This is a genomic window from Emticicia aquatilis (assembly GCF_014644295.1).
Taxonomy (GTDB): domain Bacteria; phylum Bacteroidota; class Bacteroidia; order Cytophagales; family Spirosomataceae; genus Emticicia; species Emticicia aquatilis.
Genome location: NZ_BMKK01000003.1, coordinates 634,386 through 691,212 on the forward strand (window position 1 = coordinate 634,386; position 56,827 = coordinate 691,212).

The window sequence follows — 56,827 nt, forward strand, 5'->3', positions numbered from 1 at the left end:
CCGTAGTTTGCCAGTTATTATAATGTCGCCATTTGCTGGCCCAGCGTTTTCGTTGATTGTAGAACGACCGCCAGCTGGTGTGAGCTTCAGTTTCGACGATTGCATCTTGGCTTTTCAGAAAACGTACTTTATCGGGATACTTCGCAGCAATTTTGTGCATCAAAAATTCATCATCGCCCGATGCCAAATCTTCGTTTCCCGTAAATCCTTTTACTTCATGAAAAACTGATTTTAAGTAAGTAAGATTGGCACCATTGCACATATTAGGTTTTTGTACGAGCATCGCACAAGCCCCCGAACCCACCAAACTCGAAAACTCAATGATTTGAGTGTTATTAATGATAGAATGAATAATGGAGCGAATGATAGAATATGGTTTCGATAGCGGTGCTTGAGCGAAGCGGGCGGCTTTCCGCTCGAAGGCAATGTTATTGAAGGCAGCGGAGTTGAACGTAACAGCACTACTTACCAAATATGCTCCAGTTTGTGCCTGAAAATTGGCAATTGTTTCCAGCCAATATTCGCCAACTCTGCAATCTCCATCGGTAGTGGTAATCAAATTACCTTTGGCCAGTTTGATAGAAGAATCAATCGCTCGTTTTTTTGGTGAAGTATTATTGGTTTTGGGCGGCAATTGATTAATGACCAAATTGAGTTTTGTTGTTTGTTGAAAGTTTCTGACAATCGTCACAGTATCATCTGTCGAGTCATCATCAGCTACAATTACTTCAAATTTCTCTTTCGCAAGTGTCTGCTTTTCTAAATCTTGTAGTAATGAAAGTATGTTTTTTGCTTCGTTTCTGACTGGAATAATGACCGAAATAACGAGTGTATCAGCCATAAAGTTCTTGTCGATAAACGATACCTTTCGATTTTTACTCCAGATGATTACTAAGCCTGTGGTCATCAGAAAGTACAGAGAGCCAATAATTAATAGTAGTATCGAAAGAATCATTTTAAGCGTTTTTAGTAGTTAGTTTTAGTTGTAGAATAAAAATACTGCCGAATATGATGGGTAAAAGCACATTTACTAACCAAATCATAAAAGTTGCCGATGAAATAGCTGCAATATCGGCCCCGAAATAGCTAAAATAATAGATTGAAGTTAAGGCACGTACGCCTAAGTCCCCTAAAGCGTTAATAGCTGAAATGATGGTTTTGGTTAAGAAAATGATGCCTATTCCGGCCAATAAAACAGTATTGGAAAGATTAATTTCAAAAATCTTAAACATCAAAAGAAACTGAAAGCTAAAAACTAAATAGCGAGCAGTGGCAATGTAAAATAAGTTTCGTAGTTCGTCGATTGTATAGTTTTCTAAAATGCCTAAATACTTTTTTAGGTATTCAAAAAAGCGATTTTTCGATAAAAACACCTGAATATCTGAAAGATGAGAACTAAGAAATACACCAAAAACTAAACACCCAGCCAGAATAATTATAGCAATGATATGGACAATCAAGGGCGAGGGTTTACTATAAATAATAAAAAACAAATATCCCAATGTGCCGAAAAGCAGCGAAACATACATTTGTAGGCTATTGCCGAGTAGAATTGCCCCAATACTTTGCAGACGCTTATTGCTTTTGAGCATCAAGATTTTACCTGCATAATCTCCAATCATCATCGGGGTGGCCGTCGAAAACGTAAGACCAATCAAAACGCCTCGATATGCTTCCGAAAAACTTATTTGTTCTACTTTTGAAGCTAATTTTTGCCATTTCAAAGCTTCTAATGCCCAATTGAGTGGCGTTAGCAAAATGATACAGCACAACAACACAACACTTTTGGGTCGGAATAATATGTTTAGGCTCTGCTTAATTTGCTCAAAACTATCAATCTTATCTATCACGAGCAGATATATCAACGACAGCATAATGAAGAATAAAGTAGTTTTTATCCACCTTATGCCTTTGCTTGAAGTTAGATATGAGATTTTTGAGTTAATTTGCATCTATGAATCAAGATAAAATAATATTAGGGGTTGACCCAGGTACACGTGTGATGGGCTACGGAATTATCTCCGTACAAGGAAGTGCTTTAACGCTTATTCAATACGGTGTCATAAAACTTGACAAATATACTTCACACGAAATAAAGTTAAAGAAAATATTTGAGCGAATCACGCAGCTAATCACCGAATACCTACCCGATGAAATGGCCATTGAAGCTCCATTTTATGGGGTAAATGTACAGTCGATGTTAAAACTTGGCCGAGCTCAAGGAGTGGCTATTGCGGCGGCTTTGCAACGTGAGGTGCCGATTGTAGAGTATTTACCCAAAAAAGTGAAGCAGTCGGTTACAGGAAACGGAAATGCTACCAAAGAGCAAGTAGCATATATGTTGGAGCATTTGTTAAAAACTAAATTAGAATCACAATACTTAGATGCAACCGATGCTTTGGGCGTAGCAGTTTGTCATTATATGCACGGAAAAACGAAGGCTTTGACAGGAAACGGCTCAAAGAAAAAAGGATGGTCTGCTTTTGTGAGTGAAAACCCTGATAGGATGAAGTAGGGATTTACGCTCTCTAAACGAAGTTTATATTTTCCGTTCCCTGAGCGGAGTCGAAGGGAACGGAAAAATACATTTTTTATAGCACCCCCTTCGTACTCGGAAGAGAATTCATTTCATTCAAATTTCTTTTTACGGCCATCTTGATAGATTTAGCAAATGCCTTAAAAATTGCTTCGATTTTGTGGTGTTCATTTTGCCCTTCACATTTGATATTTAGATTACATTTTGAAGTATCCGAAAACGATTTGAAGAAATGATAGAACATTTCGGTTGGCATTTCGCCGATTTTCTCACGCTTGAAATCTGCATCCCAAACCAACCAGGGTCTGCCCGAAAAGTCAATAGCTACTTGAGCCAGAGCCTCATCCATTGGCAATAAGAAACCGTAGCGATTGGTGCCTTTTTTATCGCCCAAAGCCTTTAAATATGCTTCTCCAAGTGCTAAAGCAGTATCTTCAATGGTGTGGTGTTCGTCGATGTGTAAATCGCCTTCTACAAAAATCTTTAAATCTGCACCCGAGTGTTTGGCTACTTGGTCGAGCATGTGGTCATAAAAACCAAGACCCGTATGAATCTCCGATTTTCCAGTGCCATCAAGATTTAGCTCAATTTTTATTTTAGTTTCCTTAGTGTTTCGCTCAATAAATGCAGTGCGTGCGGGAAGTTTCAAAAACTCATAAATTTCGTCCCAGTCATTCGTTACTAATTTGGTTGCTTCTTTTTGTTCAGGAGTAAAGCCTTCAATCAAATTATTAGTTAATCCATCAGTAATAAAAATTGCTTTTGCTCCTAAATTTACTGCTAATTGAACATCAGTTGCTCTATCGCCAAGTACATAAGAGTTTGCCAAGTCATACTTTTCGGTATCAAAATACTCAGTCAATAAAGCAGTTCCAGGCTTACGAGTTGGCAGGTTTTCGTGCGGAAAACTACGGTCGATATGAATGGCCGAGAAATAAACATTTTCATTTTCGAGCGTTTTCAACATCTTGTTATGGGCAGGCCAAAAAGTTTCTTCGGGGAAAGAATCTGTTCCGAGTCCATCTTGATTAGTAACCATAATGAGTTTATAGTCAGTTTCTTCGGCAATCTTGCGAAGATTAGAAAGTGCTTTCGGAAGAAATTCTAATTTTTCGAGTGAGTCTATCTGAAAATCAGTTTTTGGCTCATCTATAATCGTACCGTCACGGTCTATAAAAAGGAGTTTTTGCATTATCTTAGATTATCTTATAAAAGTTCAAAATTAGGCATGATTTAACTCAAATGCCAAAAAATGACTAATAAGTATATTTTATTGAAAATACTAATTAGATTGTAAAAATAAGATATACTATTATTTTGAAATAATTAGAAAATATGAAAAATTAAGAATATTCAAAATAAATTGAAAATAATGAAAATTTAAAAATCCGTCAACTCATTTCGAAAGGACGGATTTTTATAGAATTTAGCGAATCCTGTTAAAGATTCCCTTTTTTCATTTCTTTTACTGCATAATCAGCCGCACGAGCGGTGAGTGCCATATACGTCAACGATGGATTTTGGGTTGAAGTTGAGGTCATTGATGCTCCGTCGGTTACGAAAACGTTCTTGCAAGCGTGCAAAGCATTCCATTTATTCAACAAAGAAGTTTTAGGGTCTTTACCCATTCTTACGCCGCCCATTTCGTGAATATCCAAACCTGGTGTGCGGTTCGAGTCGTTGGTTCTGATATTTTTAAAACCAGCTTTCGTAAACATTTCGCTTAGTTGGTCGAAATAATCTTTGGTCATTTTTACGTCGTTATCGTCATAATCGACCGAGATTTTTAACTGCGGAATTCCCCACGGGTCAACTTGGTTTTTATCCAACGCCACGTAGTTACTTTCTTTCGGAATCGTTTCGCCCATCATGTGCGAGCCTACATTCCAAACATTATTTAAATATGGTTTCAGAATACCGTTTTTCAAGTCTTCTCCCAAACCATTTCTGTTATCTTTTGTGTATCGGTCAGCACCAAAACCTGCGGCATAGCCACGCAAAAAGTCAGTTTCTTGCTTAAATACATTGCGGAAGCGTGGAATATAAGGCGAATTCGGACGGCGACCGTCGGTCATGCTATCTAAATATCCTTCGTACTCGGCATTGACCGTTGCTCGGTAATTATGGAAAGCTACGTATTTTCCGAGTACACCGCTATCATTACCTAAGCCATTCGGGAAACGGCTCGATGTTGAGTTTAATAGAATCAGATTTGAATTTAAAGCCGCCGCATTGACGAAAATAATTTTTGCATAATACTCAATCATTTCTTTGGTGTTAGCATCAATTACTCTTACGCCCGAAGCTTTTCCTTTCTTTTCATCATAAATAATAGAATGAACAACCGAATGAGGGCGAAGTGTCATTTTTCCAGTACGAGCCGCCCATGGTAGGGTAGAAGAATTACTGCTAAAATATCCGCCATACGGACAGCCACGCTCACAAATGGTGCGGTGTTGGCAAGTACCACGTCCTTGGTCGAAGTGTATTTGTTTGGGTTGTGTAAGGTGAGCTGCACGCCCCATAATAATATGGCGGTCTTTATAATTTTTGGCCACTGCTTGGCTAAAATGCTTTTCGACGCAGTTCATTTCGTGAGGTGGCAGAAACTCACCATCAGGTAAGTTTGGAAGACCATCTTTATTACCCGAAATTCCCGCAAATTTTTCTACATAACTATACCACGGAGCAATGTCTGCGTAGCGAATTGGCCAATCAACAGCAAAGCCGTCACGGGCTGGGCCTTCAAAGTCGAATTCTGACCAGCGTTGCGTTTGTCTGGCCCACATCAATGATTTCCCGCCCGTTTGGTAGCCACGAATCCAGTCGAATGGTTTTTCTTGGACGTAGGGGTGCTCAGCATCTTTCACGAAAAACTGTTCTGTTCCTTCATAAAAAGCGTAGCATTTGCTGATAATTGGGTTGGCATCACGCAATTCTTTGGTTAGTTGTCCACGATGTTCAAACTCCCACGGCTGTTTCATGGTCGTTGGGTAATCGGTTACGTGTTTTACTTCACGTCCACGCTCCAATACGAGTGTGCGTAAACCTTTGCCAGTCAGCTCTTTAGCTGCCCAACCTCCACTAATTCCCGAGCCAATAACGATGGCATCGAAGGTTTGTGCTTTTATTGAATCTATATTTATGTTTGACATTTTTATCGTTGATTTTAAGGAAGACTTCGCTCAAAGCGAAGTCTTCCTTTGAATATTATTTCTTTACAGGTACACAGCCGTGATAACGAGCTGGGGCAAATTCAAAAATTCGTAGATTAGTCATTACGTATTCTGAGTTGAGATAGCCTTGAATCGTGAGGTTTTTTACTAAACGCACGAAACCTTTTTCATCCGCATTTTCCGAATTCGACATTTTATTCAAAATTTCGAGTTTTTGCTTGCCATCACATTCAATGAAGGTTTTTGCGAAGTCTCTTTTTGCGGCAGCATCTACTAAGCCAAAACCTTTCGAGAAAGTTTCTTGCGATTTTTTATCGTAGCAATCAGCCACCATTTTGATGGTAAATTGATGTACGTTGAGGTCTTTTGCTCCGAGAGTATCTGTTTTAGGAATAATCGTTTCGACGATTTCTGCCAGTAGGTTTTCTTGCGATGCCGAAATCTTTAAAGAAGTGCTTGAGATGGCTTCTTTGTTCCATGCGTTTGCCCACGAAGGTAGCACTATTGTACCGCCAATCGTTAGGGCAATATTTTTTATTGCCGAACGTCTTTGCATTTTAATTAGGATTGAATTTTAAACGGATACAAATAAAACAATTTTCTGCGAGAAAAAGTATCTTGATTTCGTAGCAAAATAAATTCTGACAAAGTTTGGTTGATTGTGTGCTGAAAAGATAAAATAAAACCTCCCGAAAATTATTACTTATTCGAGAGGTTTTTGATGTAATTTATTTAGTCAGACGTGTCGCCAGAATGTTTTATCGGAGATGATTCCAACCTTGTGCTTTGATGGCGGCAGTTCCTCCACTATTGAGTGCCAATTGTACGGCTGTATCTTGTGTCATATAGCCAATCGGCAATACATCACTTACCTTTTGGATTTTATCAAAATCAGATTGTTTTACCGTAAAAAGGAGTTGATAATCTTCGCCGCCGTTCAATGCTGCTGTTATTGGGCTTACATTAAATTCGGTGGCTGTGAGCATCGTAATATCTTCAATTGGCAGTTTATCTTCAAAAACCATCGCACCCACACCCGACTGCGTACAAATATGCAATAAGTCAGAAGCTAAGCCATCAGAAATATCAATCATTGATGAAGGCACAACGCCCAGCTCATTGAGTTCGTGAATAATATCGGTGCGGGCTTCTGGTTTTAGAATTTTACCCACTAAGTATTCTTTTTCGGTGAGTTCGGGCTGCATACTTGGGTTGGCCAAATAAACTTGCTTTTCACGTTCCAAAACTTGTAGCCCGAAATAGGCTGCTCCTAAATCGCCCGTAACGCACAAAATATCGTTTGGTTTTGCTCCGTTTCGATACACAATTTTATCTTTATCGACAAAGCCAGTGGCCGTAATTGACACCACAAAGCCCGATGCCGAAGCACTGGTATCGCCACCGATTAAATCAACATTATAGCTTTCGCAAGCAAATTTTATTCCTTCGTAAAGCTCGTCAATGGCTTCGACCGAAATACGATTGCTTAAACCAATCGTTACCGTAATTTGCTTAGCAATGCCATTCATGGCTGCAATATCAGATACGTTTACTGCCACAGCTTTATACCCCAAATGACGCAATGGCGTATAAGAAAGGTCGAAGTGAATGCCTTCAAAAAGAATATCGGTCGTGACCAACATATATTTATCACCAACGTCAATAACGGCAGCATCATCGCCGATGCCTTTGATTGTTTCGGCGTTTTGGTTCGTAAATTTTGATTTTATTCGGTCGATTAAGCCAAATTCGCCAAGTGTATTAAGTTCTGTTCTTTCCATGGTGCAAAATTGATGAAGATTTTAGAATTTTTGCTAAATAAACTCTAAAATCTTCAAATTTATATGAACGAAGTTGAACTTCGTTCCACAAAAAAAGGTGAACTTTCCAGCTCACCTTTCTTATAAAATATTTTGAGGTCTTCTTATTTCTTAATTATTACTGAGTAATCAAATTGTAGCTATTGATAGTTCCACCTGTTTTTTGGCTGGCAGTTGTACGAGTAATATCAAGTGCAGTATCAGTGATAGAATTGATTGTAAACTCGATAGTACCACCTGTGCCTGTTGGAACTGGCGTAAGGTTTTTCAATACTAATTTTGTATCGCCTACTAATTCGTATTGACCTGTGAAAGTATTGCCATCAGCTTCTTTTAAAGTTACAGAAGGTGCAATCAATAAATTAAGTGTAAACGATGAATATCCTGGTTTTGTGTTGGATGCAGCACCTTTTGTGTAAACCGTTGCACTTCCTTCTTTTACGATGTTGGCTGTCCATGTTTTCTTGATTTTTTCAGAAACTGGAACAGTTTTGTCTTTGCAAGAAGAAACTGCAAGAGAAACTAAAGATACAAATAGAATGGCAATCTTTTTCATGCGAATATGTTTGTTTAATAGCCTTATTTACAATTGATAATTTCTGTATAAGACAGATTTTTAGCAAATATGGTTTAAATATAAAAGAAAAAAAAATGTCGTATGCAAGAAAGACGTTTTTTTTATTGAAAACGTTGTAAAAGCCCCGAATATTTTGACCAATCATAAAAAAGCCTCGGATATATTTGTGTTGAACAATATATCCGAGGAGAATGGCTATTTTGAAGACTATTTAACTCTTTATCACTTAGTTTTTAATCAATGGTTTCGTGTTTTACTCGATTGAAAACCCAGAAAATAATCGGGAATACAAGCAGGGTTAATACGGTTGCCGTAACGAGCCCTCCAATGATAACGATTGCCAGTGGTTTTTGAGATTCGGAGCCAATACCTGTACTGATAGCGGCAGGTAAAAGTCCGATTGATGCCATAAGGGCAGTCATAACAACAGGGCGGGTTCTGACTTTTACGGCCTCCAAAATTGCAACGTCGAGTGTCATTTTAGCCTTTATGTTTTTATGAAATTCTGAAATCAGAATAACACCATTTTGGATACAAATACCAAATAAAGCAATAAAACCTACTCCCCCAGAAATACCAAAGTTGATACCCGTAACGTGCAAAGCAATAATACCTCCGATGATGGCAAAAGGCACATTGGCCAACACCAAAAGAGAGTCTTTTACATTGCCAAACATGATGAAAAGCAGCACAAAAATACCCACTAAACTAATAGGCACCATTTCGCCGAGACGTTTGGTGGCTCTCACTTGGTTTTCAAACTCACCCGTCCAGCCGATTGAGTAACCTGCTGGAAGCTTTACTGTTTTTTCTACATTTTTCTGAGCGTCGGCAATGGTGCTTCCTAAGTCACGGTCACGAACTGAGAACTTTACACCAATGAAACGCTTGTTATTATCTCGATAAATGAAGGCTGGACCAGTGATTTTCTGAACGGTGGCTATCTCTTTGAGCGGAATCTTGACACCCTGAATCGTCGGAACTTTCAGGTTTTTCATGTCTTCTTCGTCTTTGCGATAGTTTTTCAGGTAACGCACCCGCACATCAAATTTCTTTTCACCTTCAAACTTTTGGGTAGCGGTTTTTCCGCCAAAAGCCATTTCGAGTACGGCTTGGGCGTCGGCGAGCGTAACACCGTAGGCGGCCATGCGTTCACGGTCGAGAATTACACTGATTTCGGGTTGACCTACGTTTCGGAGGATACCAACATCTTTTATGCCTTCCACTTTTTCGATTTGCTTGATAACTTGGTTGGCTATTTTATCCAATTCGTTGAGGTCATCGCCAAAAATCTTTACGGCGTTTGAGGCATTAATACCTGCCACACTTTCGGCCACGTTATCAATGATTGGTTGCGAATAATTGTAGCCAATTCCTTGATATTTTGAAAGCGAGTCGTCCATCTGACGCACCAAATCATCCATTGTGATTTTTCGTTTCCATTCGTCTTTATGCTTGAGGTTTACCTGCATTTGTACGTAATAAAAACCGCTTGGGTCGGTTCCGTCATTGCTTCGGCCAACTTGCGAAAGTACACCATTTACTTCGGGGAATTTGCGAAGTTCGTTGCGTAAAATAGCCGTTTTCTGTACAGTTTCGGGCAAGCTTTGGCTCATAGGGAATTTTGCTTCTACCCACAATGCCCCTTCGTTGAGTTGAGGTAAAAACTCAGTTCCGAGAAATGTGGCCGAGAAGAAAGTAAGTGACATAAATACCAATGAAACCAAAAGCGTAATTTTTTTGTGAGCGAAAGTCCAAATGAGACCTTTTTCTACGATTCTATTCCAAAAATTAACAAAAGGATTGTTTTTCTCTCTGACGTTTTTATTCAAGAAAATATGTGAAAGTACTGGCACCAAAGTAAGTGTAAACAGCAATGCACCCAATAAGGCAAAACCCAATGTATAGGCCAAAGGCGAAAACATCTTTCCTTCCACTTTCTGAAAAGCAAAAATGGGCATTAAGGCCGTGATAATGATGAGTTTTGAGAAGAAAATGGCTTTTCCAAGTTCAGTTCCTGTCTTTTTTATGACACTCCCGATGGCCAGTTTATTATATGCCGCCATACCTTTTTTATGGGCAATGTGGTCAAGGGTTACGAAAATCCCTTCAACCATTACTACCGCACCATCAATGATAATTCCGAAGTCAACCGCCCCCAACGAGAGTAAATTGGCACTCATGCCCTTGAGCTTGAGGCACAAAAATGCAAATAAGAGTGATAGCGGAATAATGATAGAAACCGTGACGGTAGTCCGCCAATCGGCCATGAATAAGAATACGATGACGGTCACGAACAAAATACCTTCAAACATATTGTGCATTACGGTTGTGGTGGTGTAGTTCATGAGGTTGTCTCGGTCGTAGAATGTTTCCATCTTTACGTCCGAAGGCAATATGCGTTCGTTGAGGTCGGTAATTTTTGCTTTTACTCTTTCAAGAACCTCCTTTGGGTTTTCGCTTTTACGCATCACCACGATTCCTTCTACTACATCATCATTGTCATTTAAGCCAACTTGACCTACACGTGGCATGGCTGCTTCATGAACATCAGCCAGATTTTTGACCAAAATTGGGTTTCCACCTGCATCATCGACAATGATATTTTCGATGTCTTGTATCGAACTTAGCAAACCGATACCACGCACCACATACGCTTGTTTGTTTTTTTCGATAACATCGCCACCTACGTTGAGATTACCTTTATTTACGGCCTCATAAACTTGTAGTGGCGTAATATCATATTTCGATAAGCGATTAGGGTCAACGCTTATTTCGTAGGTTTTTTCTTGCCCACCGAAGGCTACTAAATCAGCTACGCCCGCTACCGAACGGAGTTGGCGGTCGATGACCCAGTTTTGAATCGTGAGCAAGTCTCTCGAATCACGTGATTTACTTTTGAGTGTATATCGGAAAATCTCACCAGTTGGCCCGTAAGGTGGCTGAACGTCGGGTTCGACACCATCGGGAAGCGAGACATTACGAAGAAGGTTATTTACTTGTTGGCGAGCAAAAAAGTCTTCGACATCATCTTCAAAAATGATTTTAATGACCGATAAACCGAACATCGTAATGCTTCGGACACTCGTTTTTTTCTGCACCGAATTCATCGAGATTTCGATAGGAGTGGTCACGAAACGCTCAATTTCTTCGGCACTTCGTCCGTTCCATTCGGTCACGATGATAATCTGTGTATTAGTTACATCGGGGAATGCCTCAATGGGCATATTTTTGAACGAAATAAAGCCCGAAATGACCAATATGCCGACCCAAAAGAACGTAAAAGGCTTGTTTTTGAGCGAAAAAGCAATAATATTTTTAATGAATTTGTTCATATCTTTTTTGATGGATAATTGATACGGGGTCGCCCGTGCAATGAAGCATTGAAAACTGCATAGGTTTTATCAATTTTCATAGACAATCTTTATTGGGCTTGAGTTGCATTAATAATCAGATGATTGATTCTCATGTTAAACTCAATCATTTAGTTCGTCATAAACCAAAAGCTGATTTGCGGTCATTACTTTTTCGCCTTCTTTTAAGCCCGATAAGATATAAGTGATATTGCCCACTTGGCGGAAAACTTCCACTTGGCGGGTTTCGATATTATTGCGGTCTTTGAAAATCATTACGTAGTTTTTGCTCTTATCAAAAATCACTGATTCCGACGGAATCGCCAGCATTTGTTGGCTTTCGGTATAAGATAATTTGATATTGGCACGCATTTCGGGTTTGAGTAAGTAATCGGCATTTTTGAGTCTAATTCTGACTTTCATGGCTTTGGTTTCGGGGTCGATGATATTGAAGATTTTATCGACTTTACCATTAAAAACTTTATCAGGATAACTCAAGGTTGTAACGGCGGCATCAATGCCCAATTTTACTTGATTAATGTCACTTTCGTTGACATTGGCAATGGCCCAAACATCATCAATTTCGGCAATATCAAAGATATTATCGGTGCGGTCATTGCGGAGGAGCATATCTTGGTTGATGTTTTTTTGAATCACAAAGCCGCTCAGAGGTGAGCGTACTTCATAGACCGCCCCTTGTTTGATATTATAGATGCTATAAGTTTCTTCAATTCGGTGGAGTTGCGACTTTGCCTTGTCGAGTTGGCTGCGGGCTTCAATTACGTCTCGTTCGGCATTGAGTTTTCCCTCGAAAAGCTCTTGTGCTACTTTTAAGTTATTCTTCGCCACTAATAAGTCATTACGAGCATCATCTAATTCTTTCTCAAAACTGGCTACTTCCGTACTACGAATTGTGGCCAAAAGTTGTCCCTTTTTCACATAGTCGCCGAGTTCGACAAAAACTTTTGTTACGTTTCCGCCTACTACTGGGTAAACCTCAATCATTTTGTTATTATCGGCCGTAATTTTTCCGTAAAAATTAAGCTCATTGCGTAGGTTTTGCATCGCAACGTCTTGTGTTTTGGTTGTTTCGAGCATTTTATTGCTCAGTACGAATGTTGTTTGGGTTTCTACCTTCTTTGGGGTTTTATCACAGGCAAAAAGACCACAAACTATGAAGGTTAGCAATAATATATTTTTCATTGTTAGAACAAATTTACGTTTACGATATGATTGATGGTTTCGCCCGAAAGAATGACTTGTTTACGCATTTCGATGAGCAGGAGGGTGCTTTGATTGTAGCTTTCCATGAAGTCGGTGAATTCGAGTAAAGAGATATTTTGTTTCTGGAAATTTTGTAAAATACCTTTATAAACAGCCTCGAAGTTTTCGGCTCCTGAAGCAGTAATTTGGGCGTATTGAAGGCGTTGTTGCTGCCAAGTTTGCGTAGCGTTGGCAATTTGGCTTCGTAGCTCAACTATCTTTTGGTCTTGCAGTCGTTTCGATTTATCGAGTTCGGCCTCGGCAATTTTGATATTTCCTTTGTTTCGATTCCATAAATTGAGCGGAATCCCAAACGTAAAGTTTACTTGATTGCCAAAAGCACCGCCACGTTGGTCGTACGATGCACCCACCGTAAGGTCAGGTTTGGCGAGCGATTTTTGCCATTTTATCATCAATTCGTTGCTTTCGATGATTTTCTGGAAACTCAAATAGTCGGGGTTTTTCTCCAGTGCCATATTGAGCAAAGCTTCGGTAACAGGCAAATTATTCTTGGTGAAGTAGCTATTAAGAGCTTGTTCTTCAACAACGGGAATGATGTTTTCTTGGCTCGATGTCAGAATCTTGAGCGATTCTTGCTCGTCGTTTATCTCCTTTTGAGCAATCATGAAGTCGTTTTTTAGACTAAACGATAATGATTGTAAGCGAACAACATCACGCAACGGCCAATTGCCTCGCTGAGCTTGAATAGCATAGCTTTTGACGAGTGTATCAATACTGGCGATTTGCTTGTTGAGGTTAGTGATTTTCTGCTGATTGAAATAGATGCTATAAAAGCTCTGATGCAGCCCGAAACGCAGATTTTTGAGTAATTGCTCAAATTGTAATTCGGCAATTCCGATGGTTGACTTGGCAAATTCTACCTCGTTTTGCTTCTTTTTTCCCAAATACAAAAGTTGCTGAACGGCAATGGCCTTTTGGCCTTTAGCACCAATATCCAGCACCCGCTTGTCTTGTGGATTAATAGCATTAAATTCCCCCGAAGCCACTGGTAAATCCCAAATTTTCGCTTGAATAACACTGGCTTTGGCAATATCGAGATTGTATTGTTCGGCCAAGAGCAGCAAATTGTTTTTGACAAACCTGTCTTCGCACTGTTGTAGTGAAAGGTTTTGTTGTGAAAAAGCAGTTTGAGTGGCTATTAAAATTAAAAAGGTTAGTTTTTGAAACATTACACGCTGATTTTTTTAGAATTGCAAAAATCGGGTGGTAAAATTAAAAATGCCTTTAAGGTTACCTTAAAAATAGCTTAATTGGAGAAAATAATAATAAATTGATTGAGATTTGGCTGCGTATTTTGGTAATTGATACTGGCCGAATGATAATCGAGAATACGTTTTGAGAGTCTCAAACCCAAGCCCGAACCAATCGTTTGATTGGCATTTTGACCACGCATAAAAGGCTGAAATAACTTTTCTTTATCGGTTTCGTTTAAAATATTGCCTTCGTTACTGACGATGATTGTGAGTTGATGCGAAGCGTTTTGTTCGATAACCACACGAGCCGCTGGCTGAAATGAGTACAAACAAGCGTTCTTGAAAAGATTGTTAAAAACAATTTCGAGTAGCGATTTTACCCCCCAAACTTCCATCGAAAGTTCGATTTCGGGGTTATCAATGATTTCAAAACTAAGGTCAAATTGAGGATTAAATTTTTTGGCTTTTTCGTTAGCCGAAAATATCACTTCGTCGATTCTTACTTTTTCAAAGCGTTTTTGGGCATCTTCCTTATTGATTTTTGAGAGCAAAAGTAGCGAATTGACCAAATCGGAAAGTTGATGGACGTAATCGTTGATACTTTTTAAGGAAGCAACAGTTTCGGGCGAATGTTCGGGATTTTGTAGTAGATTCTGAATCTTAAAGGTCATACGAGCCAAAGGTGTGCGAATCTCATGCGAGGCATTAGAAGTAAATTCTCGTTGACTCTGGAAAGCACTTTCGATGCGTGCCAACATAATATTAAAGGCTTTGGTCAGAAGATTAATTTCGTCGTTGTGTTTGCCTTCTTCGAGTTGAATATCAAGTTTATTAGCCGAAATATTGGTGATTTGTTTTTGGAAGGTATCGAGCGGTTTGAGTAAGCGTTCGATAAAAAAATAGGTCGAAAACCAAACCAGCATTGTTCCTGCCAAAAATGTAACGGCGAGTGTAAAAAGCAAAAATTCGAGTTTATTATTGCCGTATATATCTTCAGCCGAAATCAGAATATAGTAATCGGTTTTTTCAAAATCGTAGTAAATTCCCAGCACATCTTTTTCTCTTTCGGTTCTGAAAAAGGTTTTTGCACGCTTCAATTCCTGTAAATCTTCGGTGTCCCAACTGATGGTTGCATCGTCGATGCTGCTGTATAATAGCTTGTAATTTTGGTCAAAAACCAATGTTTTTTCGTTGTATAATTTATTTATTGTGTTGCGGTCGATGAGTTTAAGTATCTGATTATCAATTTCTTTTACCTCAACGAGTAGCTTGGCAGTTGTGAGGGCTTTCTCTTCGAGACGCTGGCGAAACTCTTCTCTTCTGAACGATGAGAAAGAATAAAAAATAATAAAAGCCGCCAATCCGAATAAAATAGAAAAGGCAACAGCGATATTGATTGCAATGCGTCGTTTGAGGGTCATTAGTCTTCGATTTTTAGATAATAACCAAAGCCGGGGCGAGTATGAATAAGTTTTGTAGGATGATTTCGGTCGATTTTTTTGCGTAAAAAATTGATATAAACCTCAATCGTATTCATGTTCGAGTCGAATTGAACGTCCCAAATTTGCTCGGCAATACTTTGTTTCGATAACACCCTTCCTTTTGCTTTTGCTAAAGTAAATAACAATTGATATTCTTTTGGCGTAAGGTCAATCAGCTCGTTTTTTCGATACACTTTCATTTCCGAAGTGTTGATTTCGAGGTCATCAATGACCATAACACTATCGGCATCTTGGGGCGTATTGCTTCGGCGTAGGAGCGAGGTGATACGCAAAAAAAGTTCTTCAAAATGAAAGGGTTTTACCAAATAATCATCAGCTCCGAGTCCGAAAGCATCGGATTTATCTTGAATATCGCCATAAGCCGTGAGCATAATAATTGGCGTAAGTTTGTTCGATTCTCGAACTTGCCTACAAACATCTAAACCATTGATTCTCGGCACATTAATATCCAACAAAAAAATATCGTAGTCGTTTTTTTTGATTTGGCGAAAAAATAATTCTCCATCAAAAACGGTATCACACTCGATTTTTTTTGATAATAAAAAACGTTGTATTTCTCTCGACAAATCAGGGTCGTCTTCTAAGAGCAGTGCAGTCATTGGCTTAGTTAATTAGATGCGAAGATACTTATTTTAATCAAGAATTAATAACTAATCAAGTAACTGAAATTGCTTTTGATGAATCTGTAATTGGCGATAGGTTTTAGGATTATTATTAGTATATTTTCTGAATTGTCGATTAAAGTTAGAGAGGTTTTTAAAGCCCGATTCGTAGCATATTTCCAAGATGTTGAGGTCGTTTTCGGCCAATAATTTACAGGCATATTCGATACGAATTTCGTTTACAAACTCAACAAATGTTTTTTGTGTGCGAAGCTTGAAATATCGACAAAAAGCTGCCTCTGAAAAGCGGGTTTTATTGGCTATTTCGCTCAAATTAATGTCGTTTTTGAAGTTTTTAAGCACATAATCAAATACTTCGTTCATGCGTTCGGAATCTTTTTTACTGACACCCACAATGGCATTTTCTGATAAAATTTGGTATTCTTTCGAGCAAGACATTAGGTGTAGGATTTCTATCAAACCCAACATTCGAGCAACTTTATCAGCCTTTAATAAGTTTTGTATTTTTTCTTGAATCCTTGCTCTCGATTCTCCGTAAAATTCTATGCCCAACTTGGCAGTTTCGAGGAAACGTTTTATTTCGGTCATTTCCGCCAATTCAAAAAAATCTTTCCCGAAACAATCATCCAAAAAATGAATCACAATCGAGGCAGGTTTTTGCTGCTGATAGCAAGCATCATCGGCACGATACCAATGGGGTAAATTACTGCCCAAAATCGCCAAATCGCCTTCGGCATAGTCAGATACGTGATTGCCCACAAATTTTTTTCCGAAACCTCCATCACAAAGCACAATTTCGATTGCTTGATGATAATGCCACGGAGTCTCGAAATACGGACTTTCAAAGCGGTCAATCAGAAACGATGAGCCGAACGTAAGTGGTAATTTTTGTAAAAGTGGTTTTTTGAGCATAAAATCAAAATAGTATCGTAAAAATAACTTTTTCTGGTGGAATCTATAATTATTCTATTAGTTATTTGTATAATAATAATTTAAACTATTTTTAATAATACTTTATTTGCAAATGCTGAAAGGTAAATCAATCGTAATCATTGGCGGAACGACTGGCTTGGGGTTTTCGGCAGCGAAAGCATTTGTGCGTGAAGGAGCAAAAGTAGTGGCCGTTGGTCGTAAGCCCGAAAGCTGTTTATCGTTCGAATTAGTTTTGGGAGAAAACGGCCGAGCGATGGCCGCCGATGCCACCAACGAAAATACAGCAAAAAATGCTATTGAGTTGTGTATCAGTGAGTTTGGTAGTTTTGATGGCCTCTATCACGTAGCAGGTGGAAGCGGACGCAAGTTTGGCGATGGTCCACTGCACGAACTTACGCTTGAGGGCTGGAATAAAACTTTTGAGCTAAATCTTACAAGTTTGATGCTCTCGAACCAAGCAGCAGTGCAGAAGTTTTTGGAATTGGGAAAAGGCGGTACGATTCTGAATATGGGTTCGGTTTTGGACTTTTCGCCTTCTCCAAAATATTTTGTTACGCACGCCTATGCAGCTGCAAAATCGGCAGTTGTGGGTTTTACGAAGTCTTTGGCGGCTTATTATGCCTTCGAAAACATTAGAATCAATCTTTTAGCACCTGCTTTGGTCGAAACCCCGATGTCGGAGCGAGCCAGTAAGGACGAAACCATCATGAATTTTGTAAAAACCAAACAGCCGCTCGATGGCGGCAGAAATGGCCGTCCCGAAGACCTCGATGGTGCTGCCGTATTTTTTATGTCGGATGCTTCAAAATTCACTACTGGACAAACACTCTACATTGATGGTGGCTGGGAGGTTTCGGAAGGGCAGTATTTTTAATTTAATTAAGAATGTAGAATTGAGAATTAAGAATGATGTTCAAAATTTTGATTTCGCTTAATCTTAGAGACCATGAAGTGGTCAAACTTGAATGGCCCTAAATGAAATTTGGGGTCTAAAAGGAACAATTTAGTCACGACCCTAAAAGGGTCAAACTTAATAAAAACTTTTTTAAAGAATCAATAATTCAATAATGAAAGTAGCAATCGGTATCGACCTTGGTGGCACAAACGTAAAAGGGGTTTTGATGCGTGAAGATGGAGAAATCTTGAAACAGCATTATATTCCTACGAAAGATGATGCCGAAGGAAAATGGCGAGAAAATGTACTTGAAATGGTCAATTTCTTGAAAGATTTTCACCAAAAACCAATCGACTTCATCGGGCTTTCGGCACCAGGTTTGGCCAATGCCGATAATAAATGTATCGCCCATTTACCCAACCGATTATTTGGCTTAGAAAACTTTATTTGGGAAGAATATTTTGGTACAAAGACGCTTGTCTTGAACGATGCCCATGCCGCACTTATGGCTGAAGCCAAGTTTGGAATCATGCAAGGTTATAAACACGCAATTTTGCTCACACTCGGCACGGGGGTGGGCGGAGGAATTATGATAAACGGGCAACTTTATCAAGGTTTGAGTCAAATGGCTGGGCATTTGGGGCATATTTCGCTCAATGCCAATGATGATGAACTAAGCATCTTGGGAATGTCGGGAAGCTTAGAATATGCTATTGGAAACTGCTCGATTGAGCGGCGTTCGATAGGGCGTTTTCAGTCAACGCATGAGCTGGTGAAGGCTTATCAAAATAATGATTCGTTCGCCACGTGGCTTTGGCTTGATTCGGTCAGAAAATTGGCCATTGCCATTGCTTCATTAATCAATGCCCTTTCGCCCGAAATCATTGTATTGGCGGGCGGAATTACGACCGCAGGCGATGCTCTATTTAAACCTTTGAATGAATTTATCGAGCTTTTTGAATTTCGTCCAAAAGGCAAAACAACATTAATTAAACACGCAAAATTTGCCGATTTATCAGGAGCAATCGGTGCGGCCGCATTTGTGTTTGATAAAGTTTAATCGTAGAGACGTTGCACTGCAACGTCTTTGTAGTCAAAATATATTTCATCCATTTTTCATTTATTTCAGCATGTCATATACCACCGAATATTTAAAAAAATGTCAAGGTTTAATCGAAACCGTTGCCGCCCAAGAAACACAAATTCTGCAAGCCGCAAAACTGTTTTCGGAATCAATTTTGGCAGGAAGAATGGTACACGTTTTTGGTAGCGGACATAGCCGAATTATGGTCGAGGAAATGTGGCCACGTTATGGTTCGTTTCCAGGCTTTAACCCAATTGTGGAATTATCGTTGACATTTCATAATTTGGTAGTAGGAGCAAATGGTCAACGCCAAGCAATGTTTTTGGAGAATGTGACAGGCTTTGCTGCTCAGATTTTAAGAAATTTCGACCTTTCAGAAGTCGATACTGCTTTGGTGATTTCCTCATCAGGTTGTAATGTCGTACCGATTGAAATGGCAGAGGTTTTTCAGAAAAAAGGTATAAAAACCGTCGGAATTATTTCAAAACAACATTCTGAAGCCAGTACAAGCAAAAAACAAGATGGACGAAAACTCCAAGATTTCTGCGAGGTAGTGCTTGATTCGGGAGCTCCCGTAGGCGATGCCATGATTTATGTCGATGGTTTAGAAACACCAGTTTCACCAGGCTCAACGGTTGGTTCGTGTATGATTATCAATAGTATAAAAGCTGAGTTGGCCAATATGCTTACACAAGCGGGACATCCACCAAAAGTGCTGACGGCTGGGGCAGTAATCGGAGCAGAAAAAGCCACTGAGATTTTCCAAGCGGCTTATGACGAACACGCCCACCGAATCTCGAAAATGTATCAAAAAGTAGGCATCGAAAGCTATGTTTCTAAAGAAAAATAAAGGATAGCCCTTGAATTTTCTATTATCAATTTTTCATTAATCATTCTCCATTAAAGATATGCAACCAATTCCTATAAAAACTACCGTAGTTGGCTCGTGGCCGTTTCCGAGTTGGCTTGAATTTGCGTCAGAAAATTTAGATAAATTCGGCCCTGCCGACATCAGCGAAATGATTGAAGATGCGGTTGTAAATGCCATTCACGACCAAGTTACGGCTGGTCTTGATGTAATTACCGATGGCGAACAAACCCGTCTTGATTTTAATCTATCGTTTTACGGTTTCATCAAAGGACTTCAACCTAACCACGAAGAAACCCGAAAATTTGGCCCACCCGCTCACGACCAGCGTGGCAAACACACAATCATCGAAGCCCTTACCGCACCAAAAGGCTTAGGCGTAGTAGAGGAATTTAAAAGATTGCAAAGGCTTGCTCCAGAAGGAAAAATTTTGAAAGCATCCATTCCCGGTCCTTACACGCTTTCGGGACGAATGCTGGCGGGCGGAATCTACAAAGACCGTTGGGAAATTACCGAAGCCTTATTGCCGATTGTAGCCAAAGAATTAGAAGATTTAGTAGCCGCAGGAGCAAAAGAAATCTGCATTGATGAGCCTTCGATGTCGTGCTATGCTTATAAAGAAGATACCAAACGTTTTGTCGATATTTTTAACCGAACCGTGAAAAATATTGTCGGTAAAACCCGCATCGGAACACACTTATGTTTTGGAAATTATAAAGGTCGTTCGGTTGGGAAGAAAACAATTTTGCCGATGCTACCTGATTTTTTAGATTTTACGGTCGATGAATTACACACTGAGATGTGCGTACTAAATTTTGCTGAAGTGCATTTACTGGAGCGTTTTGCTGAAAAAATGGACGTAGCAGTTGGTGTAATTGATGTGAAAAGTTATTATATCGAAACTGTAGAAGACGTAAAAGAACGCATCGAAAAATGCTTAAAATACGTTCCTGCCGAGAAACTCGCCGTTGCTCCCGATTGTGGAATGTCGCAAACGGCACGTTGGGCAACAAAGCAAAAAATTGCCAATATGTGTGCAGCAGCCAAACAAATGAGATGCAATGGCCTTAATTAAATCAAAACAAAAAGATAATGAGTTATTGAACGACATCAAATCATTCAATAGCTCGACTGGTTTTAAAGTTTGGTGGTTGGCACAAAGTGGTTTTCTGATAAAATGGCAAGAAAAACACCTACTTTTTGACCCTTATTTGTCGGATTCTTTGAGCGTAAAATACCAAAATACTGATAAGCCACACGTCCGTATTAGCGAGTTGGTTATTTCGCCCGACCAACTTGATTTTATTGATATTGTTACATCGAGTCATAATCATACAGACCATTTAGATGCCGAAACTTTGATGCCAATTATTCAAAATAATGTTGGCGTAAAATTCATTATTCCAGAAGCAAACCGAGCATTTGTGGCAGAAAGAGTTAAATGCGATTTGAATTTTCCGATTGGCCTAAACGATAGACTCAGTTTTGAGCATAAAGGATTCAAAATAACGGGAATTCCAGCAGCACACAACACTGTCGAGCGAAACGAAAAAGGTGAGTGCAAATTCATGGGTTTCGTTGCCGAATTTGGTGGTTTTTCAATCTATCATTCAGGTGATACACTTTGGTTTGAGGGTTTGGAAGAAATCTTGAAACCATATAAGGTTGATGTTGCTTTTTTACCCATCAACGGCAATAAACCTGAACGAAAAGTGGCAGGAAATCTCAGTGCCGACGAGGCCGCTAAACTCGGAAAAATTATCGGTGCGAAACTCGTCATTCCGCATCATTATCATTTATTTGAGTTTAATACCGAAGACCCACAACGTTTTATTGAAGCTTGCGAGCATTATCAAACAAACCATAAAGTCCTCGAAATGGGCGAGGGTGTTATTATCAGTAAATTAAAATATACAGAATTTTACCACTGAGGTACACGAAGTACGACACGGAGTTTCACAAAGAAAAAATAGAAAAACTCTGTGAAACTCTGTGTTTTCTTAAACTCTGGGCAACTCCGTGGTGACCGTCGCTACGGTAAAAGAATACTAACAATTTAATTTTTTACTATTACTTATATCATAAAAATCATCTATTCATCAAACAATTTACAATAAAATCATGGCAAAAGTATGTATTCTTGGCGGCGGATTTATCGGACGATTCTATGCCGATTCACTTCATGGACAACGTGGACGTGACCGAGTTTCGGTAGTCTATGCTCGACGTGAAGAAACCGCCATTCGTTTCGCTACCGATTATGCTGTTCCGCATTATTTTACAGATATGGAAGAGGCCATTAAACACTCCGAAACCGAAGTGGTAGTAATTGCTTTACCTAATAATTTACACGAAACGGCCGTAAATCTTTGCGTAAAACACAAAAAAGCAGTGCTTTGTACAAAACCACTCGGACGCAACGCCGAAGAAGCCCTCCGAATGACCAAAGCCTGTGAAGAAGCAGGTGTTTTTGCAGGATATTTAGAAGATTTGTGCTACACACCTAAATTCATGAAGTCTCTAACAAGTGTAAAAAATGGAGCGATTGGGCGAATTTTATGGTCAAAATCTCGTGAAACGCACCCTGGACCACACTCCGATTGGTTTTGGGATATTAATATGGCAGGCGGCGGAGCAATTTTAGATTTGGGCTGTCATTGCATTGAAATTGCCCGAAATTTTATTGGAAAAGACATCAAACCAGTAGAAGTAATGTGCTGGGCCGATACACAAGTAAAACCCATTGATGCAGAAGACCACGCCATCGGACTCGTAAAATATGAAAACGGTGCAATCGGACAATTTGAGGTGTCGTGGACTTTCAGAGGTGGCATGGATTTGCGAGATGAAGTGATGGGAACAGAAGGGACGATTTGGATAAATTCATTTTTAAGAACTGGTTTCGAGATGTTTACGAGCGGAGCGGGCGAAGGTGGCTATGTGGCCGAAAAAGCCGAAAGTTCGAGCGGTTGGCAATTTCCAGTCGGCGATGAAGCTCATGAATTGGGCTACACCAATATGTTTACCGATATGTTTAATGCGATGGAAAAAGGCATCGAACCCAACGAAACTTTTTATGATGGCTATGTAGTAAACGCCATTATTGATGCTGCCTACAAATCGGCTAAAACAAAACTTTGGGAACCAGTTCAGCTACCCGAATGGCGTGGACAAGTTGGGGTACAAAAACCATCAGTTTACAACGAATACGATGCAGACCATTGGTTTATCAAAGATGAAATTTTGCCAAATGGAGATAAAAAAGTTATCCTAAAAAAGAAAACAACGGGCGAAATTATAGAATTGGAAACTTGGAAATAATCGGTTCGACCAAAATAAAGAAAGGAGCAATTAGATTCTATTTGCTCCTTTTTTGCTCATAATGAAACACTTATGAATAGTTTTTCGTTAAAAACTTAAACATTCGCCTACGCAAATATCTTAGTTATGCGTATTTTCGTTAGTTATTTTAGAGAGTAAAGCATTGATAATAGTCAGAATTTAAAGTTTTTAGGTTTTCCAATACAACATAATGCAACCAAATTTTATTTGGCAGCGTCTTTATCATACAAGAGCGTTGGAAACGAATAAGAAATGAAAAAATTATATATATATCTATTTTTTGTTGGGCTGATTCTGTGGAGCTGTGATAGCGTTACAGACCTTCAACCGCAGCAAAATCTTGATGAAGCGATTCCGGTAGCTGCTATTAATGCAATCAAAACCAACTATCCAGAAGCGACTAAAGTACGTTTTACGACAATCGAGAGAAACAAGATATTTCAATCAGATTTTGATGTAAAAGTTGAGCGAATGTCGGCGATTGTGAATAACGTAGGGGTTATTTCGGAAATGTATAAGCAAACTGGGGTTGTAAATTTACCTGATAATATTAAGGCTTATCTTGAAGCCAATTATTCTGGTGCAGTTATTATAAATGTATGTCAGCAAGTAAATAAAGATGGCAAAATAGAAGGCTATAAGGTTATACTTAAAGATAAAGACTCCAAAAACATTACTTTGATTTTTGATGCCACAGGTACACTTATCATGAATGTTTCGGATAATCCGAATGGCGGACCAGGAGGAATGCCTCCTCCAAAACTTTACTTTATTGATAAAAATGAGCTTCCGCAAGTCATTATAGACTTTTTGGTTGCAAAACATGGCGATTATAAGTGCATAAAAGTAGGAGTTGTCTTAGATGGAGCAACCAAAAATTATTCGGTAGTAATTAGTCAAGATTTCACCACTTTTGATTACTTATTTGATGAAAAAGGGAATGTCTTGAAATCATCATCATTTGGGGTGAATGCTCCGAGTGGCCGTTTTGAAGATAAACCAATTACAATCAATGATTTAACTTCCAAAATCAAAGCATATCTCGATAAAGAATACAAAGGCTGGCAGTTTGAAAGAGGTATTGCTTTCATCCAAAACGGAGCCATTCAGGTATATAACGTACTCATTACTTACGATAAAAAGCAGTATTCTTTACAGTTTGATAAAGACGGTAATTTCTTAAAAAAAGAACAAGTAGGGGTAGGGGGAAATGATAACAAAGTGGAGGTCAAACTTATTTTCCCGAAAGATGTACCAGCCACAATTGTGAATTATCTCGCATCGAAACACAAGGATTATAAATACATCCAAACGGCTATCATTATTGATAAAACTAAAAAGACGTATTGGATAACTATTTTGAGCAATAACGAAGTGTATGATTATACTTTCGATGAAAGTGGAAAGTTTTTGAGTGTCAAGGAAATTGAAATGAAACTTCCTGACAATAAAATCTATGATAGACCTCTCGATTCAAAAGATATACCAAGCAATGCCAAAGCATATTTGGATGGAAATTATAGAGGCTGGGTATTTCAGAGAGGAGTAATTGTATATGCCGAAAATAAAATTTTGGGATATGTAATAGCAATAAAGGTCGCTAACGACTATTATTACATAAATTTTGATGCTAACGCTAATTTTTTATCGGCAAGAAAAGGCTAATGCCTTGCATCAATACTAACCTTATTAATTGAATCTATAAACACAGCAACCCTTTTCGGATGCGGAATGAAGTTGAATTAGTTCTTGGTTGTCAGCGGAACGACCCGAGAGCCCAAGCAGCCTTTTATAACCTCTATAAAGGCCGACTTTTGGGTGTATGTCGTCGCTATGCCCGAACTGTAATGGAAGCCGAGGATATTTTCCAAGAGGCATTTATAAAGATTTTTAATAAAATCAATGATTTACAAAAACCTGAGTCGGTCGAATATTGGGTAAAATCGTTGGTCGTCCGAACGGCCATTGACCATTATCGACAAAATACCAACGAACGGCAATTTCTTGATTATGAGGCTATTGAAAATCAAGGCGATGCAGATATTGGCGTGATTTCGCAGTTGAGTCACGAAGAAATAGTGGGAGCAATCAATCAATTACCCGATGGCTATCGAATGGTAGTGAATATGTATTTGATTGATGGTTATGAGCATAATGAAATAGCTAAGATTTTGCAGATTTCGGAAGGAACGTCAAAGTCTCAGCTTTCGAGAGCCAAAGTTCATCTCCGTAAAACTTTACAGGAAATGGGTGTAGTGCTTTAGAACAAGTATTATTCGATTAATAATTATAGAAAGAAATAGTGTAAAGTTCTGCAAGGTTTGGAATGACCTTACAGGATTATCAATAAATGAAACCAACAGACGACATAAGGAAACTTTTATCTGAAAAATTCGAGAATTTTGAAGCAGAACCGCAAGATGCCTCTTGGGAGGCAATTCGCTTTGCTCTCGATTTGAAAGATAAACTCGAAACTTATGAAGCTGAGCCTCAAGAAGAATCTTGGGGCGAAATAAAATTTGCTACTGACCTCTCTCAGAAATTCGAGAACTACGAAGCCGAGCCACAAGATGATACATGGAGCAAAATTCAATTGGCTACTCAGCTAACTGCCAAATTCAGTGATTACGAAGCCGAACCAACGGCCGACTCGTGGGAGAAAATCAGAGCCGCTCTACCAATTAATGAATCAATTCCTCTCAGCGAGAAATTCAAAGACTACGAAGCCGAACCAATGGCCGATTCGTGGGAGAAAATCCGTGCTGCTATGCCAGCCAGCGAACCAGTTTCGTTGAGTGAGAAATTTAAAAATTACGAAGCCGAGCCACAAGCTGCCACTTGGGAAAACATTCAACTTGCAACCCAATTATCAAGTAAGTTTAGTAACTATGAAGCCGAACCAACAGCCGATTCGTGGGAGATTATCAAGGCTGCTATCACGCCAGAAAAAGAACGCCGTGTAATTGCCTGGCCGTTTGCATTCAGAGTTGGTATTGCTGCGAGTATTGCACTTTTGTTGGGTTTTGGTTGGTTGGTTTATAATAATAATCAAAAAGAGGATTTGGCTCTCCCAAACGATAAAAACAGTAAACCCACTAATAGCCAGATACTTAATGGTAAAGAAGGCTTAGCTACCAGCAAATCAAATGAAACAAACAAAAATGCCACCGATAAAGAAGCTGGTAATAAAAAAATTAATGCTTCAAAACCAACTGTTATAGAGCAATCAACTGATTTGAGTGGTATTGCTTCTAATGGTAAAACTAAGAATAGAAAAGACTCAAATAGCAAAAGTTTAGAAAAAGCTTCGACCGAAAATCAAGTTGCTAAGGTTATTAGAAAAAAAGAGAAACGTTCGCTTAGAAATAACTTAGAGAATTCATCTTCGACAGAGAGCATTGTTCAAAATAATAAGAATACAACATCACCGACAAACACAACACAAAACGGTAGTGAATCAAGTGTTGCATCTAATATAAACCCCTCAAATCAAGCAAACAATATTGAATTGAATCTGCTTGATAGTAAGGAATTTAAGCAGACAAATATCAGGCTTCCTTTTGGCGAAATTGCGTATAATAACGAAGTGCCAATGGAAGAACCGGAAGTGCGTGTAAGACGTAAAATGATTCTGACGAGTAGCATTATGCCATTGCAGACTTATCAGGCTCTTACGATTCTGCCACAAACTTCAACGTATATTCAACAGGTAGGTTCGTTGAATGCACTTGATGCCCAACGCTTAGGTGTACAGGCTCGTGTGGGCGTAATGCAACCACTCTCAAATCGCTTCTCGACTGGTGTTTCGCTCGCTTATGCAGGTATCCGTCAAGCGGTTAGTTATGAAGTAAATAATGGCACTTATGATGTTGATTTGACCAGTAGTACATACACGCTCGTAGGCGTAGGCGAAACCGTTAGTCAGAATAAGTTCTTGCACACTCTTGGTTTGAAACTTGATAATTCATATTTAGTGTCAAATAAGAAAAATAAAGTTTTTGTTTTGGGTGGAGCAGAAGCTGTAAGAGTATTGAACAATAATCAATATGCTTACTACCTCAATGCTTCTGTTGCTTTAGCTTATCCAATGAAAGGAGGCAAAACCGTTTGGATTGAGCCAACTTATCGTTACAGTCTCTCACAATCGCTCGATGCCAACAGCTATATGCAAATCCGCCCATCGAATATAGGCTTGAATGTTAGGGTTAATTTTATGTAAGAAACTGTTATTTATATTTACTCCACATTTAATACAATACCATGACAGTTGTAATTCCTAAACATGCCAATAAAGCACAAATTAAACAAGCATTAGATAGTATTAAAAAGCCTCAAAAGCCGTTTAATGCTGACAAATATTTTGGTAAAATTAAATGGGGGCAAGATGCTCTCGAATTTCAAAGAAGTTTGAGAGATGAGTGAAAACAATTACATTTTCTTCGATACAAATGCCTTAATTCGATTTTTTGAAGGAGACGAATTAGTTAGGGCAATACTTGATGATAAAAATTTTTGTATATCTGTGGTTACCGAAATGGAAATACAATGTAAGCCAAATATTACCGCTTCATAAAGAAAGTTAATACGTGATTTTATCAATGAGTGTACCGTTTTTGAGCTTAATGAACAAATCAAAAAACTGGCCATTCAGACTCGTCTTAGTACTTCCTTAAAGTTAATGGATTCAATTGTAGCAGCATCTGCTCAATGGATGAATCTACCACTTTTAACTGGTGATGATAAATTTAAAAGTGTTAAATTAGTAGATGTGATTTTGTTACCCGCAAGGTAATTATACTTCTACCGCTTCAAAGGAAATAACTCCGAATCAACTCTTGAAGTTTGCACAATTTTCTCCATTTCGGCTACAATTTTTGGGTATTTTGCAGCCAAGTCAGTTGTTTCCGAAAGGTCTTTGCTCAAATCAAATAGTTCGGTATTTCCTTTTTGCTTGACGAGTTTCCATTTGCCTTTTCTCACTGCTTGGTCGAAGCCTCGTTCGTGAAATTCCCAGTATAGATAATCATGTTTTTGGGCTATTTTTTTGCCCGATAGAATATTAGCAAACGAAAGCCCATCAATGTTTTGTGGAGACTTTGCTTTGATTAAATCAGCAAAAGTTGGCATCACGTCCCAGTTAGCCAATGGTTCGTTAGAAGTTTTTCCTTTAGGTACATTTGCTCCCCAAGCAATCATCGGAACTCTGATGCCACCCTCGTATAAATCTCGTTTGAAGCCTTTTAATGGTCCATTACTATCAAAAAACTCCATATCTCGGCCGCCTTCGTTATGTGGGCCATTGTCAGAGGTAAAGAAAACGTAGGTGTTTTTATCCAAGCCCAATTCTTTCAGTAAAGTCATTAAACGTCCAATATCGGCATCCATGTGGTCAATCATAGCTGCCATATTGGCATTTGGTTTATCTTGCGAACGATACGAACGCCCGCCTTTTGCTTTCTGAACAAAAGGTTTGTTTTCTTCAAAAATACTGCTGCCATCAGGGTTTAAATATTTCTTTAAAGTAGCAGGAGGTGCATACATTTCGGCGTGTGGCATAGTGATAGCCCAATACATAAAAAATGGTTTTTCGTGACCTTTTTTTAAGTAATCAAAAGCTTTTTCGGTGATGAACGGGTGTGAATGTTGGAGCGAATCCATCGGGTAGGATTCACATTTTCCATCTTTAATTGTCCAGAGATTATTGGTATAAAATCGGTGGGCGTGACCTTGTGTAGCATAGCCCAGAAACTCATCCCAGCCTTGTTTTTCGGGCGAACCAGAATTGTGACTTTGTCCGAGTCCCCATTTCCCAAACATAGCGGTTGTGTAGCCATTTTCCTTCATCATTTTTGGTAAAACCTGCTCATTTTCACGAATCGGAAATTCACCATTGCCACGTATGTAGGCGTGTCCCATGTGTAGGCCTGTCATGAGAGCGTAGCGTGATGGAGCACAAACAGTATTTCCCGAATAAAAATCCGTAAAACGAGTGCCTTCGGCTGCCATTTTATCGAGATTGGGCGTTTTTATGGTCTTTTGTCCATAGCAGCCTATATCGCCATAACCCAAATCATCGGCCATGATGTAGATGATATTTGGTCGGTCGATTGTGCTTGGTACGTCTGATTTTGCAGATAGCAAGATAACCAATGATGATAAAATAAATGCGTATGAAAAAAGTTTTTTCATGATAGAGTTTGAATAGCTAAGTGGAAGCAAGATAAACTTTTTTTTGAAAAATTACATCCTGTTATTTCTTGTCAAGCTTGTTACCTTTCAAAGTGTAGGTTCGTCTTATTAGTATATAATCCAAAAGCCATCATTCAACACTCTTGATGACCATCTATGGACTATCGCCCACAATTCTTTGCATATTTCTAAAAAATCCGTTCTTTTGTATCATCAAAACCAATAAACTTTTTCAAGCAATGAAATTCAAAATTACTCTTTTTATCATACTCGGACTCCTCGTTGGCGTTGGCTATTATCTTACTGCTGGCTACTATTCTAAAGGCGAACGTGCAGGCACAATCTCAAAACTTAGCGAAAGAGGTTATGTATTTAAAACTTATGAAGGTGTGCTAAATGAAGGTGGATATTCGGGTGAAACAGGCACGCTTACGCCACGTTATTTCGATTTTTCGTGTAAAACTGATTCAACTATCACTAAATTACAACGAGCTTTAAAAACTGGCGAACGTGTAACGTTGAAGTATTCAGAAAAATTCTTTCAGTTTCCGTGGAATGGTGATACTAAATACTTTGTGAATGATGTAGAATTTTTGACCCATCCTACGCCAGTTCCAGTAGAGACTTTTCCGCAGCATACTGTTCCCGCTCCAGCAAGTGAAGCAAAATCTGATTCTACGTTATAATTAAAGTTTAGTCTATAAACACAAAAAAAGACAGTCTAAAAGGCTGTCTTTTTAAATTTTACTTATTTCCTATAATCTAATATTCTTAATCTTCAACTGTTTCGTCTTCGATTACACCATCTTGGTCGCCTGGTTTAGAGTCCAAGAGTGCATCGGCATCGGTTGCAACAGTTGCTTTGATTTTTTCTTCTAATTCGGCCATCAATTCTGGATTGTCTTTCAACATATCACGCACACCGTCACGTCCTTGGCCTAATTTTGATGTTCCGTAAGAGAACCACGAACCCGATTTTTTCACAATCTCTAAATCAACTGCTAAGTCGAGTACTTCGCCCGCTTTTGATACCCCTTGTCCGTAAAGAATATCGAATTCCACTACTTTGAATGGCGGAGCAAGTTTGTTTTTCACAACTTTCACACGAGTACGGTTTCCAAGAATATCGTCACCATCTTTAATTTGGCCAATTCTACGAATATCAATTCTCATCGAAGCGTAGAATTTCAAGGCATTACCACCAGTGGTTGTTTCTGGGCTACCAAACATCACACCAATCTTATCACGCAATTGGTTGATGAAAATACAGCAACAGCCAGTTTTGTTAATCGTACCAGTTAGCTTACGCATGGCTTGCGACATCATACGTGCTTGGAGTCCCATTTTGCTATCACCCATGTCGCCTTCGAGTTCGGCTTTCGGTACAAGGGCAGCTACTGAGTCAATCACGATAATATCAACCGCACCAGAGCTAATCAAATGTTCGGCAATTTCGAGTGCTTGCTCGCCGTAGTCAGGTTGTGAGATTAATAAATTTTTGGTATCAATGCCCAGTTTCTCGGCATAACTGCGGTCGAAAGCATGTTCTGCATCAATAAATGCCGCAATACCACCTTGTTTTTGAGCTTCGGCAATTGCTTGCATCGCAAGAGTTGTTTTACCCGAAGACTCTGGTCCGTAGATTTCGATGATACGTGCTTTCGGAAAACCACCCACTCCAAGAGCAAGGTCAAGGCCAAGCGAACCTGTCGAGATAACTGGTACTTCCATTACCTTCGCATCGCTCAATCTCATTACCGTTCCTTTACCGTAGGTTTTATCGAGTTTCTCCATTGTGGTTTGGAGACTTTTCAATTTGTTTGCTCTGTCGTCGCCTTTTGGTTCTTTTTCTGCTGCCATTTTATTTTTAAAATTGAATTTTAATGATATTACTACAAACTACTACTATTTAGGTAAAATTTGTTTATATTTCAAAATTAGTGGTTTTTTATTAGAAAAACTAAGTGTTTTTTATTTTTAATATATTAAAAAAATACAATTTAATTTTGTTAAAAATATCGAAAAATTTACAGGTTTTTTTAATACATTCTTTGTTCTAATCCTTACCTGTGTTGCTGATTTGAACACTACAAAGGTAATACAAATATCTAATACAATGCTCAAAAAATTTGATGAACGGTTTTTTTTAATGATGAATGGCTTTTTAAAATCTTTATTTTTTTGTATATGCAACTTTGCGTGCGTGCATACATATACATACGCACAAGTAGATAATATTAGCCTCGAAAATAATCATAAAATTACTGGCATTGATATAGGAAAAGTACAATTAAAGTTAAATACTTTAGTTTATGTAAAAAACAATGAGTATTTCAATGAAATGGCTGATGGTTATACACTTATAGGCTATTATGTCAACCCAACGGTGGGTTATAAGATTCATAAAAAAGTACAAATTGATGCAGGGGTGTTTGTCAGAAAAGAATACGGCCACAATGGTTTGAAAGAAATAGAACCAACTTTTACAGTACAGATAAAACAAAAAGATTGGAGGTTTTTGTTTGGCAATATCGAAGGAAATGTCAACCACCGTTTGATTGAGCCATTGATGACTTTTGAGCGAGTCTTGACACAGCCTTTGGAGCATGGTTTTCAGGCCAAGTATCAAAAGAAAGAGGCTTTCTTTGATGGTTGGCTCGACTGGCAACAAACCACGATTGCAGGACGCACAAATCAAGAACGGATTTGGGCTGGGGTGTCATGTTATAGCCCTGCTGTGAGTATCAAAGATATTAAATTTCAGGCACTTGCACAGGCGAGTGTGCTGCACATGGGTGGACAGAATATTCAGAGTTTACTACCCGTACGTACGCTTATAAATCCTGCGGCTGGGCTTCGTATAAAGAAAAACTTTGGTAAAAATCAATCGGTGACGATAGATAATTATTATGTTGGATATTTCGAGTCGCCGCTGCAAGGGTCGGCTTATTATCTGAATTCTTACTGGCGAAATCCGAAATATCAGGTGGGCTTTAGTTATTGGTTTGGTAGTTTCTTTAATTCACCGTTTGGCAATGATTTGATGCAGTCAAGTTCTCGTAAATTCAATAACGAAGGATACTATGAAAACACACGTAGTTTGTTGATAATAAGGCTTGTAAGAGATTGGAAGATTTCGAAGCAAGTAAGTGTGTCGCTCAGAGTTGAGCCTTATTATGATTTTAATAGCCGAATTTTTGAGCATTCAGAAGGTTTATATCTAAACTGTAAAATATAAAAAAAGCCATAGGAAAACCTATGGCAAACAACTCTTCAACAGCAATTTTCAATATTATTATCAGAATCTTGCTTTCATTTTTCCTGTAAATGAAAGTAGATTCTCGTAGTCGATTTCATCAAAAACGAGGTCATCTGGCACTTTATCCTCGGCACTGTGATTCACAATCATGTTATAGTATTTGAAACTACTCACAGGCACCGAAAGGCGGTAAATAACACCGTGTTCGTAGCGAGTATCTTCCATTTTCCAAATAGCCAGTTTAGTTTTAGGGTCAAGTACTTTAATGGTAAACTTACTTCCCTGAAAACAGTCAATAATGATTGAGTTTTGAAACTTTTTTACTGACTTTATGAAATGTGTTTCGGGGCCTTCTCCTTTGGTTGTTACGATTGTCGAATCGGTCAAGTGAAAAGAATAATGCCCTTTGATTGTCTTTGGGCAAAAGACGTAAGTTTTACCGTTTAATTCTTGTGCTTCAAACCATTTTTTTGGTAATGAATTATACAAAGTGTCATCCTTAAACGACCAAAGTTCTTTCATTTTTTTTGCAGCTTTAAAATCTCTACAATGACGAAAAACGATAGATTGATAATAGTCGTCGAGGTCAATGCGTTGTTCTAAATTCTGACAAAAAACTGAGTTTTGTGTGGTGTCGATAAAAATTCCGTATCGGCGTTTGATTACCTTATCGGGGTTATCGGGTTTGATTGTAATAGTTTCGTTATAAAAACTTCGGTAAATGGATTCGGAGATATTGCTCGCTGTTTGAGCAAATGCCGAACTAACAGAAAACCAAAGTATTAGGTATGCAACAGCGTTTTTCATAAAGTCACGAAGGGCTATTTTCGGATTATGATTAAGCGGTGCAAAAATCGTGCTAAAGTTTCAGTGAAGATGCTCGTAAATTTATTGTTACTGAAAAGTGCTTATAGTCAACAGATTACAATATATTTTGTAGCGTTGAATAACAAAATATCAGTTTCGGAATGGTTATTGTACGGTAGTATAATAAGTTTTTCGACGAACAATATACTCCTAAAATAATAAAAAAACGTGGCAATCTACCGAGGTAGTTTTGCCACGCTAACACGTCTAATTCGGAATATACTACTCTTTTAATCTCTTTGTTTTGGCTCGTATTTTTCGGGAGCGTATAAAAAACCAAATGCCTCAGCACCATCTTTTGTATGTACTTTGTGATGAATGTAGTGAGCGTGCATAATACGCTTCATGTATTTGCTTTTTGCCACAAACTTGATTTTGACTCGGCGGTGAACGATAATATCATGAAACACAAAATAGGCTACACCGTAGAGCGTTACGCCCGCTCCAAACCAAGTTAAATACCAGAACTCTGGATTCAGATTCCCGTAAATAATCGTTGACGAAGCCACAATACTGAATACAACTGCGTAATAATCATTCTTTTCAAAAAAACCTTTGTGGTGGTTGTGGTGGTCGGCATGCCAAGCCCAGCCAAAGCCGTGCATGATATATTTGTGTGCAAACCATGCCATAAATTCCATAAACGCAAATGTGCCAACTACTATTAAAAACTTGATAAGCATAAATTGAATTAGTTTTTAAAATACAACACAAAATTATGAACGAATGTTTTGGAATAAAAGCGATTTTAGTGTGCTTATAACAGAAAAAATCTCTGCTTTAGATAAAACAGAGATTTCGGATGCTTTCTGATTACAATTAGTTACTTCTTCGCAAACGAGAAATTTGTAAGATAAGATAAACGCACCGTTGGGTTGCTTTCTTCGATGGTATCAGAGAAATTCCAGATGTTTTGATGAATATAGCATAATTGAATTTGGTGGTGAGGATTGAAAACATACCCCAAACCAGCAATAATTCTGTTTTGATTCATGAAGGTTTTACCGACATTATTTTTGCTAATGTCAGTTCCGAGTGGCCCGATGTTCATAAAGGCTTCATCGCCGATGATACCGAGTAATTTTGGCTTGTTATCTACTTTCACGAGCGGATAAGTAGCCAAAACCATATAACGCAGGCGGTCACGGAATTTGTAGTCGCTGATTGCGTAGTCGGATGGCCCTGTTGGTGTAGCTACTGTGCTGCTTGCAATACCCACAAAACGGAACTCATTTCGTAAGCGATTGGTGAGTTTCAAATCGCCAAACTGATGATTGAAAGTTCCTTGAATCCATGGGTGATTTTCTGGAATCGGGCGTTTATTGATGGCTGGGCTACCATACACATAAGTGTTATAATGACTAAAACCAACGCTTCCGATAAAATGCTTGGTAAACTGATAGTCAAACGATGGGCGAATGAAATATTGCTGTTTTTCGCTGAAACCATTGGCATATCGCATGGTAGCCTCGAGCGTAAAAGATAGCTTTTTAGTGAGCATATTTTTGCCTACATAATGCAACCAAATATCGTTGTTTTGACTTTTTGTTTGGGCAAAAGTAGAGAGCGAAGTTAAGCCCAAAAATAGCCCGAATATGAGTTTTTTGATATTTTTCATTGATTTACGTGTTAAAATTTGTTGTGATTAGTCGAGATTTATTTCGGTAATCTCTTAGATAAATAATTAAAATTCAGACAAAAAAATAGCTTCCCGCTCCTAATAAACGAGTAAAATTTGCTACGAAGATAATGCTTAAAATTCTGCGTGAGCCCTCAAACTGAAAACATTTACGGGGCCTCTATCCTTGTTATAAGCTGGATTGACCACAAACTGATAATTAGGAGCTAACCAAAAATGTTTATCGTGAAGGTGAATGTTGTAGTAGGTTTCAAAAATCTTCTCTAAACCATAGTTTAATTTCCCATCTCCTACAATAAATCCATAACCACCACTGGCCAAATACGCCTGATGCTCTTTCGAGATGCCATTGGCTACGATTGCTACGCCAAAAGTATCGTTAGGTCTTTTCCACTTTGTTCCTGTATTTGAGAAACCCAAACTAATTGAATGGTCGATTTCGGTAAAAGCCCAAGTTTCATTTTTTCCATCGTTCCAGCTCGTTCTGAAAAACAGCCCCGCATTAGCGTTAAGTTGTTGTTCGGCATTTAAGCCAAATCCCATCTTGGTTCTGCCATCTTTTCGAGTTTCGGTAATATCCTTATCAACCGTTTGGGTAGCTATTGCATAATTTCCCATGTAGGTTTTGGTATAATAGCCTAACAAACGAATGACCATTTGCTTTCCAGATTCACCAAAGGGCTTTGACACTTCGAATGAATGTGAGTAATTTTTGGCAAAATGGTAATTTAAATCAGGACCATTGGCAGTAGTTGGCACCGCCGTTGTGCTGAATCTAATACCAATCTCTGGACTTCCGTACTCAACCATATAACCTGAGGTATAACCACGCACATTGGCGGCGTAGTCCCATGCTCCGTGACTCATCAAAGCCCAATTCATAAACTGTGAGCGAGGGTCATGGCTGTACGTATTCAAATCAAAGAAATCAGATAGACAAAACTTGCCAAGCACAAACCGAAGGTATTTCTTCGGGTATTTTGTCGCTATTTGATTAATCCCATCTTCGACAGTTACGTACTCTTTCGAGAGCGGAATAGTTTGTTTGAGATAAAGCCTTGCCAAGTATATTTTGGGAGCGGCATCTCCAATTCTAAACGCTTCGCCATTCGTAAAGCCTGCAATTCCTTTTGCTCCACTTAAACCACTTCCACCCGATAATTCTGCATCAAAATATCCTTCTGCACCTTTCCAGAGTTTTGCTCCCGTAAAAAATGTAGCAGTAATAGAAGCTTGGGTTTCTTTTGATTGAATCAAGCTATTTGTGCCGCTATACGGTGCGTTAATACTGGGTTTTGTTTGTGAAACTACGGTTTGTTGGAAATGAAACGTGAAAGGTTGTTGTGCGATGGCAGAAAAAGATAATAACAGACAATAGCAACTTATGAATTTTGCTTTCATTTTCAGGTCTTATTGCGTTGATGTAATATTTTAAGTGGTTGATAATGAGGCCTTATCAACCACTTAAAATAATTTATTAGGCTTTCACTACTTTTTTACGAGCAGCCAATTTATGTTCTGATACTGGTTCGTGTTCTTCCAAACCGATGACAGAAACACTACCGCCACTTTGGGTATAATCATGCTCAAAATGGTGCAAGTTTTCCATCACAGAGTGGTCAACCAATTTTGTGCCTTTCAAGTCAATGATTACTTTGAAACCTGGAGGAATCGCTTCAAGTTTAGATTTTATACCTAAATAATTGGTAAAAATCGCTGCTTTGTCAATCTCAACCAAATATGTATCCTCAGTAAATGACACTACAACTGGAGCTTTGAAAAGTGCAGTCACCGAAGCTCCGTGGTACATGTGGATGATTATTTTGAGCAACATACCAGCACCAATACCTACTAATAAATCTTCAAAAAGCGTGAAGAAAATAGTTACTAAGAAAATAGCCAACTGCTCTTTTCCGATTTTGAAAGTATGGATAAACTCTCTTGGGTGAGCCAATTTTATACCTACGGTAATCAACATAGCAGCTAAGGCCGTATTCGGAATCAATTCGATAAGGTGCGAAGCCAATAATACGAATGCTAAAATAAAGAATCCGTGGAAGAAGTTTGCCCAACGAGTTTTAGCACCATTATTTACGTTTGAAGAACTACGTGCAACTTCTGAAATCATCGGCAAACCACCCAAAACTGCCGCAATTGTATTACCAATACCAACAGCAATAAGGTCTTTGTTTGCATCAGATTTACGACGGTACGGGTCAAGCATATCAATGGCTTTTACGGTCAATAAAGACTCTAACGAACCCACCAAAGCAAACATAATTACGTATTTGATGAAAATACCTGTTTGAGCAAAACCTGCGAAATCGACATTGATTTTAACGTTTTCGAGCAAATTTCCGATGTGAACCAAAGCATAAGCTGGCTCAGTTGTTTGGAAATCCATGATTAATTCGGCAGGAATGGCAATCAATAAAACTACCAAAGGAGCTGGTACTTTCTTGAGTGGACCTTTAATAAAAGGCCAGCCCAACATAATTGCTAAACTTACAACCCCAATCAGCGTCGCTTTAGGGTCGAGGTGCATAATAAACTCTGGAATCGAAGCCAATAATGCGATTGGGCCTTTGCCTTTTGTCATGGCTGGAGCCACATCTAACAATACAGGAATTTGCTTGGCAATGATAATCAAACCAATGGCAGCGAGCATTCCGTGAATGGCAGAAAGCGGAAAGAAATCTGCCAGTTTTCCGAGTTTGAATACACCAAATAAAATCTGTACGATACCTGCCACTACCATTGCTCCGAGAGCCAAATGCCAGCCAGTTTCGCCACCACCAAACTCGCCAACAGCACCAGCCACAATTACAATCAAACCAGCGGCAGGGCCTTTAATCGTCAGGCGTGAACCCATAAAAAGACTCACTACAATACCACCAATAATTGCAGTAATTAAGCCCATAATTGGCGGAAATTCTGATGCCTTAGCAATACCTAAGCTTAAAGGCAAGGCCAATAAGAATACGATAAACCCTGACATCGCATCTGTCGAGAAGTTTTCTTTCAAACCTTCAATACCGTCTTTAGGTAATATGAGTTTTGTTTTGTTTTCCATTTCGTTTTATTTAAAAATTACTTTTATTAGAATTTATTTAAGGCTTGGTTTTGGTTATTAGTTATTGGGGAACTGGTTATTGGTCATTAACTGAAGTACAATAACAAGTTTCCAGTAACTAATTATGATGATTTATAGGCTGTTTCGTGATACGTTTTTACGTGTGGCCCGAGGAATAGGCGAGAGTACAAACGAATCAGAGAGATACCTGCTAAAATGTAACTTGATGCTGCCGCATAAGCCAAAACCACTTGGTTTTCGTGAATATGGCTAAACACTAAGTCAAGGCCGATGAAGGTTGGGGTAATCGGGAAGCCCGCCAAACCTAAACAAGCCAACAAAAAGACCATCGCAAATTTCGGATGCTCAAATGAGTGTCCGTGAAACTGATTGAGGTCGATGTTTTGCTCGTAGCTTTTAAGTTTATTGATTCCCCAATAACCTACTATCCCAGATACCACCACTCCGCTGAGATAAAAGATAACTTCAGTCAATTCAAATTTTTCGTTGAACGAAATCGCCAAGGCAATCCAGAAGTGGTTCATTATCAGCAATAACCAGCTCATCAATGGGCTTTTTCTTTCCGAAAATGATTTCAGAATCATCAATAGCCCAATCAAGGCAAAAGCCCCAGGTAGGTATTCGTGTGGGTGTTCGCTGCCATTTCCGTTGATGAAAAGGAAACCAAGACCCAATAAATAAGCAGGGATAAAGAGTAATAACAGGCGATTAACAGTCAAGAAATCGAGTTTACGGCCAATATTTTTGAGCGGTTTCCAAAGAATATAATTCATGAACGAATCAAGATTAAACTCTTTTAGGCTCAATAAATAGATAGAATATTCGATTTTCTTCGGTAAACTATCTTCGATTGTATGATGACGAGGCACGAAATTGTAGAACTGCTCACGGATTTTATAACTAACCACCGATGGAGAAACCAAAAGTTGGTAAGTGCGTAAAAAAGCGTTTCCTGCAAAGTGGAAAAGAGCGAATTTCTCGAATCCTAAAGCAACTTCAATGAAAATAATACCGATTTGTGCAATCGAAGCATAGGCAATCTGGCTTTTGACCGAAGATTGTACCCTTGCGATAGGCGATGCAATCAAGGCCGTACATAAGCCAAGTAGCACAATGAGGATACGAACCGAAATTTGGTGGTCCCAAAACGGATAAGTACGCATCAACAAAAACACGCCTAAATGCACCGACAATGAACCATAGAAAATAGCACTCGATGGCGTTGGGCCTTCCATAGCACGAGGCAACCACGACGAAAACGGTAATTGAGCAGATTTAGCTGCAGCTGCCACCAAAATCATCAATGAGATGAAAACGCCGATGTAGCTGTGGCTTTCGAGATGCTCGTGTACGAGTTCATAATTGCTCAGTTTCAAGAATGTGATGTTTTCGTGCCACAAATGGTGGCTTGCCCACATAGCCAAAATCAAGCCTACATCACCGATTCTGTAAACAGAAAATACTTTGATAGCGTTTTTTACTGGCAGATAACGGTCACGATAAAAAGCAATCAGCAAAAATGAACAAACACCCAGCACTTCCCAACCCACAAAAAGTGTTTCAAAATTGCCTGATAGAATCGTGATATTATATCCTAAATAAAAGAATAGAATAGTATTGAAAAAACGTTTGTAGCCACGCTCACGGTGTAAATAATAACGACTATAGATTGTAACCAAGAAAGTTAGAAACGCACCTACTAATAGATACACAACCGTGATTTTATCGAAGCATAAATCGACCAAAAACTCATATTCTTTCGATTTGAAAAGCACGATTTCTTTGAGATTAAGCACTGGATGTCCATTGAATAGCCAGTAAGCCACAAATCCAATTACGCTGAGTAATGTTACACCAACTGTCAGAAACGCTGTTCTTGAAATAGCCGTTTCGTTTTTATCTGGAATCAATAAACTGATAAAAAAACCCAGTAAGGGAATAAATATAAATAACTGAAGTATCGGAGTCATAATCACTTGATTAAATAAACAGGGAAATTTTCTTGGTGCGATTCAATCAACTCTTCAAAGTCTCGCACAGATTTGAGTGTCTTCTGCAAAGGTTCGTAGGTCGTAAAACCACCATCTTTGAAGTAAGAAAGTTCTTTAGTCAGCGGATTGACCACTACTAAATGAATCCATTCGTTATTAAACCATTCGTAAGTTTGGTCAGATTTCTGAATCGCCGACAAAACTATATCTGTGAAATGCTCTACAATCACCATCAATCTGATTGGGTCATGTACTTCAATCATTTGGCTCGGAAGGCCAGGACGAAGGTCGCCGTCGATACCATTGGCTACTCCAAAAAGTCCCATTACATTGTGTGGCAGTTTTGAACCAGCCCCCAACTTATGATTATCAACTCTTGAAAAATAATATTCGAGGTTGATACCTCCACAAACAGGAGCTACGGCATTAAGGATATTTACCAAAAATTTACCTTCGGGGTCAACTCGATAATCAAAAGAGTTCATAAACGAACGACGGTCGAGGAATAAACCTTCCGACATTTCTCTTCGACCAACAATACACAAAGCATTGGTGGCGTGGTTGAGTTCTGGACGTGGCTCGAATAACGACACCGCTCTGATACGGATACGCTCATGAATTTCTTCGGGACAAGCATGTGTATCAATCGACTCGAATCTTCTCGAACGCTCTTTTGCATTAAAGTCAAGTGCCTTCACAAAAAGAGCCTCGTTTTTAATATGTTTTTGTTGATTTTCTGCCGAAAGAATAGTTGTATCGTAGAAAGCGATTTCGTCACGAGTAGTATCGTGCAATGCTCCTACAAACTGCGTACTATCTGGAATATCAATGCCTTGTCCTCTCAAAATCTCACGTACACCTGCGTGATTGGCCATGAAGCTAATCACACGGGCATTGACCGAACCTGGGCGACCCGAACACGCTCCGCAATCATAACCTGCATAGTGAGTATTGTTTACGCTACTTGCACCATGACCCACTACATAGACTATCGAAGCAAAATCTTTTACCAAACCAATGCTGTTCAAAAGATTTCCTACACGTAGAGCCATTTCTTGTACCGTGAAGCCCACTTGCAAGCCGTCTTCTATATCATTAGGATTACTGTTTTCGATTGTAAGTTTCGAGGCATTGTCCATGTGTTTGAAAGAAGATACCGCTGCGGCATTTTCTGATGGACGAAAAATATTGAGCATCAAACGAAGTGCCGACCAGAAACCTACTGTTTGGGCAATAAACCAACCCGTAAAAAGCGAATGTGAATGCTTCTCAAAGTGAATATCATTATTCGACTTTGCCTTTGCATTCGGAATCTCTTCTTTTATCAGATATTTCGGTGTTACTGGGGCAGGGCATTGCTTGGTTGATGAATTGGCGTGTACGGGTTTATAAAAAAACTCTACCCCAAAAAATCCAGCAGTACCGTAAGTTTTGCAGCCTTCATCAAATTTTTCTAAATAACGTCTAATCGAACACTCACGGTCATCGATACAGAACATTGCTTGAAAAGTCTTCTCTTCGGCTCTTTCGTGGCTTGGTTGATTCACTTTCAAGCCTGCCAAAACTTGGTCATAGTAGCTCCATTCAAAAGCATCTTGCCAAATATTGAGCAATTCGCTAAGTTCGGTTACTGGAACTTCTTCAAATAAATCGGCAGGTTTTGAATCAAGACGTTGGCTCAACGATGCCCAGTTTTCACCAAATTTTGTATCAAGAGCATCAATTTCGAGTAGAAGTTCAAAAATGATGAGTTCTTTAAGCGTAATTTTCTTTTGGTCGAGCAGGGTTTGAGGTAAATCTTCTACTGCCGAAACCATACCTGCCCATCCTTGATGAGCAAATTGTTGGTCGAATATATATTGATTAAAAAGCGATTGGTCGCCAACAATCAGTGCGAGCAAACTTTCAATCGTAGCGGTGCCATCGAGTAAGAGTTTTTTAGCACGAGGATTTTTGAAAAAACTACTAAAAGTATTTTTTTCGATTTCCTGCATTGAAGCCAAAAATCCTTTTTTCGAATCAGGAAAACTCCAAGTCGAAATACCTTGGTCGAGGTAGCTACACAAAATTCTGAATAGAAGCGGATGCACCAAAAGGTCAAGGTCGATGTAGTATTTTTTCTTCCAGTTAGAACGAAGCATACCAACTTTCGGATGAATAGATTCATCATACTTGCCATAAAGTGCTTTTGCTTTCCACTCTTCTACGTTTGCTTTGCCTTTTCTATCAGCAATGGCTCTTTCTAAAATATCGTTATTGATTTGCTCCTTTGAGTAAAGTGCACGATACTCCTCAAGCGAGAGCGACACTTTGTATCCGAAAATTTTAGATGCTCTACGTATGGCATCATAGAATTTCAAATCTTGAAAGGCGTGGAGCGTGTTGTGATGAACGAAGTCTTTGAGCGGAGCTTGTGCAGGCAAAAAGTGCTTGAGTTCATGCAAAAGCTCGTGTTCATCGAATCCTTTTGATTCGTTTGAATGTTTCTTTTTCATGAAGGAAGGTTTTAAGTATATATATGAAAAACGAAAATAGGCTCGAAAGAGGCTATCCGACTTTCTTTCAAACCCCAGTTCGATTTGAACTATGCAACAAATAAAAGACGGTGTACTAAAATCAACTTAAAAAAGAGATTAAAAGTCTTTAATCTGAACAGTGGGGTAGAAGTGTTGGTATTGAGTTAGAGAAAAGTAATAGTGAATCAAACTTTCGGCTTTGGCCAAAGCAAGGGGAGTCTAACTCATGCAAGGAGCATATCAGATTCGGATATTTTGATAAATAATAAATTTTGCCCGATTATTGGCAGGAGAAGTATATTTTTGGGCTATACGAATGCTGCCAGAATACTCAGTGAGTGTAGGCAGGAAACGGTAGCTACTTGTGGCATCTGCCAAGTCATAATCTAAAAACTGAATTTCAGATTCGCCATCGGCATCTTCTTCGACGTTTTCTTCAAACTCTTCGGCAAGAAAATATATCTGAGAGTTTTTGTTGGATGAATGTTGGGAAGAAGATTGCGACCAAAATGAAATTTTTGAATGTTCAGAACCCTGCTCTCCTTGTTCATAAGGGCTTCTCAATGTATTGAAACTCAATACATTCAGCACAAACCACAGTATGGGCAGGAATATCTTCATGAATAGAATTTAATAAGAGCTTAGGTTTTTGTCTAACCAAATTTAATGAATTTGAAGGCCAAAAAACAAGGGTTTATTTCTAAAAAATATTGATTTCTTAAAATATTCTAATAGATTATTTGAATAATTACCAAATTTAATACTGAGATTAAAAAAGAATTAAAAATATAAACTTGTATTTTATGATTTTGGAAAAATAAAAAAGCTGCTACTCCGAAGAATAACAGCTTGGGGACACGTAAAGAAAATATCGTATATCAATTATAACTAAAAGCTACTGGTAATATATACATTTGTTTCGCTGGGCGATTATGATGTCTGGCTGGTAACCATTTAGGCATTTCGTTTACCATCTTCAAGACCGAATTGTCAAAAATTGCTCCCAGAGATTCTTCGATTTTAGGATTTGCAATCGTACCATCTTCATTTACCCAAAAACTTACAACCACTTTGCCTGCAATTTTGCTGGCTGCTGCTTCGGCCGGATATTGGAGGTTTTTCTTGAGGTATTCGCTCATTAAAAGCTGACCGCCATTAAACATCGGTAATAAACGCTCTCCTGAAGATTTATTGATTAGGCTTGTGCCGTCTTCATTCCAATAATCTTCTCTTACTCTATTTCCGTTTTCATATACTTCCAAACTACTCATTTGTCCATTCGGGAAATAGAATTTCCATTCGCCAGTTGGAATGTTTTCTTGGTAAACTCCTTCGTAGTCAATCACACCACTTGGGCGATAGAATTTGAATTTCCCCGAGCGAGTTTCTAATTTTTCATCCAAGAACGTTCCCTCCATACGTAAGAATCCATCAGCAAAAAATTCGGCTACATCCCATGAGCCTTTGGCGTTTTTCTTTGAAATCTGAATGAATTTTGCACCATCCAGCGATTTTACTTCTTCACGATTAACGTTGAAATATTTTCTTGTTACATCGTTTGAGGTTAAATCAATTTGCGGACTCGCCGCTTCTGATGCTTGTGCATATACGGGCGAGTTTTCTGAGGTTGAAGTCTGAGCAAAAACCGATAGGCTAAAGCTCAATGCAATGGCAGAGGTAAAAACCTTTCTCATGTAATTATTCTTTTTGGGTATGTGTTAAGCACGTAAATTCTTGGATAAAAAGAATTTTCGGGATACATTTTGTATCCGTTTAATAACTTTTCAAAAACTATGCCAAAGTCTCCTTTGGGCTTTTCCTTAGAGCATAGATACATACAGTTGTGGGTCGTATCTATGTATTATTATAGATTATTAGGCACAAATAATTACTTTCTGATAGTAATCGTGATCGGCATGGTGTACTTTGCTCTGATAAGACGATTATGAGATTTTGCTGGAATCCACTTGGGCATTTGGTCGAGTACCTTAAATGCGGCTTCGTCTAATGCACGATTGAGCGAAAGCTCAATTTTAGGGCTTGATAATGTGCCATCAGGCTCTACGATAAAACCTATGGCCATTTTACCAGTAATCTTGTTTTTTACGACCTCTTCGGGTAGTTCGATAATCTTCTGTACGAATTTATCCATTTCAATCACACCGCCCGGAAAACTTGGTTTTTCACGCACGGCAGCCGTAATATCAGTGAGTTTGCTACCATCTTCGTTGAAGTATTCGGCATCAACGAGCAGGCCATCTTCATACATTTCCTTTCCACTTATTTTGCCGTTTCGGTGGTAATAGTACCAGTTTCCTACCTGAACATCGTTTTTGTACATTCCTTCATTATCAATCAAGATGCCGTCGGGGTAGTATAAACGATAGGGACCATTTTTTACATCATAAGCAGTATTGGTTACATAAAGCTCCATTGAAGGGCGACGGTCGATGCGATATTCGCATACTTGGTAGAGTTTTTCGGCTACTTGCTTAAACTCTCGATAGAAGGCAGCATCTTGGGGTACTTTTACTTCTTTGCGATTGGCAGAGTAGTATTTGGTAATTACTTGCTCAGCATTTGGGGCGGTTTTCTTGGCTTCATTGCCAATAACAAGTACAGAAACAGGCAGTTGTGACGTTGGGTTTTGCCCACGTGCATAGGTATAACACAACAGTACGCCTGTTAGGACGACTAAGGTTAATTTTTTCATTCTTTATGGGTATGGTTCACTTCAAGTTTACAAATGTAAATGAAAGTTTCTAAATTTTCAAAATAATTTGAAAATTTTTTATATTTTTTAGGATACTTACAAGGTATCTATCTACTCGACATTTTTTTATTATTCTGCTCCAAAAACTACAATAAATTTTAATTAATAATAAAAAATACGACCATTTAATAAATTCGTAATTTATATTGTATTTATTTATTAAAAAATATTAATATATTTGACACTTTATTCAAAGCTTAATTATTAAACAAAACAAAAAAACTTAATTTTTTTATGAAATGTAAGTTCTATCTATTCAAGTCAAGGTACTTATCGGTACTATTCTTTTTACTCTCTTTGGTGGCGTTGGGGCAAAACTCCAAGGTAGTTACGGGTAAAGTAACAGATGCTACTGGAGAGGCAATTATTGGGGCGAGTGTGGCCGTTAAAGGTACAACCAAAGGAGCAGGGACGGATGTTAACGGTAATTTCAAAATCGAAGTACCGAGCAACTCAACGGTTTTAGTGGTGTCGTTTGTGGGTTATGATACACAAGAAATTGTAGTTGGAAACAAAACCACCCTTGATATTGTGCTTACATCTAAAGAGAATGTCTTGGATGAAATGGTTGTGATTGGTTATGGTACACAAAAGAAGTCAGATTTGACTGGTGCAGTGGGTGCCGTAAAACAAGAACAATTATTAGAACGCCCAGCAGCGTCATTGAACCAAGCCCTTTCGGGTAGAATGTCGGGTGTGCAAGTAAATACCAACTCAGGTCGCCCAGGTGGTCGTACAACTATCCGTGTAAGGGGATTTAGCTCAATCAACTCATCAAACAATCCTTTATATGTAGTTGATGGTGTGATGCTTCCGCAAAATAATCAAGCACAATTTAGTTCGGCTATTGATTACATCAACCCTAACGACATCGTTTCGGTAGAAGTGCTAAAAGATGCTTCTTCTACGGCTATCTACGGTGCGAGAGGTGCAAATGGTGTTATTTTAGTAACAACTAAGAAGGGAAAAGCGAATGAAAGTCAAGTAACTTACAGCTCTGATTTTAGCGTAAATACGATTGGACCAAACCGTCCAGAAGTCTTGAACGCTAAGGAATATATGGCAGTTGAAGATTTAGCTTGGGCTAATATGCAAAAATACGACCCAGTGGGTTGGGCAGCTGGCCGATGGGCGTATTTGAATCCAAAATTGCGTCGTACTGACCCACGTGTTTTTGATGCACAAGGCAATCCTTTGTATGATACAGATTGGTTTAAAGAATCGACACAAACAAAACTTTCACAAAATCATCAATTAGGTTTTAATGGCGGTAATGAGCGTACTCAATATTCATTCTCGTTGGGTTACAGAGACGACCAGGGTCTAATTAAGACTTCTTACATGAAACGCTATGCAGGAAGATTTACGATTGATGACCAAATCAAGAAATGGTTGAAAGTAGGAGGTACGCTTGCTTATAACAATCAATCAGAGAATGTTGTAGATATTAATGATGCAGTTGCACGTCAGATTGTAGAAGATTTTCCTTTCCTTCCTGTACAATATGCCGATGGTACGTATGCCAACAACCGTGATTTCCCTTTTGCTGAGGGTACTTTTAGCTCAGTTCACCGTTTGATGGGGCGTAAATATATTTTGAATACTCAAACTACTACGGGGTCGTTATACTCAAACATCACTTTTGCGAAAGGTTTAGAGATGAAAACTGTTTTTGGTGCAAACATCATGACCCAAGAAAACAATCAATCTACTACACGAACTTTGGCAATTGGTGAGCAAGGAACTGCTTCTGCTTCAAACCAAAAACAAACTTTTTGGTCGTTGGAGAATTTCTTGACTTACAACAAAACTTTCAATAAAATTCACGCATTTACTGGTTTATTGGGGGTTTCGTGGCAACAAACAGATTTTTTTAATATTGCAGCAAGTGTACGTGGATTTGCTACTGATTATTTTGGCTTCAATAACTTAGGTGCGGGTTCTACACTTCCTGCCGTTGGGTCTGGTGCATCACGCTTTGCGTTTAACTCGTATTTCGGTCGTATCAATTACAGCTTGAGCAATAAATACTTGTTTACTTTTACTGGTAGAGCCGATGGTTCATCAAGATTCGGTGAAAATAGTAAGTTTGCGTTTTTCCCATCGGGAGCATTTGCATGGAAGATTTCGGAAGAAGAATTCATGAGCAAAAATACTGTTATTTCTAACTTGAAATTACGTACAAGCTACGGTCTTACTGGTAACTCAGAAATCCCTTCGTATTCGTCATTATCATTACTTAGCTCAAACTACGCTACTATTTATAATGATACTCGTGTTTCTGGAACTGGTATCTCTCGTTTGGCAAACCCTAACTTGAAATGGGAAAAAACAGCACAAGCTGATGTAGGTTTAGAAATTGGCTTGTTTAGTAATCGTGTAAACATCGAAGCTGATTTTTACTATCGTAAAACAACTGATATGCTTTTGGATGCTCCAGTACCACAAACAAGTGGATATAGCACTATCAGAAGAAACGTTGGTTCGATGCAAAACAAAGGTTTTGAGTTTGCTGTAAATACTGTAAACTTCAATTCGGCTAAATTCCGTTGGAATACTAACTTCAATATTTCATTCAACCAAAATAAGGTGCTTTCGTTGGCAACGCCTTCTGATATCTTTAACGTTGGTGGACCTAACTTTACAAACCCTACTAACATTATCCGTATCGGAGAGCCAGTTGGTTCATTCTGGGGACTTACTCGTTTGGGTGTTTGGAGCGAAGCCGAAAGAGACCAAGCTGCTAAATTCACAAGTTACCGCAATGGTTTGACTATTCTTCCTGGTGATATTAAGTATTTGGATGTAAACGGCGATAACGCTATCACTGATGCTGACCGCTCGATTATCGGAAACGGTAGCCCTAAGTTCTGGGGTGGGTTTACGAATACTTGGAAATACGGTAACTTAGACCTTACGCTCGAATTACAGTATTCTTACGGAAACGATGTAATGATGATGAACCTTCACGCCAGCGAAGACCGCCAAGCATTGGCTAATAGCTACAAATCAGTATTGAACGCTTGGACTCCACAAAACCAAAATACAATGATTGCTGAAATCAGAGATACAAGAGCAGGATATGTAACAAACGTTGATAGCTGGTGGATTAAAGATGGTTCGTTCTTACGTGGTAAAAACTTATTGTTAGGTTATACTTTCCCGAATTCAACAACTGAAAGATTGAAATTGAGCCGCTTGAGAGTTTATGCTTCTGCACAAAACTTCTTCTTATTGCTTAAAGACAAAATCGTAGGCGACCCAGAGGTAACACCAACTAACCAAGGCGATGGAAACAGTGCTTTCTCGCAAGGTATGATTTGGCACAATTATCCAAAACCTACAGTTTATATGTTGGGCTTACAGCTTGCGTTTTAATCAGTGAATTATCTTGAAAATAGAATTAAAAATGAAATATATTTCTAATAAATTTAAAATCGCACTTGCAAGTGCATTATTGGTTAGTCAGACCAGTTGTTCTGATTTTTTGAAAGAAAATGCTCCTTCAAACCTCACTCCTGAGAGTTTTTATACTATTCCAGACCACGCTGAGGCTGCTTTGGCTTCGGTATATGCCGACCTCCGATTTATGGGTGGCGGTGCTGGAATTTTCTCTTCTAACTGGCAACTTTTAGAAGCCTTAACAGGAACTTCGACAACCGAAACGGCTCAGAACTCTGACCTCAATAACCTCTACGGTTTGGTTCATGACGGAAACACCGCTCACGTAGTAAACTATTGGAATGGTTTGTATAAAGTAATTGCACAAGCAAATCAAGTGATTGCGAAAGTACCACCGATTACGCCAATGCCTGATGCTCAAAAGAAAAAGATTTTGGGTGAAGCTAAGTTTTTGCGTGCATCGGCGTATTTTACGGCCGTAAGACTTTGGGGAGATATTCCGTTGATTACCAATCCGCAAACTGCGAGTTCGGAAGATTTCTTACCGTCGAGAGCACCAAAAGAAGATATATATAAATTGATTATTGCAGATTTGACTGAAGCCGAAAATGCGGGACTTGCATGGATGGATGCAAGTGGTAGAGTTGGTTTGGCGGCTGTTAAAGCACAATTAGCAAATGTATATCTTACGATGGCTGGTTTTCCGCTGAGCAAAGGAGCATCGCACTATAAATTGGCAGCAGATAAGGCTCTTGAAGTAATTACTTATGCTAATAGCAACCCAACGGTAATCAACCTTTTTCCGACTTATCTTGATGTACATAGAGAAAGCCTTAAAAACAAAGTTGAGCATTTATTTATGATTCAGCACAATACATTGGTTGCAGGAAATCCGATGGGTAATATGTTCCCTAACTTTAAGCCAGTAACTTATAATGGCCCAGGCGGAACAGGTAGTACTGTACCAACAATATCTTTCTACAACTCTTATGAAAAAGGCGACTTACGCACAAAAGACCAAGAGGGATATTTCTATACTACATACTTTACAAATGGTAATGGAGCAAGATTCGATTTAGGTGCACCTTATATTTTCAAACACTTCAACCAAACAGCCAATGGTTCATTTGGAGTGGCGGGTACTCGTAATGATAACTTGAATGTGCCACAAATTAGATATGCTGAGGTATTATTGACATTTGCAGAAGCACAAAACGAAGTTGGTGGGCCAAACCAACAAGCTTATGATGCCTTTAAGCGTATCAGAGACCGTGCAACGCTCACGACACCAGCATTAGGTACATACACGAAGGATTCGTTTAGAGAGGCTGTTTGGAAAGAAAGATGGCATGAGTTGTGCTATGAGCAAATCACTTGGTTTGATATGGTACGTCTGCGTAAAGTATTCAACGAAACCACCAAAGGATTCGATAATTTCGTTGGGCATATCAACCAAAGCTCTAAGCAACCATTGCAAGAAAAACACTTGTTGCTTCCGCTTGGAAAACAAGAAATGTTGAATAATCCGAATTTGAAACCCCAAAATCCGGGCTATCCAAACTAAGAAATAAATTTAGATTAGGTTATTAACCAAAAAGCCTTCTCTCACTGAGAGAAGGCTTTTTTTATGATAAATTTTCTTAGTGTTTTGCCTTCAACAACTCAGGAAACTGAGCTTTCATGCGTTCGATACGTGGAATCGAAACATTCTGAACGTAAGGATTTTCGGGGTGATTACGTTCGTAATCTTGGTGATACGCCTCAGCCTTCCAGAAAACTTTAAAAGGTACTATTTCTACTGCAATCGGTTTTTTGTATTTTCCCGAAGCATCGAGTTGTTTTTTGTAATTCTCAGCGGCAGTTTTTTCGGTTTCGTTCTGATAAAAAATTATCGAACGATACGAATCACCTTTATCTGGCCCTTGTCCCTTTACTTGCGTTGGGTCTTGCGAAGCAAAATACACTTTTAAGAGCGTTTCATAAGAAATAATTTTTGGGTCGTAAATTACCTCAACTGACTCGGCATGGCCTGTAAGTTCGGTATTTACATCTTCATACGTTGGATTTTTAGTATGTCCACCACTATATCCCGAAACGGCTTCTTTAACGCCTTTTAGGCTCTCAAAAATAGCTTCTACACACCAGAAACAACCCGATGCAAAATAAGCCTTTTCGGTTGGGCCATAAACTGTTTTGTCAACCACCTTTTCGGTTGGTTTGGTAGTTGTACTACACGATAATATAAAGATAAAAACGCTCAGCGTAAGGCTGGCAACAAATGTTTTTCTCATAGCTTTTCTGAAATGATTTTGATTAAAAAAGCGTGTCAGGCTTGGGCTTGACACGCTCATGTATATAAACGCTGAAACAGGTAATTTGGTTTTATGAACAATTTTAAAATTGTTCTACTCGATTTCTAAAACCTTAAATTCAGTACGGCGGTTAGTCTGATGCTCTTCTTCGGTTTTAGCGTTTTTAATGATTAACTCACTTTCGCCGTAACCTTTCGCCGACAGACGTTCACGAGCAATGCCTTTCGATACAATATAATTAATGGCCGATTCAGCACGTTTTTGTGACAAACGAAGGTTATAAATTTCGGTTGCACGAGAGTCTGTGTGTGAGCCTAATTCAATCTTAATCTGAGGATTATCAGATAATGTTTGTACCAATTTGTCCAGTTCGATGGCTGCATCTGGGCGAATATCCCATTTATCTAAATCGTAATAAATATTATCAACTCTGAATGTTTTTCCTACGAAAACAGGCTCTAAATTGAGCGATGTATAGAAGGTCGTATCTGTTACAGGTTTCTTCAATAATGACTGTGGAATCTCACGGCCATTCATCGAAAACTCTTCACGGTTTGTCAAGAAATTTGTCTTTTTCGACATCACCAAATAATTGCCATCGGCTTTCAATTTAATTGGGCCAAACTTACCATCTTTTCCTGTGGTAAGCTCTGTAATTACTTCGTTATTATTGTCGGTATCTACCACTCTCACACGTGCCGAATCAAGTGGCACAAAGCCATTTGAGGTATTTTTTGTGGTAATGGTTCCGACTAAATAATAATTAACCGTCTTGATTTCGAGTGCTTTGCTGGTGCTATCTGGATTGCCAGTTTTGGGTGAAAGCAATGGGTTTTTCGATGGGTCGTCGTTATCGGCTAAATCTGGTTTTTTAGGAGCTTCGTAATAATAAATATCGTCGTCGCCTGAGCCACCCGCACGGTTCGATGAGAAAAACACATCGCCACGCTTGCTCATTACCAAGCCAAAATCATCCATGTTTGAATTATACGGAATTCCCATATTTTCAACCGTGATTTTTCCTCCTGCACGCACAGCTAAGAAAAGGTCAAGTTTGCCAAGACCAGGGTGGCCATCAGAAGCAAAATAGAGTTTTCCATCTTCTGATACATACGGAAACATTTCATCGCCAGCAGTATTGATTTCTTTACCCAAATTCACAGGATTTCCGAAACGCCCAGAAGCATCCATATTTACTCTATAAATATCCAATCCGCCAAAACCACCTGGGCGATTTGATGAAAAATAAATCGTTTTTCCATCACGAGAAAAAGCAGGGCTACCATCCCAACTGGCTGAATCAGAGGCACTTACGTAGCGTGGTTCTGTCCATCCGCTGCCATCAACGTAGCGTGAAATATACAAATCCATGTCGGGTGAAAGGTCTTTGCGTTTGCCCGTATTGCCACGAGAATAAATCATCGTTTTGCCATCGGGCGAAAAAGTTGGCGTTCCTTCGTTGCGTTCTTCATCAAAAATGGCATCGCTGAATTTCTCAACTTTACCCATTTCACCAATCGTTTTATCTATTTTTACTTTGTAAAGTCCAACATACGGCAAGCCATTAGCATAAATTTTATTTTTGCGAGAAGCCGTAAAAATCAATTCATCGCCCAATACCATCGGAGCAAACTCTGAACCTTTGGTATTAAGTTGCGAGAGATTCTTGAATTCTACCACGCTTTGTTTTTTCTTAATATCATCAATCGTTTTGAGCGTATTTACTTCACGATACGCCTTTTCGTTATATGCCTTTATTGTACTTTTCGAGTCAATGAATTGTTGTAGTTCTTTCAAGGCCAAATCATAATTTCCTGCGGCTTTCAGAGCAAAAGCATAGTGAAAATGAGCTTCTGGATTAGTAAGTTTTGCCTCAAAAGCCTTCTGATAATATGGCACGGCTTCTACCCAACGATTCGACAGACGATAAGCTTCTGCTATTTTATGATACAGATTAGCTTTCTCGCTTTCGTCTATATTTACTACCTTCGTCAAATCTTTGATGGCCAATTCGTACTGACCCCTATCGAAGCTCGAAAGACCACGTTTATAGGTTTGAATTTGTCCAAAAACTGAATTTGTAAGCACCAAAAGGGCAATAATATGAATTATTCTTTTCATGTTTTACGGGTTGTTTCATGGAATGCTTCGCTTTCCATAGAAATTTGATATTTCGACTCAATTTATGAGTTTAACCTAATCAATCAAACGATTTTTTCAAAGAATTGTTGTGTAGAATAAGAATGACGAATAATTCGATTGACGAATTATGAATAAATAATTGATAATCAGATATTTATATATTTAAAATTTGCTTTTGATTCACGATTTAATTGAAAAAACAAAATATGTCTTTTATTGTTTCCGAAATCACGATTTATCCAATCAAATCACTGGGTGGAATTAGCTTGCAAGAAGCCATTGTTGAGGAACGTGGACTGAAATATGACCGCCGTTGGGTACTTGCCGATGAAAATAATGTGTTTATTACCCAACGCCAAAACGAACAAATGGCTTTGATTGATGTGACTATCGAAGAAATGGGTTTACGAGTGACACACCGATTGAAAAGGATAGCACCTTTGCAGATTCCGTTTGAACCACAAACGGTTGCGGGCGGCGTCCCGCATAGTGAGCAAATTACGATTTGGGACGATGTGGTGCGTGGAATCCGAGTAAGCGATGAGGCAGATGCTTGGTTTTCGACAGTTTTGGGTAAAAAAAGCAGTTTGTTTTATCAACCCGATGATTCGATAAGACTGACCGACCCGAAATATTCAATCACAAAAGAAGAACATACAAGTTTTTCGGACGGCTATCCGATTTTGGTGATTGGACAAGCAAGCCTTGACGAACTGAATGCTAAACTCGAAGAGCCAGTTTCGATGAAGCGTTTTAGACCAAATCTTGTTTTTACGGGTGGTGAAGCACACGTAGAAGATTCTTGGAGATATTTTACTGTGGGCGATGCAAAATTGGTAGGCGTAAAACCCTGTGCAAGGTGCGTTTTGACAACGATAAACCCCGAAACGGCAGAGAAAGGAAAAGAACCACTCCGAACGCTGACACAGTACAGAAATGTGAATAATAAAATTTTATTTGGACAGAATTTGTTGGTTGTAGAAACAGGAAAGATTTCGGTAGGAGATGAGCTTCTGATGTTAGAAAATAAATGATGAAAGATTGATGATTGAAGCCAAAAACAATTTCTTAAAAACACTTCACTATCTAAGCCTTGATGTGGTGTTGGGGGCGGTGGCAAGTAGTTGGATGTTTTGGAAAATACCCGATGGAAATGGTGTGGTAAATCTGCCCTCGCTATTAATTTTGGGTATCTGTACTTGGATTATTTATATACTCGACCGCTTGCTCGATAACTTAAAGTCTGAGCCAGAAGATGCCCGACATCAATTTCACTTCCAGCATCAGTATTATCTGCAAATAGGTATTATCATTTTGTTTTTGATTGCGGCTATTTTAGCCTTTTTCTTGCCCCGAAATGTCATTTATTTTGGCATTGCTCTTTCGGTTTTGATACTGATTTACTTTTATATTTTACAGAAAAAATCAAAATCGGCTAATTATCAATACTTTAAAGAAGTTTTTACTTCCGCAATTTATAGTCTCTGTGTGGTTGGGAGTGCTTTTAGTACCAAACCGAATTTGGATTGGCAAGCCTTTTTAGCGGGATTTATTTTCTTTTTACTGGTGCATCAGAGTATCTTGATTTTTTCGTTTTACGAATCACAGGCCTATCCAATAACAAAAAATCTCGCCAAGAAACTCGGCAAGACCAATTGTACTTATCTCATATTGGGTGTTTTAGCTTTTTCGATTATTTCTATCTTTTTGACCGATAACTTATTTCTTAGAAAAGTATTTTTGATAGAAAGTTTAATGGCTTTTTGCTCGGTGTTGATTTACTTTTTTGAAGGAAAACTGGCAAAAAATGAAAATTATCGTTGGCTTGGAGAAATTGTATTTTGGTTGCCTTTGATGCTTATTTTCTTTTAAGTCTATCTTCAATCTTCTTTGATTTTACATCCGTTTTAGCTTCTTCTTCTTTCTTTTCTTTCATAATTCTAAGTCCACGGCGGTAGGTATAGTAGAAAAATCCAGCCACGGCAAACATTAAAAAGAAATAACTATCTTTGAGAGCAACGCCCTTGTAAAGTGCTTGGTCAACAAACATGGTCAAGAATGCCAAGCTTGCAAAAAGTATAATTGATTCGATGAGTTTCATGATAAATTAAAATAATTATGTTGATTGATGATGCGGTGATTTTCTCAGCCCCACAAATCATTTTTTTCAGTTAAAATAATCGGTTTTCCGTCAGTCACGATAATTGTATGCTCGTGCTGAGCCATAAAGCCGCCTTTATTGCCAACCATTGTCCACCCATCTTTTTGAGTGATGGCTTCCGTAGAAACCGTTGAAATAAAAGTCTCGACGGCCACTACTGAATTTTTACGAAATCTGGTAGTGTTATATTTATCTCTATAATTCGGAATCTCTTTGGGTGCTTCGTGCAGGCTTCTGCCCACGCCGTGGCCAGTCAGATTGCGGATTACTCGATAACCTCTTTTCTTTGCTTCGGTTTCCATCAAAAAACCAACATCAGAAATTTTGACCCCACCTTTGATGTTGGCAATGGCCTTACGCAAAATATCTTTAGAGGCATCAACAAGTTTTTGGTGTTGATGAATGTCATTCCCGAGGATAAACGAACAACCATTATCTGAGAAAAACCCACCGACTTCGGCCGATACATCAATATTAATTAAATCGCCTTCTTGTAAAATTCTCTTATCCGATGGAATACCGTGGCAAAACTCTTGATTGACACTAATGCAAGTGAATCCTGGGAAATTGTATGTTACTTTCGGAGCTGATTTTGCTCCAAAGTCTTTGAGTATTTGCCCACCAAAATCGTCTAATTCTTTGGTAGTCATGCCAGGTTTGGCATAATTTACCATCTCTCGGAGTGCTACGGCTACTGCCTCACTCGCTGTTTGCATTCCGACTAATTCTTCTTCTTTTGTTATTGACATTTTATTTTTTACTTCTCAAATTAGTTAACCAACTTCCCAATGATTTTAAATTTCTCAAAAACGGCTTCGTTATGCGGGGCATCGGCCAGTTCTTCGGTTAAATCTTGCCCTGCCCAGTGTTCGTAATGCTTGCCATTTCGCCACAATCTTGAACTGCCTACATCGTAAATTTGTCCTTTGTAAGCCACCCAAATATCATCTTTGTCTTGTCCGTTTCGGAGGGCGAGTTGGTTTTTGGTATATTCTTTCACGTTGCTGAGTGTATCTTTTTCACAACAAAATTGGCATTAAATCCGTCGTGAAGCAAAATTTTTATTTTTAAATTCACTACTCCGTGACTTTGATTGACTAAGAAAATATCTCAAGCCTTTGTGTAAACTTTAGTGTTCTTAGTGCCTTAGTGGTAAAAAAAATGATTGACCGAGCCGACTAATATTCTAACTTTCAATGCTTACTTTTGTTTTCAAATACAAAAACTGGGTAGTTATAAAAATGTAATGCTATTCTTACCTTTGCAAGAAAAAGAGCAAAAATGAGATGCCTTCAT

At 38.7% G+C, this 56,827-nt stretch carries 48 protein-coding genes (1 of these 48 running past the window's edge); 18 read left to right on the top strand and 30 right to left on the bottom strand.

Features of this window, described 5'->3' with window-relative positions; all coding sequences use genetic code 11:
* Both IEX65_RS09920 and IEX65_RS09925 read right to left on the bottom strand, forming a co-directional pair.
* Positions 1 to 955, bottom strand: the 5' portion of a protein-coding gene (locus IEX65_RS09920; protein ID WP_188765890.1) for a glycosyltransferase. Its footprint begins 281 nt before the window's first position; the window shows 955 of its 1,236 coding nt (coding positions 1-955); its start codon is at positions 953 to 955; the stop codon falls past the left edge of the window.
* Between the two features lies 1 nt (position 956).
* Positions 957 to 1,952, bottom strand: coding sequence for a lysylphosphatidylglycerol synthase domain-containing protein (locus IEX65_RS09925; protein ID WP_188765891.1), 996 nt, complete (start codon positions 1,950 to 1,952; stop codon positions 957 to 959).
* Positions 1,953 to 1,954: 2 nt separating this feature from the next.
* Between IEX65_RS09925 and ruvC the strand changes: the two genes are divergently transcribed.
* Positions 1,955 to 2,515 carry a crossover junction endodeoxyribonuclease RuvC gene (ruvC, locus tag IEX65_RS09930; RefSeq protein WP_188765892.1) on the top strand — a complete coding sequence of 187 codons (561 nt, stop codon included), beginning with the start codon at positions 1,955 to 1,957 and terminating at the stop codon, positions 2,513 to 2,515.
* A gap of 76 nt (positions 2,516 to 2,591) precedes the next feature.
* On the opposite strand, the gene hisB is transcribed toward ruvC, so the two are convergent.
* From hisB to IEX65_RS09985, 11 genes are all read right to left on the bottom strand, one after another.
* Positions 2,592 to 3,728 carry a bifunctional histidinol-phosphatase/imidazoleglycerol-phosphate dehydratase HisB gene (gene hisB / locus IEX65_RS09935; RefSeq protein WP_188765893.1) on the bottom strand — a complete coding sequence of 379 codons (1,137 nt, stop codon included), beginning with the start codon at positions 3,726 to 3,728 and terminating at the stop codon, positions 2,592 to 2,594.
* Positions 3,729 to 3,975: 247 nt separating this feature from the next.
* Positions 3,976 to 5,691 carry a GMC oxidoreductase gene (locus tag IEX65_RS09940; protein WP_188765894.1) on the bottom strand — a complete coding sequence of 572 codons (1,716 nt, stop codon included), beginning with the start codon at positions 5,689 to 5,691 and terminating at the stop codon, positions 3,976 to 3,978.
* Positions 5,692 to 5,746: 55 nt separating this feature from the next.
* Positions 5,747 to 6,268: a gluconate 2-dehydrogenase subunit 3 family protein gene (locus tag IEX65_RS09945; RefSeq protein ID WP_188765895.1), complete on the bottom strand. Its 522-nt coding sequence runs from the start codon at positions 6,266 to 6,268 to the stop codon at positions 5,747 to 5,749.
* A 202-nt stretch (positions 6,269 to 6,470) separates the two neighbouring features.
* A complete protein-coding gene (thiL, locus tag IEX65_RS09950; RefSeq protein ID WP_188765896.1) occupies positions 6,471 to 7,493 on the bottom strand; it encodes a thiamine-phosphate kinase in 1,023 nt (340 codons plus the stop codon).
* 157 nt (positions 7,494 to 7,650) lie between these two features.
* A complete protein-coding gene (locus tag IEX65_RS09955; RefSeq protein ID WP_188765897.1) occupies positions 7,651 to 8,088 on the bottom strand; it encodes a hypothetical protein in 438 nt (145 codons plus the stop codon).
* Positions 8,089 to 8,342: 254 nt separating this feature from the next.
* Entirely contained in the window at positions 8,343 to 11,444 is a 3,102-nt protein-coding gene (locus tag IEX65_RS09960; RefSeq protein ID WP_188765898.1) for an efflux RND transporter permease subunit, read from the bottom strand.
* A 141-nt stretch (positions 11,445 to 11,585) separates the two neighbouring features.
* Positions 11,586 to 12,665, bottom strand: coding sequence for an efflux RND transporter periplasmic adaptor subunit (locus tag IEX65_RS09965; protein WP_188765899.1), 1,080 nt, complete (start codon positions 12,663 to 12,665; stop codon positions 11,586 to 11,588).
* A 2-nt stretch (positions 12,666 to 12,667) separates the two neighbouring features.
* A complete protein-coding gene (locus IEX65_RS09970; protein WP_188765900.1) occupies positions 12,668 to 13,915 on the bottom strand; it encodes a TolC family protein in 1,248 nt (415 codons plus the stop codon).
* A 77-nt stretch (positions 13,916 to 13,992) separates the two neighbouring features.
* A complete protein-coding gene (locus IEX65_RS09975; RefSeq protein WP_188765901.1) occupies positions 13,993 to 15,360 on the bottom strand; it encodes a sensor histidine kinase in 1,368 nt (455 codons plus the stop codon).
* Positions 15,360 to 16,040 carry a response regulator transcription factor gene (locus IEX65_RS09980; RefSeq protein ID WP_188765902.1) on the bottom strand — a complete coding sequence of 227 codons (681 nt, stop codon included), beginning with the start codon at positions 16,038 to 16,040 and terminating at the stop codon, positions 15,360 to 15,362. Before IEX65_RS09980 ends, IEX65_RS09975 begins: the two co-directional genes overlap by 1 nt.
* A gap of 51 nt (positions 16,041 to 16,091) precedes the next feature.
* Positions 16,092 to 16,976 carry an AraC family transcriptional regulator gene (locus tag IEX65_RS09985; RefSeq protein ID WP_188765903.1) on the bottom strand — a complete coding sequence of 295 codons (885 nt, stop codon included), beginning with the start codon at positions 16,974 to 16,976 and terminating at the stop codon, positions 16,092 to 16,094.
* Between the two features lie 112 nt (positions 16,977 to 17,088).
* Between IEX65_RS09985 and IEX65_RS09990 the strand changes: the two genes are divergently transcribed.
* The 11 genes from IEX65_RS09990 to IEX65_RS28235 all read left to right on the top strand — a co-directional run bounded on the left by IEX65_RS09990 (position 17,089) and on the right by IEX65_RS28235 (position 27,978).
* Positions 17,089 to 17,871: an SDR family NAD(P)-dependent oxidoreductase gene (locus tag IEX65_RS09990; protein ID WP_188765904.1), complete on the top strand. Its 783-nt coding sequence runs from the start codon at positions 17,089 to 17,091 to the stop codon at positions 17,869 to 17,871.
* Positions 17,872 to 18,064: 193 nt separating this feature from the next.
* A complete protein-coding gene (locus tag IEX65_RS09995) occupies positions 18,065 to 18,952 on the top strand; it encodes an ROK family protein (RefSeq protein WP_188765905.1) in 888 nt (295 codons plus the stop codon).
* A gap of 70 nt (positions 18,953 to 19,022) precedes the next feature.
* Positions 19,023 to 19,826, top strand: coding sequence for a sugar isomerase domain-containing protein (locus IEX65_RS10000; RefSeq protein WP_188765906.1), 804 nt, complete (start codon positions 19,023 to 19,025; stop codon positions 19,824 to 19,826).
* A 58-nt stretch (positions 19,827 to 19,884) separates the two neighbouring features.
* Positions 19,885 to 20,919 carry a methionine synthase gene (locus IEX65_RS10005; protein WP_188765907.1) on the top strand — a complete coding sequence of 345 codons (1,035 nt, stop codon included), beginning with the start codon at positions 19,885 to 19,887 and terminating at the stop codon, positions 20,917 to 20,919.
* Positions 20,906 to 21,775: an MBL fold metallo-hydrolase gene (locus IEX65_RS10010; protein ID WP_188765908.1), complete on the top strand. Its 870-nt coding sequence runs from the start codon at positions 20,906 to 20,908 to the stop codon at positions 21,773 to 21,775. Before IEX65_RS10005 ends, IEX65_RS10010 begins: the two co-directional genes overlap by 14 nt.
* Before the next feature lie 190 nt (positions 21,776 to 21,965).
* Positions 21,966 to 23,165, top strand: a complete 1,200-nt coding sequence (locus tag IEX65_RS10015; RefSeq protein WP_188765909.1) for a Gfo/Idh/MocA family protein — start codon at positions 21,966 to 21,968, stop codon at positions 23,163 to 23,165.
* Between the two features lie 273 nt (positions 23,166 to 23,438).
* Positions 23,439 to 24,851: a PepSY-like domain-containing protein gene (locus IEX65_RS10020; protein ID WP_188765910.1), complete on the top strand. Its 1,413-nt coding sequence runs from the start codon at positions 23,439 to 23,441 to the stop codon at positions 24,849 to 24,851.
* A 59-nt stretch (positions 24,852 to 24,910) separates the two neighbouring features.
* The gene (locus tag IEX65_RS10025; RefSeq protein WP_188765911.1) at positions 24,911 to 25,450 is read left to right on the top strand and encodes an RNA polymerase sigma factor; all 540 of its coding nucleotides are present in this window, start codon (positions 24,911 to 24,913) and stop codon (positions 25,448 to 25,450) included.
* An 86-nt stretch (positions 25,451 to 25,536) separates the two neighbouring features.
* Positions 25,537 to 27,405 carry a hypothetical protein gene (locus IEX65_RS10030; protein ID WP_188765912.1) on the top strand — a complete coding sequence of 623 codons (1,869 nt, stop codon included), beginning with the start codon at positions 25,537 to 25,539 and terminating at the stop codon, positions 27,403 to 27,405.
* A 41-nt stretch (positions 27,406 to 27,446) separates the two neighbouring features.
* Entirely contained in the window at positions 27,447 to 27,608 is a 162-nt protein-coding gene (locus IEX65_RS10035; protein ID WP_188765913.1) for a hypothetical protein, read from the top strand.
* Between the two features lie 172 nt (positions 27,609 to 27,780).
* Positions 27,781 to 27,978: a PIN domain-containing protein gene (locus tag IEX65_RS28235; RefSeq protein ID WP_374757857.1), complete on the top strand. Its 198-nt coding sequence runs from the start codon at positions 27,781 to 27,783 to the stop codon at positions 27,976 to 27,978.
* Positions 27,979 to 27,986: 8 nt separating this feature from the next.
* On the opposite strand, the gene IEX65_RS10045 is transcribed toward IEX65_RS28235, so the two are convergent.
* The gene (locus IEX65_RS10045; RefSeq protein ID WP_188765914.1) at positions 27,987 to 29,375 is read right to left on the bottom strand and encodes an arylsulfatase; all 1,389 of its coding nucleotides are present in this window, start codon (positions 29,373 to 29,375) and stop codon (positions 27,987 to 27,989) included.
* Between the two features lie 239 nt (positions 29,376 to 29,614).
* Between IEX65_RS10045 and IEX65_RS10050 the strand changes: the two genes are divergently transcribed.
* The gene (locus IEX65_RS10050) at positions 29,615 to 30,061 is read left to right on the top strand and encodes a hypothetical protein (RefSeq protein WP_188765915.1); all 447 of its coding nucleotides are present in this window, start codon (positions 29,615 to 29,617) and stop codon (positions 30,059 to 30,061) included.
* Positions 30,062 to 30,146: 85 nt separating this feature from the next.
* Here IEX65_RS10050 and recA read toward each other — a convergent pair whose 3' ends face one another.
* Positions 30,147 to 31,235 carry a recombinase RecA gene (gene recA, locus IEX65_RS10055; protein ID WP_188765916.1) on the bottom strand — a complete coding sequence of 363 codons (1,089 nt, stop codon included), beginning with the start codon at positions 31,233 to 31,235 and terminating at the stop codon, positions 30,147 to 30,149.
* A 256-nt stretch (positions 31,236 to 31,491) separates the two neighbouring features.
* On the opposite strand from recA, the gene IEX65_RS10060 reads away from it, so the two are divergent.
* Positions 31,492 to 32,613, top strand: coding sequence for a lipid A deacylase (locus IEX65_RS10060; protein WP_188765917.1), 1,122 nt, complete (start codon positions 31,492 to 31,494; stop codon positions 32,611 to 32,613).
* A 60-nt stretch (positions 32,614 to 32,673) separates the two neighbouring features.
* On the opposite strand, the gene IEX65_RS10065 is transcribed toward IEX65_RS10060, so the two are convergent.
* From IEX65_RS10065 to IEX65_RS10110, 10 genes are all read right to left on the bottom strand, one after another.
* Positions 32,674 to 33,441, bottom strand: coding sequence for a hypothetical protein (locus IEX65_RS10065; protein ID WP_188765918.1), 768 nt, complete (start codon positions 33,439 to 33,441; stop codon positions 32,674 to 32,676).
* Between the two features lie 290 nt (positions 33,442 to 33,731).
* Positions 33,732 to 34,184: a sterol desaturase family protein gene (locus IEX65_RS10070; RefSeq protein WP_188765919.1), complete on the bottom strand. Its 453-nt coding sequence runs from the start codon at positions 34,182 to 34,184 to the stop codon at positions 33,732 to 33,734.
* A 140-nt stretch (positions 34,185 to 34,324) separates the two neighbouring features.
* Positions 34,325 to 35,119 carry a DUF2490 domain-containing protein gene (locus tag IEX65_RS10075; protein ID WP_188765920.1) on the bottom strand — a complete coding sequence of 265 codons (795 nt, stop codon included), beginning with the start codon at positions 35,117 to 35,119 and terminating at the stop codon, positions 34,325 to 34,327.
* Positions 35,120 to 35,254: 135 nt separating this feature from the next.
* On the bottom strand, positions 35,255 to 36,541 hold the full coding sequence (locus IEX65_RS10080) for a carbohydrate porin (RefSeq protein WP_188765921.1): 1,287 nt from the start codon (positions 36,539 to 36,541) through the stop codon (positions 35,255 to 35,257).
* Between the two features lie 76 nt (positions 36,542 to 36,617).
* Positions 36,618 to 38,213 carry a SulP family inorganic anion transporter gene (locus IEX65_RS10085; RefSeq protein ID WP_188765922.1) on the bottom strand — a complete coding sequence of 532 codons (1,596 nt, stop codon included), beginning with the start codon at positions 38,211 to 38,213 and terminating at the stop codon, positions 36,618 to 36,620.
* A gap of 122 nt (positions 38,214 to 38,335) precedes the next feature.
* The gene (locus IEX65_RS10090) at positions 38,336 to 40,204 is read right to left on the bottom strand and encodes a proton-conducting transporter transmembrane domain-containing protein (RefSeq protein ID WP_188765923.1); all 1,869 of its coding nucleotides are present in this window, start codon (positions 40,202 to 40,204) and stop codon (positions 38,336 to 38,338) included.
* 2 nt (positions 40,205 to 40,206) lie between these two features.
* Positions 40,207 to 42,720, bottom strand: coding sequence for a YbcC family protein (locus IEX65_RS10095; RefSeq protein ID WP_188765924.1), 2,514 nt, complete (start codon positions 42,718 to 42,720; stop codon positions 40,207 to 40,209).
* A gap of 261 nt (positions 42,721 to 42,981) precedes the next feature.
* Positions 42,982 to 43,362 carry a hypothetical protein gene (locus tag IEX65_RS10100; protein ID WP_188765925.1) on the bottom strand — a complete coding sequence of 127 codons (381 nt, stop codon included), beginning with the start codon at positions 43,360 to 43,362 and terminating at the stop codon, positions 42,982 to 42,984.
* Between the two features lie 257 nt (positions 43,363 to 43,619).
* Positions 43,620 to 44,435: an energy transducer TonB gene (locus tag IEX65_RS10105; RefSeq protein WP_188765926.1), complete on the bottom strand. Its 816-nt coding sequence runs from the start codon at positions 44,433 to 44,435 to the stop codon at positions 43,620 to 43,622.
* 194 nt (positions 44,436 to 44,629) lie between these two features.
* Positions 44,630 to 45,454 carry an energy transducer TonB gene (locus IEX65_RS10110; protein ID WP_188765927.1) on the bottom strand — a complete coding sequence of 275 codons (825 nt, stop codon included), beginning with the start codon at positions 45,452 to 45,454 and terminating at the stop codon, positions 44,630 to 44,632.
* A gap of 294 nt (positions 45,455 to 45,748) precedes the next feature.
* Between IEX65_RS10110 and IEX65_RS10115 the strand changes: the two genes are divergently transcribed.
* On the top strand, positions 45,749 to 48,892 hold the full coding sequence (locus tag IEX65_RS10115; RefSeq protein ID WP_188765928.1) for a SusC/RagA family TonB-linked outer membrane protein: 3,144 nt from the start codon (positions 45,749 to 45,751) through the stop codon (positions 48,890 to 48,892).
* A 31-nt stretch (positions 48,893 to 48,923) separates the two neighbouring features.
* Positions 48,924 to 50,480 (top strand): RagB/SusD family nutrient uptake outer membrane protein, encoded by a 1,557-nt coding sequence (locus tag IEX65_RS10120; RefSeq protein ID WP_188765929.1) that lies wholly within the window; start codon positions 48,924 to 48,926, stop codon positions 50,478 to 50,480.
* 76 nt (positions 50,481 to 50,556) lie between these two features.
* Here the strand turns inward: IEX65_RS10120 and msrA are convergent, their stop codons facing one another.
* Positions 50,557 to 51,207, bottom strand: a complete 651-nt coding sequence (gene msrA / locus IEX65_RS10125; protein WP_188765930.1) for a peptide-methionine (S)-S-oxide reductase MsrA — start codon at positions 51,205 to 51,207, stop codon at positions 50,557 to 50,559.
* A 114-nt stretch (positions 51,208 to 51,321) separates the two neighbouring features.
* The gene (locus IEX65_RS28175) at positions 51,322 to 53,349 is read right to left on the bottom strand and encodes a CHU_0125 family OmpA-like outer membrane integrity protein (protein WP_188765931.1); all 2,028 of its coding nucleotides are present in this window, start codon (positions 53,347 to 53,349) and stop codon (positions 51,322 to 51,324) included.
* A gap of 227 nt (positions 53,350 to 53,576) precedes the next feature.
* On the opposite strand from IEX65_RS28175, the gene IEX65_RS10135 reads away from it, so the two are divergent.
* Complete coding sequence (locus IEX65_RS10135; protein WP_188765932.1) at positions 53,577 to 54,404, top strand: MOSC domain-containing protein; 828 nt, start codon at positions 53,577 to 53,579, stop codon at positions 54,402 to 54,404.
* A 10-nt stretch (positions 54,405 to 54,414) separates the two neighbouring features.
* Complete coding sequence (locus tag IEX65_RS10140) at positions 54,415 to 55,242, top strand: hypothetical protein (RefSeq protein ID WP_188765933.1); 828 nt, start codon at positions 54,415 to 54,417, stop codon at positions 55,240 to 55,242.
* On the opposite strand, the gene IEX65_RS10145 is transcribed toward IEX65_RS10140, so the two are convergent.
* From IEX65_RS10145 to IEX65_RS10155, 3 genes are read right to left on the bottom strand one after another with little or no spacing between them, the layout of a single operon-like run.
* Positions 55,229 to 55,471, bottom strand: coding sequence for a hypothetical protein (locus IEX65_RS10145; protein ID WP_188765934.1), 243 nt, complete (start codon positions 55,469 to 55,471; stop codon positions 55,229 to 55,231). The genes IEX65_RS10140 and IEX65_RS10145 overlap by 14 nt on opposite strands.
* A gap of 44 nt (positions 55,472 to 55,515) precedes the next feature.
* The gene (gene map, locus IEX65_RS10150; RefSeq protein ID WP_188765935.1) at positions 55,516 to 56,280 is read right to left on the bottom strand and encodes a type I methionyl aminopeptidase; all 765 of its coding nucleotides are present in this window, start codon (positions 56,278 to 56,280) and stop codon (positions 55,516 to 55,518) included.
* 20 nt (positions 56,281 to 56,300) lie between these two features.
* A complete protein-coding gene (locus tag IEX65_RS10155; protein WP_188765936.1) occupies positions 56,301 to 56,531 on the bottom strand; it encodes a cytochrome b5 domain-containing protein in 231 nt (76 codons plus the stop codon).
* Between the last annotated feature and the right edge of the window lie 296 nt (positions 56,532 to 56,827).

What these genes read in the sequence shown, in the direction of transcription:
- IEX65_RS09975 (WP_188765901.1), bottom strand. Translation starts at nt 15,360, where the DNA reads ATGACCCTCAAACGACGCATTGCAATCAATATCGCTGTTGCCTTTTCT.
- IEX65_RS10080 (WP_188765921.1), bottom strand. Translation starts at nt 36,541, where the DNA reads ATGAAAGCAAAATTCATAAGTTGCTATTGTCTGTTATTATCTTTTTCT.
- IEX65_RS09955 (WP_188765897.1), bottom strand. Translation starts at nt 8,088, where the DNA reads ATGAAAAAGATTGCCATTCTATTTGTATCTTTAGTTTCTCTTGCAGTT.
- IEX65_RS10035 (WP_188765913.1), top strand. Translation starts at nt 27,447, where the DNA reads ATGACAGTTGTAATTCCTAAACATGCCAATAAAGCACAAATTAAACAA.
- IEX65_RS10065 (WP_188765918.1), bottom strand. Translation starts at nt 33,441, where the DNA reads ATGAAAAACGCTGTTGCATACCTAATACTTTGGTTTTCTGTTAGTTCG.
- IEX65_RS10005 (WP_188765907.1), top strand. Translation starts at nt 19,885, where the DNA reads ATGCAACCAATTCCTATAAAAACTACCGTAGTTGGCTCGTGGCCGTTT.
- recA (WP_188765916.1), bottom strand. Translation starts at nt 31,235, where the DNA reads ATGGCAGCAGAAAAAGAACCAAAAGGCGACGACAGAGCAAACAAATTG.
- IEX65_RS09980 (WP_188765902.1), bottom strand. Translation starts at nt 16,040, where the DNA reads ATGACTGCACTGCTCTTAGAAGACGACCCTGATTTGTCGAGAGAAATA.
- IEX65_RS10090 (WP_188765923.1), bottom strand. Translation starts at nt 40,204, where the DNA reads ATGACTCCGATACTTCAGTTATTTATATTTATTCCCTTACTGGGTTTT.
- IEX65_RS10070 (WP_188765919.1), bottom strand. Translation starts at nt 34,184, where the DNA reads ATGCTTATCAAGTTTTTAATAGTAGTTGGCACATTTGCGTTTATGGAA.
- IEX65_RS10115 (WP_188765928.1), top strand. Translation starts at nt 45,749, where the DNA reads ATGAAATGTAAGTTCTATCTATTCAAGTCAAGGTACTTATCGGTACTA.
- hisB (WP_188765893.1), bottom strand. Translation starts at nt 3,728, where the DNA reads ATGCAAAAACTCCTTTTTATAGACCGTGACGGTACGATTATAGATGAG.
- IEX65_RS10050 (WP_188765915.1), top strand. Translation starts at nt 29,615, where the DNA reads ATGAAATTCAAAATTACTCTTTTTATCATACTCGGACTCCTCGTTGGC.
- IEX65_RS10030 (WP_188765912.1), top strand. Translation starts at nt 25,537, where the DNA reads ATGAAACCAACAGACGACATAAGGAAACTTTTATCTGAAAAATTCGAG.
- IEX65_RS10105 (WP_188765926.1), bottom strand. Translation starts at nt 44,435, where the DNA reads ATGAGAAAGGTTTTTACCTCTGCCATTGCATTGAGCTTTAGCCTATCG.
- IEX65_RS09990 (WP_188765904.1), top strand. Translation starts at nt 17,089, where the DNA reads ATGCTGAAAGGTAAATCAATCGTAATCATTGGCGGAACGACTGGCTTG.
- map (WP_188765935.1), bottom strand. Translation starts at nt 56,280, where the DNA reads ATGTCAATAACAAAAGAAGAAGAATTAGTCGGAATGCAAACAGCGAGT.
- thiL (WP_188765896.1), bottom strand. Translation starts at nt 7,493, where the DNA reads ATGGAAAGAACAGAACTTAATACACTTGGCGAATTTGGCTTAATCGAC.
- IEX65_RS10095 (WP_188765924.1), bottom strand. Translation starts at nt 42,720, where the DNA reads ATGAAAAAGAAACATTCAAACGAATCAAAAGGATTCGATGAACACGAG.
- IEX65_RS10020 (WP_188765910.1), top strand. Translation starts at nt 23,439, where the DNA reads ATGAAAAAATTATATATATATCTATTTTTTGTTGGGCTGATTCTGTGG.
- IEX65_RS09925 (WP_188765891.1), bottom strand. Translation starts at nt 1,952, where the DNA reads ATGCAAATTAACTCAAAAATCTCATATCTAACTTCAAGCAAAGGCATA.
- IEX65_RS10000 (WP_188765906.1), top strand. Translation starts at nt 19,023, where the DNA reads ATGTCATATACCACCGAATATTTAAAAAAATGTCAAGGTTTAATCGAA.
- IEX65_RS09965 (WP_188765899.1), bottom strand. Translation starts at nt 12,665, where the DNA reads ATGAAAAATATATTATTGCTAACCTTCATAGTTTGTGGTCTTTTTGCC.
- IEX65_RS10140 (WP_188765933.1), top strand. Translation starts at nt 54,415, where the DNA reads ATGATTGAAGCCAAAAACAATTTCTTAAAAACACTTCACTATCTAAGC.
- IEX65_RS10015 (WP_188765909.1), top strand. Translation starts at nt 21,966, where the DNA reads ATGGCAAAAGTATGTATTCTTGGCGGCGGATTTATCGGACGATTCTAT.
- IEX65_RS10100 (WP_188765925.1), bottom strand. Translation starts at nt 43,362, where the DNA reads ATGAAGATATTCCTGCCCATACTGTGGTTTGTGCTGAATGTATTGAGT.
- IEX65_RS10135 (WP_188765932.1), top strand. Translation starts at nt 53,577, where the DNA reads ATGTCTTTTATTGTTTCCGAAATCACGATTTATCCAATCAAATCACTG.
- IEX65_RS09985 (WP_188765903.1), bottom strand. Translation starts at nt 16,976, where the DNA reads ATGCTCAAAAAACCACTTTTACAAAAATTACCACTTACGTTCGGCTCA.
- IEX65_RS09940 (WP_188765894.1), bottom strand. Translation starts at nt 5,691, where the DNA reads ATGTCAAACATAAATATAGATTCAATAAAAGCACAAACCTTCGATGCC.
- IEX65_RS09945 (WP_188765895.1), bottom strand. Translation starts at nt 6,268, where the DNA reads ATGCAAAGACGTTCGGCAATAAAAAATATTGCCCTAACGATTGGCGGT.
- IEX65_RS10025 (WP_188765911.1), top strand. Translation starts at nt 24,911, where the DNA reads ATGCGGAATGAAGTTGAATTAGTTCTTGGTTGTCAGCGGAACGACCCG.
- IEX65_RS10145 (WP_188765934.1), bottom strand. Translation starts at nt 55,471, where the DNA reads ATGAAACTCATCGAATCAATTATACTTTTTGCAAGCTTGGCATTCTTG.
- IEX65_RS10010 (WP_188765908.1), top strand. Translation starts at nt 20,906, where the DNA reads ATGGCCTTAATTAAATCAAAACAAAAAGATAATGAGTTATTGAACGAC.
- IEX65_RS28175 (WP_188765931.1), bottom strand. Translation starts at nt 53,349, where the DNA reads ATGAAAAGAATAATTCATATTATTGCCCTTTTGGTGCTTACAAATTCA.
- IEX65_RS10085 (WP_188765922.1), bottom strand. Translation starts at nt 38,213, where the DNA reads ATGGAAAACAAAACAAAACTCATATTACCTAAAGACGGTATTGAAGGT.
- IEX65_RS09960 (WP_188765898.1), bottom strand. Translation starts at nt 11,444, where the DNA reads ATGAACAAATTCATTAAAAATATTATTGCTTTTTCGCTCAAAAACAAG.
- ruvC (WP_188765892.1), top strand. Translation starts at nt 1,955, where the DNA reads ATGAATCAAGATAAAATAATATTAGGGGTTGACCCAGGTACACGTGTG.
- msrA (WP_188765930.1), bottom strand. Translation starts at nt 51,207, where the DNA reads ATGAGAAAAACATTTGTTGCCAGCCTTACGCTGAGCGTTTTTATCTTT.
- IEX65_RS09995 (WP_188765905.1), top strand. Translation starts at nt 18,065, where the DNA reads ATGAAAGTAGCAATCGGTATCGACCTTGGTGGCACAAACGTAAAAGGG.
- IEX65_RS10120 (WP_188765929.1), top strand. Translation starts at nt 48,924, where the DNA reads ATGAAATATATTTCTAATAAATTTAAAATCGCACTTGCAAGTGCATTA.
- IEX65_RS10110 (WP_188765927.1), bottom strand. Translation starts at nt 45,454, where the DNA reads ATGAAAAAATTAACCTTAGTCGTCCTAACAGGCGTACTGTTGTGTTAT.
- IEX65_RS09970 (WP_188765900.1), bottom strand. Translation starts at nt 13,915, where the DNA reads ATGTTTCAAAAACTAACCTTTTTAATTTTAATAGCCACTCAAACTGCT.
- IEX65_RS10075 (WP_188765920.1), bottom strand. Translation starts at nt 35,119, where the DNA reads ATGAAAAATATCAAAAAACTCATATTCGGGCTATTTTTGGGCTTAACT.
- IEX65_RS10045 (WP_188765914.1), bottom strand. Translation starts at nt 29,375, where the DNA reads ATGAAAAAACTTTTTTCATACGCATTTATTTTATCATCATTGGTTATC.
- IEX65_RS10060 (WP_188765917.1), top strand. Translation starts at nt 31,492, where the DNA reads ATGCTCAAAAAATTTGATGAACGGTTTTTTTTAATGATGAATGGCTTT.